This is a genomic window from Rothia sp. HMSC065B04, assembly GCF_001812285.1.
GTDB classification, from domain to species: domain Bacteria; phylum Actinomycetota; class Actinomycetes; order Actinomycetales; family Micrococcaceae; genus Rothia; species Rothia mucilaginosa.
Genome location: NZ_KV808408.1, coordinates 32,879 through 90,549, shown reverse-complemented (window position 1 = coordinate 90,549; position 57,671 = coordinate 32,879). Strand labels below are relative to the sequence as shown.

At 61.1% G+C, this 57,671-nt stretch carries 46 protein-coding genes; 5 read left to right on the top strand and 41 right to left on the bottom strand.

What is annotated here, in order from left to right:
- Window positions 1-168: 168 nt before the first annotated feature.
- The 3 genes from rplT to infC all read right to left on the bottom strand — a co-directional run bounded on the left by rplT (window position 169) and on the right by infC (window position 1,757).
- Window positions 169-549, bottom strand: a complete 381-nt coding sequence (gene rplT / locus HMPREF2845_RS03810) for a 50S ribosomal protein L20 (protein ID WP_005507127.1) — start codon at window positions 547-549, stop codon at window positions 169-171.
- A 114-nt stretch (window positions 550-663) separates the two neighbouring features.
- A complete protein-coding gene (gene rpmI / locus HMPREF2845_RS03805; protein ID WP_004006287.1) occupies window positions 664-858 on the bottom strand; it encodes a 50S ribosomal protein L35 in 195 nt (64 codons plus the stop codon).
- 197 nt (window positions 859-1,055) lie between these two features.
- Complete coding sequence (gene infC, locus HMPREF2845_RS03800; protein WP_005507875.1) at window positions 1,056-1,757, bottom strand: translation initiation factor IF-3; 702 nt, start codon at window positions 1,755-1,757, stop codon at window positions 1,056-1,058.
- Window positions 1,758-2,050: 293 nt separating this feature from the next.
- On the opposite strand from infC, the gene HMPREF2845_RS03795 reads away from it, so the two are divergent.
- Window positions 2,051-2,473, top strand: coding sequence for a DUF1844 domain-containing protein (locus HMPREF2845_RS03795; protein WP_012903892.1), 423 nt, complete (start codon window positions 2,051-2,053; stop codon window positions 2,471-2,473).
- A gap of 149 nt (window positions 2,474-2,622) precedes the next feature.
- On the opposite strand, the gene HMPREF2845_RS03790 is transcribed toward HMPREF2845_RS03795, so the two are convergent.
- The 3 genes from HMPREF2845_RS03790 to HMPREF2845_RS09105 all read right to left on the bottom strand — a co-directional run bounded on the left by HMPREF2845_RS03790 (window position 2,623) and on the right by HMPREF2845_RS09105 (window position 4,930).
- A complete protein-coding gene (locus HMPREF2845_RS03790; RefSeq protein WP_070633934.1) occupies window positions 2,623-3,414 on the bottom strand; it encodes a HisA/HisF-related TIM barrel protein in 792 nt (263 codons plus the stop codon).
- A complete protein-coding gene (locus HMPREF2845_RS03785; protein WP_083308730.1) occupies window positions 3,414-4,184 on the bottom strand; it encodes a type 1 glutamine amidotransferase family protein in 771 nt (256 codons plus the stop codon). Before HMPREF2845_RS03785 ends, HMPREF2845_RS03790 begins: the two co-directional genes overlap by 1 nt.
- Window positions 4,185-4,303: 119 nt before the next feature.
- Entirely contained in the window at window positions 4,304-4,930 is a 627-nt protein-coding gene (locus tag HMPREF2845_RS09105; protein ID WP_083308729.1) for a LysM peptidoglycan-binding domain-containing protein, read from the bottom strand.
- 849 nt (window positions 4,931-5,779) lie between these two features.
- Between HMPREF2845_RS09105 and lexA the strand changes: the two genes are divergently transcribed.
- Window positions 5,780-6,454, top strand: coding sequence for a transcriptional repressor LexA (gene lexA, locus HMPREF2845_RS03775; RefSeq protein WP_049341736.1), 675 nt, complete (start codon window positions 5,780-5,782; stop codon window positions 6,452-6,454).
- 166 nt (window positions 6,455-6,620) lie between these two features.
- Here the strand turns inward: lexA and HMPREF2845_RS03770 are convergent, their stop codons facing one another.
- Window positions 6,621-8,693 (bottom strand): ATP-dependent DNA helicase, encoded by a 2,073-nt coding sequence (locus HMPREF2845_RS03770; RefSeq protein ID WP_049356060.1) that lies wholly within the window; start codon window positions 8,691-8,693, stop codon window positions 6,621-6,623.
- Between the two features lie 6 nt (window positions 8,694-8,699).
- Window positions 8,700-10,412 (bottom strand): GTPase HflX, encoded by a 1,713-nt coding sequence (gene hflX / locus HMPREF2845_RS03765; RefSeq protein WP_070633933.1) that lies wholly within the window; start codon window positions 10,410-10,412, stop codon window positions 8,700-8,702.
- Between the two features lie 143 nt (window positions 10,413-10,555).
- Here hflX and HMPREF2845_RS03760 point away from each other — a divergent pair, with 143 nt between their 5' ends.
- Window positions 10,556-11,179 carry a class I SAM-dependent methyltransferase gene (locus HMPREF2845_RS03760; protein ID WP_070633932.1) on the top strand — a complete coding sequence of 208 codons (624 nt, stop codon included), beginning with the start codon at window positions 10,556-10,558 and terminating at the stop codon, window positions 11,177-11,179.
- Window positions 11,180-11,303: 124 nt separating this feature from the next.
- Here HMPREF2845_RS03760 and dapF read toward each other — a convergent pair whose 3' ends face one another.
- The 3 genes from dapF to miaB form a co-directional block, all read right to left on the bottom strand.
- Window positions 11,304-12,239, bottom strand: coding sequence for a diaminopimelate epimerase (dapF, locus tag HMPREF2845_RS03755; protein WP_070633931.1), 936 nt, complete (start codon window positions 12,237-12,239; stop codon window positions 11,304-11,306).
- Window positions 12,240-12,335: 96 nt separating this feature from the next.
- Window positions 12,336-13,256: a tRNA (adenosine(37)-N6)-dimethylallyltransferase MiaA gene (gene miaA, locus HMPREF2845_RS03750; RefSeq protein WP_070633930.1), complete on the bottom strand. Its 921-nt coding sequence runs from the start codon at window positions 13,254-13,256 to the stop codon at window positions 12,336-12,338.
- 84 nt (window positions 13,257-13,340) lie between these two features.
- Window positions 13,341-14,855, bottom strand: a complete 1,515-nt coding sequence (miaB, locus tag HMPREF2845_RS03745) for a tRNA (N6-isopentenyl adenosine(37)-C2)-methylthiotransferase MiaB (RefSeq protein ID WP_005507888.1) — start codon at window positions 14,853-14,855, stop codon at window positions 13,341-13,343.
- 35 nt (window positions 14,856-14,890) lie between these two features.
- Between miaB and HMPREF2845_RS03740 the strand changes: the two genes are divergently transcribed.
- Window positions 14,891-16,273, top strand: coding sequence for a hemin ABC transporter substrate-binding protein (locus HMPREF2845_RS03740; RefSeq protein WP_070633929.1), 1,383 nt, complete (start codon window positions 14,891-14,893; stop codon window positions 16,271-16,273).
- 176 nt (window positions 16,274-16,449) lie between these two features.
- On the opposite strand, the gene HMPREF2845_RS03735 is transcribed toward HMPREF2845_RS03740, so the two are convergent.
- From HMPREF2845_RS03735 to dapB, 11 genes are all read right to left on the bottom strand, one after another.
- On the bottom strand, window positions 16,450-18,378 hold the full coding sequence (locus HMPREF2845_RS03735; RefSeq protein WP_070633928.1) for a regulatory protein RecX: 1,929 nt from the start codon (window positions 18,376-18,378) through the stop codon (window positions 16,450-16,452).
- Window positions 18,379-18,604: 226 nt separating this feature from the next.
- A complete protein-coding gene (recA, locus tag HMPREF2845_RS03730; protein WP_060823733.1) occupies window positions 18,605-19,708 on the bottom strand; it encodes a recombinase RecA in 1,104 nt (367 codons plus the stop codon).
- Between the two features lie 390 nt (window positions 19,709-20,098).
- The gene (locus HMPREF2845_RS03725; protein WP_005507110.1) at window positions 20,099-20,320 is read right to left on the bottom strand and encodes a DUF3046 domain-containing protein; all 222 of its coding nucleotides are present in this window, start codon (window positions 20,318-20,320) and stop codon (window positions 20,099-20,101) included.
- 180 nt (window positions 20,321-20,500) lie between these two features.
- Complete coding sequence (locus HMPREF2845_RS03720; RefSeq protein ID WP_070633927.1) at window positions 20,501-20,908, bottom strand: helix-turn-helix domain-containing protein; 408 nt, start codon at window positions 20,906-20,908, stop codon at window positions 20,501-20,503.
- Between the two features lie 238 nt (window positions 20,909-21,146).
- On the bottom strand, window positions 21,147-21,737 hold the full coding sequence (locus tag HMPREF2845_RS03715; protein ID WP_070633926.1) for a CinA family protein: 591 nt from the start codon (window positions 21,735-21,737) through the stop codon (window positions 21,147-21,149).
- Window positions 21,738-21,836: 99 nt separating this feature from the next.
- Window positions 21,837-22,484, bottom strand: a complete 648-nt coding sequence (pgsA, locus tag HMPREF2845_RS03710; protein WP_049356045.1) for a CDP-diacylglycerol--glycerol-3-phosphate 3-phosphatidyltransferase — start codon at window positions 22,482-22,484, stop codon at window positions 21,837-21,839.
- Between the two features lie 200 nt (window positions 22,485-22,684).
- Window positions 22,685-25,879 carry an FtsK/SpoIIIE family DNA translocase gene (locus HMPREF2845_RS03705; RefSeq protein ID WP_070633925.1) on the bottom strand — a complete coding sequence of 1,065 codons (3,195 nt, stop codon included), beginning with the start codon at window positions 25,877-25,879 and terminating at the stop codon, window positions 22,685-22,687.
- Window positions 25,880-26,147: 268 nt separating this feature from the next.
- Window positions 26,148-27,863 (bottom strand): ribonuclease J, encoded by a 1,716-nt coding sequence (locus HMPREF2845_RS03700; protein ID WP_070633924.1) that lies wholly within the window; start codon window positions 27,861-27,863, stop codon window positions 26,148-26,150.
- Window positions 27,864-28,245: 382 nt separating this feature from the next.
- Window positions 28,246-29,181, bottom strand: a complete 936-nt coding sequence (gene dapA / locus HMPREF2845_RS03695) for a 4-hydroxy-tetrahydrodipicolinate synthase (RefSeq protein ID WP_070600699.1) — start codon at window positions 29,179-29,181, stop codon at window positions 28,246-28,248.
- 193 nt (window positions 29,182-29,374) lie between these two features.
- On the bottom strand, window positions 29,375-30,037 hold the full coding sequence (locus tag HMPREF2845_RS03690; RefSeq protein ID WP_049345103.1) for a tetratricopeptide repeat protein: 663 nt from the start codon (window positions 30,035-30,037) through the stop codon (window positions 29,375-29,377).
- A gap of 9 nt (window positions 30,038-30,046) precedes the next feature.
- The gene (gene dapB, locus HMPREF2845_RS03685; protein WP_049345105.1) at window positions 30,047-30,817 is read right to left on the bottom strand and encodes a 4-hydroxy-tetrahydrodipicolinate reductase; all 771 of its coding nucleotides are present in this window, start codon (window positions 30,815-30,817) and stop codon (window positions 30,047-30,049) included.
- A gap of 252 nt (window positions 30,818-31,069) precedes the next feature.
- Here dapB and HMPREF2845_RS03680 point away from each other — a divergent pair, with 252 nt between their 5' ends.
- The gene (locus HMPREF2845_RS03680) at window positions 31,070-33,016 is read left to right on the top strand and encodes an acyltransferase family protein (protein WP_070633923.1); all 1,947 of its coding nucleotides are present in this window, start codon (window positions 31,070-31,072) and stop codon (window positions 33,014-33,016) included.
- 219 nt (window positions 33,017-33,235) lie between these two features.
- On the opposite strand, the gene HMPREF2845_RS03675 is transcribed toward HMPREF2845_RS03680, so the two are convergent.
- From HMPREF2845_RS03675 to HMPREF2845_RS03585, 19 genes are all read right to left on the bottom strand, one after another.
- On the bottom strand, window positions 33,236-34,567 hold the full coding sequence (locus HMPREF2845_RS03675) for a M16 family metallopeptidase (protein WP_070633922.1): 1,332 nt from the start codon (window positions 34,565-34,567) through the stop codon (window positions 33,236-33,238).
- 199 nt (window positions 34,568-34,766) lie between these two features.
- Complete coding sequence (locus tag HMPREF2845_RS03670) at window positions 34,767-36,986, bottom strand: polyribonucleotide nucleotidyltransferase (RefSeq protein ID WP_070633921.1); 2,220 nt, start codon at window positions 36,984-36,986, stop codon at window positions 34,767-34,769.
- 405 nt (window positions 36,987-37,391) lie between these two features.
- Entirely contained in the window at window positions 37,392-37,661 is a 270-nt protein-coding gene (gene rpsO / locus HMPREF2845_RS03665; RefSeq protein ID WP_005507098.1) for a 30S ribosomal protein S15, read from the bottom strand.
- Window positions 37,662-37,963: 302 nt separating this feature from the next.
- Complete coding sequence (locus tag HMPREF2845_RS03660) at window positions 37,964-39,400, bottom strand: amino acid permease (RefSeq protein ID WP_070633920.1); 1,437 nt, start codon at window positions 39,398-39,400, stop codon at window positions 37,964-37,966.
- Between the two features lie 252 nt (window positions 39,401-39,652).
- Window positions 39,653-39,991 carry a hypothetical protein gene (locus HMPREF2845_RS03655; protein ID WP_049344379.1) on the bottom strand — a complete coding sequence of 113 codons (339 nt, stop codon included), beginning with the start codon at window positions 39,989-39,991 and terminating at the stop codon, window positions 39,653-39,655.
- Between the two features lie 233 nt (window positions 39,992-40,224).
- On the bottom strand, window positions 40,225-41,118 hold the full coding sequence (gene mtnN / locus HMPREF2845_RS03650) for a 5'-methylthioadenosine/S-adenosylhomocysteine nucleosidase (protein WP_049341700.1): 894 nt from the start codon (window positions 41,116-41,118) through the stop codon (window positions 40,225-40,227).
- Window positions 41,118-41,576 (bottom strand): S-ribosylhomocysteine lyase, encoded by a 459-nt coding sequence (locus HMPREF2845_RS03645; protein ID WP_005507094.1) that lies wholly within the window; start codon window positions 41,574-41,576, stop codon window positions 41,118-41,120. The genes mtnN and HMPREF2845_RS03645 overlap by 1 nt, the downstream gene beginning before the upstream one ends.
- Before the next feature lie 261 nt (window positions 41,577-41,837).
- Window positions 41,838-42,854, bottom strand: a complete 1,017-nt coding sequence (locus HMPREF2845_RS03640; protein WP_070633919.1) for a bifunctional riboflavin kinase/FAD synthetase — start codon at window positions 42,852-42,854, stop codon at window positions 41,838-41,840.
- A 262-nt stretch (window positions 42,855-43,116) separates the two neighbouring features.
- A complete protein-coding gene (locus HMPREF2845_RS03635) occupies window positions 43,117-43,854 on the bottom strand; it encodes a DUF4345 domain-containing protein (protein WP_049338490.1) in 738 nt (245 codons plus the stop codon).
- A gap of 221 nt (window positions 43,855-44,075) precedes the next feature.
- Window positions 44,076-45,173, bottom strand: a complete 1,098-nt coding sequence (truB, locus tag HMPREF2845_RS03630) for a tRNA pseudouridine(55) synthase TruB (protein ID WP_049338489.1) — start codon at window positions 45,171-45,173, stop codon at window positions 44,076-44,078.
- Complete coding sequence (rbfA, locus tag HMPREF2845_RS03625) at window positions 45,174-45,614, bottom strand: 30S ribosome-binding factor RbfA (RefSeq protein ID WP_005507090.1); 441 nt, start codon at window positions 45,612-45,614, stop codon at window positions 45,174-45,176.
- Window positions 45,615-45,786: 172 nt separating this feature from the next.
- Window positions 45,787-48,648 (bottom strand): translation initiation factor IF-2, encoded by a 2,862-nt coding sequence (gene infB / locus HMPREF2845_RS03620; protein ID WP_070633918.1) that lies wholly within the window; start codon window positions 48,646-48,648, stop codon window positions 45,787-45,789.
- Between the two features lie 219 nt (window positions 48,649-48,867).
- Window positions 48,868-49,209, bottom strand: coding sequence for a YlxR family protein (locus HMPREF2845_RS03615; RefSeq protein WP_049341695.1), 342 nt, complete (start codon window positions 49,207-49,209; stop codon window positions 48,868-48,870).
- Between the two features lie 251 nt (window positions 49,210-49,460).
- On the bottom strand, window positions 49,461-50,558 hold the full coding sequence (nusA, locus tag HMPREF2845_RS03610; protein WP_070633917.1) for a transcription termination factor NusA: 1,098 nt from the start codon (window positions 50,556-50,558) through the stop codon (window positions 49,461-49,463).
- Between the two features lie 109 nt (window positions 50,559-50,667).
- Entirely contained in the window at window positions 50,668-51,339 is a 672-nt protein-coding gene (gene rimP / locus HMPREF2845_RS03605) for a ribosome maturation factor RimP (protein WP_049341694.1), read from the bottom strand.
- Window positions 51,340-51,438: 99 nt separating this feature from the next.
- Window positions 51,439-53,271, bottom strand: coding sequence for a proline--tRNA ligase (locus HMPREF2845_RS03600; RefSeq protein WP_070633916.1), 1,833 nt, complete (start codon window positions 53,269-53,271; stop codon window positions 51,439-51,441).
- Between the two features lie 112 nt (window positions 53,272-53,383).
- Window positions 53,384-54,649, bottom strand: a complete 1,266-nt coding sequence (locus HMPREF2845_RS03595) for a GNAT family N-acetyltransferase (RefSeq protein WP_246824594.1) — start codon at window positions 54,647-54,649, stop codon at window positions 53,384-53,386.
- A 193-nt stretch (window positions 54,650-54,842) separates the two neighbouring features.
- On the bottom strand, window positions 54,843-55,985 hold the full coding sequence (gene ispG, locus HMPREF2845_RS03590; RefSeq protein ID WP_044142245.1) for a flavodoxin-dependent (E)-4-hydroxy-3-methylbut-2-enyl-diphosphate synthase: 1,143 nt from the start codon (window positions 55,983-55,985) through the stop codon (window positions 54,843-54,845).
- 139 nt (window positions 55,986-56,124) lie between these two features.
- On the bottom strand, window positions 56,125-57,480 hold the full coding sequence (locus HMPREF2845_RS03585) for a M50 family metallopeptidase (RefSeq protein ID WP_070633914.1): 1,356 nt from the start codon (window positions 57,478-57,480) through the stop codon (window positions 56,125-56,127).
- Window positions 57,481-57,671: the final 191 nt, after the last annotated feature.

The window sequence follows — 57,671 nt, the reverse complement described above, 5'->3', positions numbered from 1 at the left end:
TTAAAGGGTACAGGCAAAGGCACACCCAAAAACGCAGAACAGTCACCAGCGCCCCCCAGATACGCAGAAAGCGGCCGCCCACACTCAAAAGTGCAGACGGCCGCTCACGACGCTTAAGCATCCTACCCCGAACCTAGATTTTCGAGGTAAGAACACAACCTAGGCTCATTAAGCCTTGGGAGCCGAGGTGTCCTCGGGCAGGTTGTTCTTAGCAATCTCAACCAGTGCGTTGAAAGCAGCGGGCTCGTTAACAGCCAGCTCAGCCAGCATACGGCGGTCAACCTCAACACCAGCAGCCTTCAGGCCCTGGATGAAGCGGTTGTAGGTCAGGCCCTGTGCGCGGGAAGCAGCGTTAATACGCTGAATCCACAGGCGACGGAAGTCACCCTTCTTCTTACGACGGTGGTCGTAGCTGTAAACCAGCGAGTGAGTGACCTGCTCCTTAGCCTTACGGTACAGGCGAGAACGCTGACCGCGGTAGCCGGATGCACGATCGAGAATAGTACGGCGCTTCTTGTGCGCGTTAACCGCGCGCTTCACACGTGCCACGTGTGTCTCCTTCGTCTTATGTCCTGAACAGCTCACATATCACGCTGAACAGGAGCGAGTCTTTAATCAGTGCGCACCACTATCGGTGCGCCAGGTGCAGAGAGTAAGCGTTGCTTACTTACCCAGCATCTTCTTGACAACCTTTGCCTGGCCGCCGGTAACGATCTGGTCAGAAGCCAGACGACGGGTCAGACGAGAGGACTTGTGCTCCAGGTAGTGGCGACGGTTCGCCTGCTGGCGCTTAACCTTGCCGCTACCGGTGAGCTTGAAGCGCTTCTTAGCACCAGAGTGGGTCTTCTGCTTCGGCATAGCTGCCGTTCTCCTTACATTCATCCCCCGCCACAACGGCGGGGGAGCTTAGTGGGGTTGAGCGATACACGCATCAGCCCCAAGGACCAAAGGTGAGGCACCCCCAACGAGGTGCCTCGGAACCGGCACCGGGTGAACCCGCAACACCCACCCAACGGTGGAGGCGCGTGCCCATCCTAAAGTGACGACCCGGTTCCCTACTCGGCGGAAGCCTGTGCCTTCAACTCGGCAGGCATAGCGTCTGCCAAAGAATTAGTTACGGGCTTCGCCTTGGTCGTGTCAATACGCTCGCGACCCTTGCGACCGCCGGCGCCCTGCTCACGGCGAGCCTCTGCCTTACCGCGAAGCGGAGCCAGAACCATCACCATGTTGCGGCCATCCTGACGGGGGCGAGACTCAACGGTACTCACCTCAGCCAGCTCAGCCGCCAGACGCTCCAGCAGACGCACACCCATCTCGGGGCGCTGCTGCTCACGACCACGGAACTGAATCATTGCCTTGACCTTGTCACCACCGGAAAGGAAACGACGAGCGTGTCCAACCTTGGTTTCGTAGTCGTGGGTATCAATCTTCAGGCGGAAACGGATCTCCTTCAGAACGGCATTAGCCTGCTTCTTGCGGGATTCACGAGCCTTGATCGCGGCTTCGTACTTGTACTTACCGTAATCCATGAGCTTGCACACGGGCGGCTTCGCGTTCGGGGCAACCTCGACCAGGTCGAGTTCGGCGTCCTCAGCCAGACGCAGAGCGTCCTTCAGAGGGACAACGCCTACCTGCTCGCCACCGGGACCGACAAGACGGACCTCGGGAACGCGGATACGATCGTTAATGCGTGGTTCGCTAATGACTAGCTCCTGTGCTCTGTGGGTTTCCCCGTGAATACTATCCGTTGCGGGCACTAAAAAAGCCCCCGCAGTTACACAAGCGGAGGCACAAACCAGCGTACGCCGAAAGCGGCGGACGAACCCGTTCACCTTAAAACTCGCAAACTAACGTCTGCGGCGGTCAACCGGGTGGGAGGCATGCTCCACTTGCAAACTGCCTACAACCATACCGCAGAACCCCCTACAGGCGCAAGGAATTAGACGTAAAACACCATAAAAATTGCGGTCATTCACGCGGAAAGTCCACGGAGACGCCCACTCTTAAGGACGCATTTACCGAAACAAACGAAATATGAGATTCTAGGACTATGAGCACTGAAAACACGAGTTTCCGCTTCACCGCGGAAGAAGAAACCCCCGTACACGGCCACACCGAACTCACCGAAGAGCAGGTCGAAGCCGTCAACGAACAGCTGCGCGACATCGCAGACGTACCCGCCATCGAAATCATCAGCTCCGCAGCCATCCACATGATGAGCGCCGCAGCCGTCAAGTGCGGCCTCGCAGCCGACGAAAACGCCGACGACCTCAAGGACCTCGACGAAGCACGCAAGCTCATCACCGCGCTGGCAGGCCTCGTCACCGCCGCAGCACCCGAAATCGGCTCCCAGCACGCAGCGCCCCTGCGCGACGGCCTGCGCACCCTGCAGCTCGCATTCCGCGAAGCATCCCCCTTCCCGGACGAGCCCGGCAAGGGCCCCGGCGAAAAGCTCACCGGCCCGGTGTACTAAACCGTACCCGGTCTATTCACAGCGAAGCCCCGTCTCCCTCACGATGAGGAAGACGGGGCTTCGTCGTATATAAGCCTGTGCGGACAAGGAATCTACCCGGGCTAGATATGCGGGCTAGAGCAAGCCGGCAGCTTTAGCAGGAACCAAATTTAGCGGGAGCGGGAGCCGGCAGCCTCAAGAGCCTGCTCAAAACTAAAGTTGCCCACGTACAGTGCCTTACCAAGCACCACGCCCTCCAGCCCATAAGGCACCATGGAACGCAGCTTCTCAAGATCAGCCAGCGATGCCACACCACCGGACGCCACCACCCGACAGGCGCTCTGGGCAAGCACCTCATCCAGCAGCTCCGCACCGGGACCCGCCAGAGAACCGTCCTTGCTCACATCCGTAACGATATAGCGGCGCACGCCCGCGCCCTCCAGCCAAGCCAGCGCCTCCGCCAGGTCAGGGCCCGACCAGTCGGTACCGCGAGCCACCGTCACCCAACCCCGCTCGGGGTTGTAGCGGGCATCGAGCCCGAGGGCAAGAAGATCAGAATCAGCGTAGCGAGCCAGGGTGTCTTCAAGCCAGGAAGAATCCGCCAGAGCCGCACTGGTCACGTTCACGCGGTCCGGATTCAGACTCAGGGCGCGCTCCAGGCTCTCAGCATTACGCACGCCACCGCTGACCTGAATACGAACCGGGGTGGAGCTCATTCGGGTGTTCTCGGCACGGACGGCGGCGACAACCTCAGCCAGAACCTCGGTATTCGTACCGCGTCCAAACGCCAGGTCAAGGTCAACCAGGTGGATCCAGCGGGCACCAGCCTTCACCCAGGTCAGAGCCGCCTCCACCGGGTCGAGGCGCTGCTCACCACCGGATAGGGTGCCGCCCACCGGGCGCACCGCATAGCCTTCAGAAATATCAACAGCGGGCAGAAGTTCAAGAACGGGTGCAGACATTAGTTACCTCCTGCAGCAGTAGCGGAGTCGCCAGAAGACAGGCGACCGGTCACCGCCAGGGAGGCGACCCAGCGGCGCATAAACTCTGCACCCAGCTCACCAGAACCCACCGGGCAGAACTGCACCGCCGTCAGCGGACCGTTCTCAACCGCCGCGATATAGGCGGGCTCGGTGACAGTCCAAGTCACTGCCGGAGGGGCAATATATTCAATGCTCTGGTCAAAAGCCCACTCAAAAACGCCGTGCTCAGATTTGAAGTGAGCCTCGCCCTCAAGATCCTTGAGCAGCGCACTATCGGAGGAAGAACGCAGGGCAGAAACACCGGGCACCAAGTCGCGGGTAGAAAGCTCCACGCTCTCACCGGGCCACTCCCCCATACACTGCACCTGAACCTGCCCCATCTGCGGATGCTCCACCGTAACCGAATCGAAGAGGCAGCTCAGTGCCGCACCGGCAACCAGCACCGGACGACCGCCAGCAACACGGCGACCAATCACGCGCTCAGCGTCCTTAGCTTTCAGGTCTTCGTATGCTTCAAGAGAGCTCGCACCGCCGGTAACCACCATGCCGTCAGCCTCACGCAGCTGCTCTGGCACAGCGGTCACGATGACCTCCGCCCCCGCATCCTGAAGAAGCTTCACCAGGGCGCCACGAGTTCCGGGCTCCCCCAAAACGGCAACCACAGGACGAGCGGTCTGAGCATTCTGTACAGATTCAGTTTCCTGTACAGATTCAGTTTCGGCGGGTGTGGATTCAATGGGAACAGGCATCGGTGCGCTCCTATTTCATAGGCTCAAGAATTCGACTCAAGCGCTCTAGCTTGAGAGATAGAGGATTCGGAGTCAAGACATCAACCTCATGCAGAAGCCAACCACACGCGGGTCCATGCTTAGCGCTGAGTCTGAGGAATTTCCAGACGCTGACCGGCATCAACAGAGGTGCTGGTCAACGAGTTCAACTCCATAATACGAACCACAGTATCACGGGTGTCACCGTGCGGATCCACCGCCTGAGCAATATCCCACAGGGTCTCGCCGTGCTTGACCACAACGACGGTTCGAGTCGCCGAAGCATTCTCCACGGAGGCTGAAGCCGCCGGGCCAAAGAAGCTAATAGCGCCGAGCACAATCAGCGCCGCCAAAGTCAGCAGAGGCAGGCCCTTCAGAAAACCGCGCACAGTGCCAAGACGACGAATAGAAGCGGGAACCGCGCGCAGAAGCTCGCCGCCCTTAGCAAGAAGAACGCTCTTCGCACTAGGTGCCTGCACATCAGAAGCAGCCTGTACCTCAGAAACTACAGGGCGAACCTGCGCAGGTGCCTGGGCAGAAGTAGCGGGAGCGTGGGCGGGCTGAGCCACCTGCGCGGGACGGAGTGCATGAGCCGCACGAGAACGCCCCTGCACGGTGCGGGCAGACACGGTGCGGACGGACGCGGTGCGGGCGGGGTGAAGTACCACCAAACCTGCCGGAAGGTGTGCAGAAGTGCCTTGAGAAGCAATAGGTGCTGCAGTAGTCATTGTGGTTCCTTTCTCTCAGCTCGCCCCGGGGTTGCCCCGCGGGTCTAGCAATGCCGAGCGATACCCGCTCGGAGGTCCTAGTTGAGTGATAACTATGGAGTGGTGATTGTTAGGCGATAACTATTGGGTAGCTAGTCCCTAGTTAGGTCAGAGCGTCGGATGCACCGGGCTGCGCTGGGTCGCACTGGGTGACCCCGGAACCCCATCCCCTGCGCTCTCTCTTCGCCAGATGCTCCCTAGAGCATCCAAGGTAGATCATGCGAAGAGAGAGGCAGAGGATTCGAATACATTCGAACACCCATTCACTCTCCTCTCCCGAAAGACTCCGGGTTGAATCTTCGAATATTTTTCGAACATTCACCCGTAAATCCTGAATTCCAGGAGAGATTCAAGAGTATATACGAACTCTTGTTCTAAAGTCTAGCAGAGATGTACTAAAAATTTCTTCGAGTTTCGAAGAAAAAATCTAGAATATTTGTTTGAGTTTTTCGGTGTAGTGTTCTACACTGGTGTCAAGAGACGTTCCACACGCTCCTGATGAGTCCTACTCACAGCAGGTTTCTGTACCCGTTACGGTTTGATTCTGTATCGAATGCAGGTGCTGCTGACTGAGTTTTATAGGGCGGAGGCGCATACTCGTTGCCTGCGTATCGCTCCGGTATCGCTCCGTCACGGATAGAATTCCTCCACCCCCTGACGAGATAAGACCCATTTCGGCAGAACCAAAAAATTTTTAGGACTTCACCAGAAAACGTGTGAAGCACCCATCCGTGCCCCGACCGGACTGTGTCTCAAACAGACTGCAGAGACCGGAGTACAGAATTCGGGGCACAGACCGAAGGAAAAGAAATGGCAACAGCACCCCGTCCGGCGCTGACCGCGCGCCAGCAGAAGATTCTTGACGCGATCCGCACCGAGATTGAACAGAAGGGTTACCCGCCGTCCATGCGCCAGATTGGTGACATGGTGGGTCTTGCGTCCCTGTCCTCGGTCACTCACCAGCTCGGTCGCCTCGAGACCATGGGCTACATTCGCCGCGACCCCAAGCTCCCCCGTGCCATTGAGGTGCTGGATGAGAACGGCATCGGCATCCACGGTAGCGCTTCCTCTTCCCTGCCCGAGCTGCCGAACTTCGAAGTCGGCGATGAGGACCTCGTACCCGTTCCCCTGGTTGGACGAATTGCAGCGGGCGGCCCCATCACTGCCGAGCAGTCCGTGGAGGATGTGCTCGCTCTGCCCCGCCAGCTGGTCGGTAGCGGCAAGCTGTTCATGCTCAAGGTCAAGGGTGATTCCATGATTGACGCCGCAATCTGCGACGGCGACTGGGTGGTTGTCCGCGAGCAGCACACCGCAGACAACGGCGATATTGTTGCTGCGCTACTTGACGACGAGGCAACCGTGAAGGTGTTCCGTCAGGTCGACGGCCATACCTGGCTCATGCCGCGCAACTCCAACTACGAGCCGATTATGGGCGACCGCGCAACCGTCATGGGTAAGGTCGTATCCGTGCTGCGCAGTCTCTAGACAGCACAGCCTCTAAAAGACATAGCCGCGAGGCTTTTAGCTCCATATAGAAATCACCCCGGTGATACGTGAATGTTCACGTATCACCGGGGTGATTTCTATATTTCCGAAGCGGATATCTCCAAAGCGAAAGAGGCGGCGTAGCCAGGGATGAATCTTGCCCGAGCTAACGCTCAATACTCGCCGAAAGACGAGCCAACGCGCCGGTCACCGCAGCCTTATTCTGCGTCGACCACATCGGCGGCATCGCCTTCATCAAGAAACCGCCGTAGCGTTTAGTCGCCACGCGAGAATCCAGCACAGCCACCACGCCGCGGTCAGACACCGAACGGATCAGGCGACCCGCGCCCTGCGCCATACGAATCGCCGCGTGGTGAGCAGAAACCGCCATAAAGCCGTTACCGCGATGACGGTTCACCGCCTCCGTACGAGCCTGCGCAATCGGGTCATCCGGGCGGGGGAACGGGATGCGGTCCATCACCACCAGGCGGCAAGAGTCACCGGGAACGTCCACGCCCTGCCACAGGCTCATCGTTCCGAACAGGCATGAGTCAACGTCCTCGCTGAACTCCTCCACCAGAGCCTTGAGCGAAGACTCACCCTGCAGAAGAATGTTCAGGTCGCTGTGCTCACGCATGTACTCGGCGGCACGCTCAGCGGCACGCTTCGAGGAGAACAGGCCCAGGGCACCGCCCTCCGACGCCTCGCACAGCTCACGCAGACGATCCAGCTGGCCCTCGTGCACACCGAATCCCGGAGGCTTCAAATCCCCGGCAACGTACATGATGCCCTGCTTGCGGTAGTCGAAAGGCGAACCCACGTCGATGCTCGTCCAGCGCGGCGCGCCCTCGCCCTGCAGTCCCAGGGCACCGGCGGCAACGTCAAAAGAGTCACCCACCGTCAGGGTCGCACTCGTCAGAATCACGGTGCGGTCAGCGAACAGACCGTCACGTAGCTGCAAACCGACGCTCAAGGGGGCGATGTTCAGGGTCGCCGGGTCGGTATCGGAAGCAGCCACGTAGCGGCCGTTCTCCCAACCACCCTGACGAGAAATCCACAGAACGTCCTGCTCGCCCGAAGCCTCCAGAATGCGGCTACTCATGTCGTGTACCTCAGAGACACGCGAGCGCGCCATCTGCAGGCCGGCGTCAACGTCCTGCCCGTCTGGTTTGGTATCGGACAGGGCGGTGCGGGCGGCATCATTGACCGCAGAAATAGCGGTCAAAAGGCGACCGTCCAGGCCTTTCAGCAGGCCCTCGGCAAGACCCTCGAACGCGGTCTCCAGGGTGCCGGCAGCCATTTCCAGTGCGCCGGAATCAGCCTTTGAATGCTTCTTCACGCTACGCGCCGCACGGCGAACCATCGCAACCGTCAAAGAACCAGACACGGCACCGGTCACGCGGTCCACCAGCTCATGAGCCTCATCAATAATGACCGTCTCATGTTCGGGCAGAACCTTCATGCCCTCGAAAGCGTTAATCGCCAGCAGGGCGTGGTTCGTGATGACAATGTCAGCCTCAGCGGCACGGCCACGCGCCATCTCGCTAAAGCACTCTTCCACCAGCGGGCAGCGGCGGCCCAGACACTCGGCGGCACTGACCGATACCTGAGCCCAGGCGCGGTCAGAGACGCCGGGCTTCAGCTCGTCACGGTCGCCGGTCTCCGTGCGGTCGGCCCACTCGCGCAGGCGCACCACTTCCTCACCCACGCGGGAGGTCGAAGAAGGCATGTCAAAGAGAGCATCCGGCTCGTCTTCCGGGTAGCCGCCCTCCAGCTTGTGCACGCAGAGGTAGTTATTGCGGCCCTTGAGCAGAGCCACCTGCGCCTGCGATTCCGGGCGCGGCTCCAGCGCTTGTAGAAGACGCGGAATATCGCGGTTCACGATCTGCGCCTGCAGGGCAAGGGTCGCCGTCGCAACGACAATCGGCTGGTCCGACTCCCCCACCCTCGCCAGGGCAGGAACCAGGTAGCCCAGGGACTTACCGGTACCGGTACCCGCCTGGACCAGCAGGTGACGCTGCAGTTCAAGAGCCTGCGCCACATGCGCCACCATGGTGCGCTGACCGGCACGATTCTGACCGCCAGTGGCGGCAACCACCTCATCCAGCAGGGTCAGGGCATCCTTCGCACCGGGCAGGGTCTCAAGCTCCTGTCCGGTGAATCGGGTGCCGTCGGTCCCCGGTCCGGGCCCAGTTCCCGGGGTGTTTTTGGGCGCGTTGATGCTCTCGGTCACGCTCATCCGCCCTTAGAGAGCCTCAGAGTTAGAGGGCTGCTCGGAGTCAGATGCGGTCGCCTCAGTGAGGGCGTGTGCCTCCGCAAGTTCCTCTTCCAGGATCTCCAGCAGGTCGCCCTCCAGCACATACTCGGACAGTTCGGAGGCGACATCCTCACGGACCAGAGCCACCACGAAGGTGCCGTCCGATACGAAATCGGTGCTCTTAATTTCGGCGTCCCACTCGTGCAGGCGCGAAATAATCTCACCGTGCGAATACGGAATCAGCAGCTTCACCTCAATGGAGGGGCGCGGAATGGTGTCCGCGATCTTCTGCTTCAGCTCCTCAATGCCCTCACCGGTACGCGCCGAAACGATCACGTGCTCCGGCTCGCGCTGGCGCATACGCTCCAGCACGAACGGGTCGGCGGCATCCGCCTTATTCAGCACAATGATCTCGGGGATATGGCGGGCGTCAACCTCCGCGATGACCTCGCGGACAGCACGAATCTGCCCCTCCGGGTCCGGGTGCGAAGCATCCACCACGTGCAGGATGACGTCAGCGTCAGCGACCTCTTCCAGGGTGGAGCGGAACGCCTCCACCAGCTGGGTCGGCAGCGAACGCACGAAACCCACCGTGTCAGAGAGGGTGTAGCCGATACCGTCCGGGGTCTGAGCCTTACGGACGGTCGGGTCCAGCGTCGCAAACAGGGCGTTCTCCACGAGCACGCCGGCATCGGTCAGGCGGTTCAGCAGGGAGGACTTACCCGCGTTCGTGTACCCGGCAATAGCCACCGAAGGCACGCGGTTACGGCGACGGTTCAGACGCTTCGTCTCACGCGCCGGCGCCATCGCAGCGATCTCACGCTTAAGCTTCGCCATGCGAGCGCGCAGGCGGCGGCGGTCCATCTCAATCTTGGTTTCACCGGGACCACGCGAACCGATACCCTCACCGGCTGCGGCGCGGCCACCCGCCTGACGAGACAGGGACGCACCCCAACCACGCAGACGCGGCAGCATGTACTCCAGCTGAGCCAGCTCAACCTGCGCCTTACCCTCGCGGGACTTAGCGTGCTGAGCGAAAATGTCGAGAATCAGGGCGGTGCGGTCAATGACCTTGACCTTCACGATGTCTTCGAGGGCACGACGCTGCGAGGGAGCCAGTTCGGAGTCGACGATGACGGTGTCGGCGCCGGTCGCCTCCACAATGTCCTTGAGTTCCAGCGCCTTACCGGAGCCGAGGAAGGTGCCGGGGTCCGGCTTGAGGCGGCGCTGAACCAGGCCGTCCAGAACCTCGGAACCTGCGGTTTCAGCCAGTGCCGCGAGCTCACGCAGGGAGTTCTCTGCGTCCTCTACGGTGCCTTCAGTCCACAGACCAGCCAGCACCACGCGTTCCAGGCGCAGCTGGCGGTACTCGACTTCGGTGACGTCTTCAAGTTCGGTGGAGAGGTTCGCGATACGGCGCAGTGCGCGGCGCTCAGCGAGATCTTCCTGGTCACCGTCATATTCGGAGTGTTCGCGCTGAACGTCAGAAATTTCGCGCGCGCGAGTATCCAGCACACGGCGGCTATTGTTGCCGTGGGTGCTGGAAGAGTTATCGCTGTGATGCGCGGTACCGGCTGCGTCATAAGTAGTGACGGAGGCGGCGGCCTGGGAGCGGCCCAGAACGCGGTCTACGGTGCGGCGCAGCTGCTCATCACTGGGCAGCTTTTCGGTATCAGATACGGGGATGTTCTTAGAATTCATACGACTCTAATTCTACCGCCGTTGCCCGCATCAGGTAGGGGGTTCGGTCGTCTGTGCGCTCAGGGCGTGCAAGCTGCTGACCTGCCCCGTGCATTCTCTGCCCGTGTGCGGCGGGTTCTTGCCCTACCGGTACACTGGATAGCATGAGCGAGCAGCATTATTTCTCTGAAACCCCCGAGACCGAATTCAAGCCCCGCCCGGTGCAGGTGGAGCTTGCCGGCCGCAAGGTCACCGTCACCACAGCTAACGGCATTTTCAGCCCCTCCGGTATTGATAAGGGCACCGCTATTTTGCTGCAGGAAGCACCCGACCCGCAGGGCGAACGCATGCTCGACATCGGCTGCGGTTGGGGTCCCATTACCCTGACTTTGGCGATGCTCGCACCGCAGGCGCAGGTGCACGCGGTGGATGTGAACTCCCGCTCCATTAGCCTGACCGAACGCAACGCCGCCGCTCTCGGCCTGTCCAACGTCACCGTGGGAACCCCCGAATCGGTTGACCCCGAACTGCGTTTTGACACCATCTGGTCGACCCCGCCGATTCGCGTGGGCAAGGAGGTTCTGCACGAGATCCTGCTGACCTGGCTGCCTCGCCTGGCGCCTGGTGGTGACGCCTACCTGGTGGTTCAGAAGAACCTGGGCTCTGATTCTTTGCAGAAGTGGATGGACGCGCAGCTTGAGGAGCTGCACCCCGGCGAGTTTGAGGTGTCGCGCTATGCGACCTCGAAGGGCTTCCGTATTCTGCAGGTACACCGCTACGAGGACTAAAACCTCTGGCGCTATTTGCTTAAAACATAAAAGCGGCGGGTGTTTTCTGAATTTATTGTCAGAAAACACCCGCCGCTTTTGTCTATAAAATCTCTGGTCCAGGGCTGCCCGCTATTGCAGCCGACTATCGTAGCACGACGGTCGCAACCATCTGCGCCGGACCAGCCAGAACAACATGCTCCAGGTCATCCGGGCCCAGCACGAAAGTCACCGCGAGGGTACCGCCGGGCACATGCACCAGCCACTCATCCGGTGCTTCCTCGCCGCCCCAGAAACGGGTCGCAGCAGCAGCCGCACACGCGCCGGTACCGCAGGACAGAGTCTCGCCCACGCCACGTTCGTGCACGCGCATACGGATAGCGCCCACATGCGCGCCGCTCTCAACGTCCAGGTCGACCGGCACCACAAACTCAACGTTCGTGCCGTTGACCGGGGCGGGGTTCACCTGAGGCAGGCTGTGCAGGTCCAGGCCGTCCAGCTTACCGTCGGAGCCGAGCATCACCACGGTGTGCGGGTTACCCATCGAAATGGACAGGCCAGCACGCGGAGTCTTCAGGCCGCGAGCAGACACCAGGCAGTCCTCGCCACCCTCGCGGGCAGCCTCACCGTGAATGAAGCTCCACGGACCCATATCAATCGCGTAACCCTCTTCGGTGCGCGCCACAGTCTTCACACCGGCACGGGTACCAATCTTGACGGTCTCACCCACCTCAAGCTCACTCAGGCCCTCAGCGCGCAGGTACTCCACGAACGCGCGCACACCGTTGCCGCACATTTCAGCGATAGAGCCGTCACCGTTGCGGTAGTCCATGAACCAGACAGCGTCCGGGTGCTCCTCGAGCAGCTTCTGACCCGCGCGGGAGGCGGTGCTGCGGGCAGCACGAATGAAGCCGTCCGCGCCAATGCCGAAGTGGCGGTCGCAGACGCGGGCTACCAGCTCGGGGGTAAGGGCAATTTCTGCGTTCTCATCCGTCAGAAAGATGAAGTCGTTACCGGTGCCGTGACCCTTGGTGAGGGTCAGGCCTGCCAGCTCGCCCCAGATGGAAGGGTTCTCGCTCATATGCTGTCCTTAAGGTTGGTGACCTGTCCGTTTATGATTTTACCGCGCCGACCGACTCGACGAGGTATCTGTTCGGCTGCGGCTCGTTATTGTGGCTTATCGGGTGCTTTCGCGGATGATGGCTTCCGCTTCGTCGGCAAGGGTGGGTGAGAGCGCGTCCAGCCAGTGCACGCGCGGGTCCGCGCGGAACCAGGTCAGCTGGCGGCGTGCAAACTGGCGGGTGGCAATCGTCGTATCCTCAATCGCCTGCTCCACGCTGTAATCCTCATCTTCAAGGGCGCGGGCAAACTGCGCGTAACCAATCGCGCGGGAGGCGGTCTTCCCCTCCTGCAGTCCCTGCTCGTTCAGGGTGCGCACCTCGTCCAGCAGGCCGCGCTCATGCATCAGCTCCACACGGCGGTGCAGACGCTCGTGCAGCAGGGCACGATCCATATCCAGACCAATCTGAATACTCTCCGTCACGTACTCGCGCACCGGCATGAACGCCGAGAACGGGCGGCCCGTCACCTCGAACACCTCCAGGGCTCGAATAATGCGGCGCTCATCCTTCACGCGCGCCGCCGACTCCGGGTCGACCTCCGCCAGGCGGGCGTGCAGAACACCAATACCCTCGGTACGCGCTTGCTCCTCCAGGCGCTCACGCACCCGCGCATCCGTGCCGGGAAACTCCAACCTATCCAGGGCGGCACGCATATACAGACCGGAACCACCCACCAGAATCGGGTAGCGGCCACGGCCACGGATCTGCTCAATCAGCTCACGGCTACGCCCCTGAAACTCCGCCACGGACGCCTCATCCCGCACGTCCATAATGTCCAGCAGGTGGTGCGGAACGCCGCGCATCTCCTCCGCGGTGACCTTCGCGGTACCAATATCCATACCCCGGTAGAACTGCATAGAATCAGCGTTAATGCACTCACCGTTCAGGCGCAGAGCCAGCTCAATGGCGAGCGCGCTCTTACCGGTGCCGGTCGGGCCCACAATAGCGATAACGGGCAGAGTTTCGGAGATAGTCATGCGCCCCATTCTACCGGTTCCCTCACCCCCACTTGCGGTGGTGGCAAGAGCCCGAGGAACAGGGCGCATGATTCGTTATAGGTTTTAGGGGCGCAGACCGATGGTCGGCATGCCCAGGCCCACCGGCGCACCGGGCACCTGGGTGGTGCCGGTACCGCAAGAGTCAGCTTGGGAACGGTCCCACGCGTCACCGGCGCGGGTGCGGCGCAGCTGGTACTGCTCGGCGGTCGGGTCAGAAATCAGGTGGAAGGAACCAGCCTCGGTAATAGGCACGGTGACCATGTCGCCGGGGCGGGGAGTCTCGCAACCCTCGGGTACCGAGAAATGCACGAGGCGCTGGTCCGGGCCACGACCGGAGAGGCGGTGAGTCTGCTCAGCCTTACGACCTGCCTCCGCAACGACCATCAGTTCAACGGTCTTACCGAGCTGCTTGCGGTTCTCTTCACCGGCGATGCGGTCCTGCAGGGCAATCAGACGCTCGTAGCGTTCCTGCACGACCTCCTTCGGGATCTGGTTCTCCATGGTCGCCGCGGGGGTGCCGGGGCGGATCGAGTACTGGAAGGTGAACGCGGAGGAGAAACGAGCCTGCTCCACAACCTTCAGAGTGTCCTGGAAGTCCTCTTCAGTCTCGCCGGGGAAGCCCACAATGATGTCGGTGGTAATCACGGCGTTCGGGATGCGCTCGCGCACCTTGTCCAGAATGTTCAGGAACTTCTTGGAACGGTAGGAACGGCGCATGTCCTTGAGCACCTTGTCGGAACCGGACTGCAGCGGCATGTGCAGCACGGGCATGACGTTCGGGGTCTCCGCCATCGCGTCAATCACGTCGTCGGTGAACATTGCCGGGTGCGGGGAGGTGAAGCGTACACGCTCCAGGCCCTCAATCTCGCCGCAGGCACGCAGCAGCTTGGAGAACGCCTGGCGGTCGCCGAACTCCACACCGTAGGAGTTCACGTTCTGACCGAGCAGGGTCACCTCAATGGCGCCGTCATCGACCAGCGCCTGAACCTCAGCGAGAATGTCGCCGGGGCGGCGGTCCTTCTCCTTACCGCGCAGAGACGGCACGATGCAGAAGGTGCAGGTGTTATTACAGCCAACCGAGATGGACACCCAGCCGGAATACACGTGATCACGCTTAGTGGGCAGGGTGGAGGGGAAAACTTCGAGGGATTCGAGCAGTTCTGCCTGCGCCTCGTGGTTGTGGCGGGCACGCTCCAGCAGGGTGGGGAGGGCACCAATATTGTGGGTGCCGAACACGACGTCAACCCAGGGCGCCTTCTCAATGATGGCGTCCTGGTCCTTCTGCGCCAGGCAGCCGCCCACGGCGATCTGCATGCCCTTGTGGGCGCGCTTGACCGGTGCCAGCTGACCGAGGTTGCCGTACAGGCGGTTGGAAGCGTTTTCACGGACCGCGCAGGTGTTGAAAACCACCAGGTCGGGCTGGGTGCCTTCCTCAGCGCGAACGTAGCCGTTAGCCTCCAGCAGGCCGGACATTCGTTCGGAGTCGTGCACGTTCATCTGGCAGCCGAAAGTGCGCACTTCGTAGGTGCGGGGGCTGGTTTCGGGGGTCTGGGCGGAATCGCTGAGGGTCGAAGTCATGCCCTATAGGGTATCCGATGGGGGATAATGGCTCTATGCAGGTTTCCCTTAGTAGTAACTTTCCGGCTCTGTCACCGAACGATTCTTCCGCTCCCGCCCCTGACGGGGAGCATCTGAGCACCCTCATTGAGGAGGCGATTGCCGCCTACTCCCCCGTGCCGCCTCAAGCGAGCGCTGATTCTGCCTCGATGCGTCAGACCCTGATGCAACTGCTCAGCTGGGCGCATTCTTTGGAGCAGGTGGCTGCCCGCGCGGTTGAGCGCGTGCAGATTCTGGGCACCGGCATGCGTTCCGTTGTGGTGCGTGTGGTGTATGAGCCTGCCGCCGAGTCTGCGCAGTCTTTCGAGTCTACACAGTCTTTGCCGACCTCGATTATTGTGAAGCGTTACCGCCGTAAGGATTCGACGGTGAACGCGGGCGGTTTCGGGTACCTGCGTGAGCGCTACGGTTTGGAGGCGCTGAACCGGCAGGTTCCGGGTCTGTTCCCGCAGCTCTACGGCGCGGATCCTGAGCTGCGCGTGCTGGCGCTGGAGGATGTGAGCGCCGGAACCGTTGAGGGCGAGCAGTATTCGGTTGCCCACGCCCTGCTGGAGGGCACCAAACAGCAGGCGCTGGACGCGCTGAACTACTACATTGAGGCGTACCGTTCCCTTGCCGCCAGCGGCATTATGGGCGAGGCGGTGGAGGATTACCGTCTGAACCTGGCGCGTGCCGACCGCAAGGCGCAGTTCCCGGGCGCTATTGCCTCGCCGGGTTTGGCCGAGCGCGGTTTGAAGAAGCTATACGGTGTGACTGATGAGGCGCGCGCCCCCGAGCACGATACTGACAGCCTTGCTGCCAGCCCTGCCGCGCATGAGGACGCGCCCATTCTTCCCGCCGCCGTTGAGGAGCTGTCCTTCCGTTTCCGCCGCGTTCTACAGCCCTTCTTCACCAAGCGCCCGCCGGTACCCGAGCAGTTCAAGCTCAACCGCGGCAGGGTGTATATGCTCTCTTCGGGCGATTTTTCACCGCAGAACGTGCTAATCGGCTCGGCGGACGGCGCGCAGGTGCGCATGGTCGATGCGGAGGGCACCTGCCTGCACCACCGCGGCTTCCCCTTCGTTGAGGCGATGCTGGGATTCCCCTCCTCGCCGGAGTACCCGCACTACCGGGTGGACCGCAAGAAGGCGCTGCCGGCGCTGTACTCTGCCCTCTTTGAGGACGCCCCGCTGGATGAGCACCTGGCGGAGGATTTGGCGGTGTGCACGGCGGTGACCGTGTGCGCTCTGTTGGAGCTGTACTCTTCTTCGGCGCGTTCCGATCTATTGCCTCGTATTCGCCGTGAAGGTGCGCAGCTGATGCGTCTGCTCCTTGAGATTGCCGGTTCTCAGGACGCGACCCTCGCCGAATTCGCGAACCGTCTGGGAGCCGCTGAATAAGCAGCAGAGTAAACAGCGGATATAGCCTTCGCCAAGGCGTTTTATAAAACTCAAAAGCGTAAAGGGTGAGCCCGCCACAGAGTATGTCTGTAGCGGTCTCACCCTTTATAGTGCCTATTTTTGCGGTCACCCCGGCATGGGTCTATCTGTGCGTGCGGAATGTATTAATTCGCCCTCTACCAGAGCTCGTCCTCCGCACCGTAGACGGCGAGTTCCTCACGAATCACCGACATCGACACCGAGGAGGAGTACCCGCGGCGAGCCAGCATCCCCAGCAGTCGGCGAGTCACCCTATCCTTTTCGGCGCGGTCGCTCAGGTCCATGCCGGGGCGCAGCTTCTTACGCACCAGCTCGGCGGCGTCCTCACGTTCCTGCTCGTCGGTGCGCTGAGCCAGTGCATTCTCCGCTTCTTCACCGCGCACCCCGCGTTCAGCGAGCTCACGGCGTAGCGCGGCGCGGGAGAGCTTCTTGGTGCGGCTCTTCTGCGCCACAAATGTTTGGGCGTATTCGGCGTCGTCAATGAGTTTTGCAGCCTCGAATGTATCGAGCAGCGGCTCAATGAGCTCCGCGTCGAAGCCTTCTGCCTGCAGCTTCTTCCGCAGCTGACCTCGGGTTTTTGCCGAGTACGCCAGCTGGTTGTACACGATGGTTTTAGCGCGTGTGTAGGGGTCTGTTTCTTCCGCGGCTCGGGCGGCACGCACCTTCTGCTTCCAGGAAGGCACGTTACTTTCCGGTTGTGAGGAAGCATGTCCCATCTGAGAGCCGCCCGGTTGGGAGCCGCGTGCTCGAGAACCGCCCTTTGGGGATCCAGCCGAAGCGGCACGGCGCTTTCCGGTACCGTCGCCCTGCGCCTCCTCCTCGGCAATACCGCGAATGAGTGCTTCTTCGGCGGGGGTGAGTTCTTCGTTCAAGCTACTTCCCTCCCTAAATAGGTTGCTCCCCGAGCCGCGGCCCGCAGGACTCTTGCGGGTTTCCTCGTCGTCACTTCGAGCCCCGAAGGCGGGCGCGTAGGGCGAACGGCTCCGCATTTTCTCTTGCTGCGCCGCACTCATGCGGCGGAACCCACGCTTGTAGTCGGTGTTCTTGGAGGCACGCGAAGACTTGCGTTTCTTCTGCTTAGCCCGCTGAGCGGCTTGCCTCTCGATCTCTTCCTTCTCTTCGGCAGTGAGCCCCGATCCGATGGAGGCGGCACCCGCTCGACTCATACGGCCAGCCGCCATAGGGCGCGGCTCGGCACCGCCGGGGGTGAAGGCACGAATGGGCGCTTCGTCAATGGAGACGGCGGGCAGGTTCGGGTCAACGAGCAGGCTGCGGCGCGGCGATTCGCCGCCTTCCTCAGAACTGCCATCTTCAAAGTTGGCGGGCACAGCCTGCAGGGGCAGCTCGGGTACGCGGAACTCCCCGGCGTAGTCGCCGCCGTTATCGCGGGCGATGCTTTCTTCAACAAAGCCGTGCGCGGCGGGGTGCCAGTCCGGGAACTCCTCAGCGGATACCGAATCCGCGGCCCTGTTCCGCACCCACTTTTTGGGTGCGTTTTCTGTGGCCGCTGACTTCTTCTTAGGCGCTGGCTTCTTCTTATGTGCGAGCTTTTCAGCCTGCCGCGCTTTCGGCTTGGGTTTCTGGGGTGCGGTTTCTTGGCCCCCACGCTGCTCCGCTATCGCTTCTGCGGGTGCCGCTTCGTCCGAGGGTACCCAATATTCCCCTGCATAATATTCCCCTGCGTACTCTGTTTCAGGGTACAAAGGCTCTGCCAGATACGGAGGTTCATCCTCGTAGGGAGGCTCGTCAGGGTATGGAGGCTCATCTTCATACGGGGGCTCTCCAACAATAGGAGGCGCAACGTCAGGAAACGCAACAGCAGGAGGCGCCTCCCAGCTGAGGGTAGGCTCCGCCAGGGCGGCGGGCACCTCAAAATTGAGCGCCTCGAAGCCGCCTACCTCAACCGGCGGGGCTGCAGGTTCAAAGGAAACAGAGTTACCAAGCGCTGAGGAACCGAAGTGCGGTTCGGTCGCATCCAGCGCCGCAAAACCGGCGTCGCCGTCACGCGCGCTGTTTCGCTCGTGCTCTTCATGACCGTTCTGTTCCGTCATGCGCTGCTCCGTCATGCTCAGTTCCTCCTCTCCCCTGTGTTGGCTCGTTTGATGAGTTGGGTCACTGATGACCCGTGCGCCCGGCTATACGGCGCTTCCCCATTGTAACGAGGCGCTGTCTCAGCGCCCGCTCTTACTCCATTTAACGTGCTCCCGTTAACGACAGATTGCCGTGCACCGTGCGGAATGCACAGCACACGGCAATCAGTCGTGGCGTTAGCAAGAAGCTACGCGGGCGGGTTTAGAACTCCTCAGCCAGCTCGTCCAGCGGGTCGTTACCCTCGGACTCAGCGGCTACCTGCTCCTCAGCTTCTTCCTCAATGATGCCCAGCTTCACCAGAACCTTGTACTGCAGTTCCTCGGTGAGCTCGGGGTTGTCCTTGAGCAGCTTACGAACGTTCTCGCGGCCCTGGCCCAGCTGCTCACCATCGTAGGTGAACCATGCGCCGGACTTCTTGACGATGTCGTTCTCCACCGCCAGGTCCAGGATGCCACCCTCAACGGAGATGCCCTCACCGTAGAGGATGTCGAACTCAGCCTGCTTGAAGGGCGGAGCCATCTTGTTCTTCACGATCTTGGCGCGGGTTCGGTTACCGATCGGGTTAGCGCCGTCCTTGAGGGTCTCAATGCGGCGGATGTCGATACGGACCGAAGCGTAGAACTTCAGCGCCTTACCACCGGTGGTGGTTTCGGGAGAGCCGAAGAAGACGCCAATCTTCTCACGCAGCTGGTTGATGAAGATTGCGGTGGTGCCGGTTGCGGAGAGGCGGCCGGTAATCTTACGCAGCGCCTGGCTCATGAGGCGAGCCTGCAGACCCACGTGGGAGTCACCCATGTCGCCTTCAATTTCGGCGCGGGGAACCAGCGCGGCAACGGAGTCGACGACCACGATATCAACGGCGCCGGAACCAACCAGCATGTCCATAATTTCCAGTGCCTGCTCACCGGTGTCGGGCTGAGAGACCAGCAGCTGGTCGATGTCCACGCCCAGCTTAGCCGCGTAAATCGGGTCCAGTGCGTGCTCGGCGTCAATGAATGCTGCCACGCCGCCTGCCTTCTGAACGTTCGCTACAGCGTGCAGCGCAACGGTGGTCTTACCGGAGGACTCGGGACCGTAAATCTCGATGACGCGACCGCGGGGCAGACCGCCAATACCCAAAGCGGCATCCAGGGCGATAGCGCCGGTGGAGATAACCTCGGTCTTGGTGATTTCCTTATCGCCCAGGCGCATGACTGCACCCTTGCCGTAGTTCTTGTCGATCTGTGCCATCACGGCTTCAAGTGCCTTGGCGCGACCCTCTTCGGGAACGCGAGCTACGCTCTGAGACTTGGTGTTCTTAGCCACGGTAGTACCTCGTTCTTTGTGTTGTCAGTGGTTGACGGGAGTAATGTTTCTTCGGAATCGGTGGGACTCGTGATCGAGACCTTGAAGGTTTTGGCCTACCGGTTCCTTCTGAGACTACTCTAGGGTCACAGCCTGACAGGATAAGGCCATTTTTTAAAATCTGTGGAAAACTTTGAAGATTTTTCCGAAAAATTCCTGATGTGGAAAAGTCTAGCATGAGTCGAACAAAATTACGACACGGTTTCGAATAAATCGGATAGGGTTTCGGCATATATTTTCGAAAATCCCCGGATTATCGGCTAATTATTCGAAAATACCTCCCGCGCAGGCGCTAGCACTCGAACAAACGGTAGGCCCCGCCCCTACGCGAGAAAGCGCCAGACTCACCGACTAGCGCAATGGCTCCTTATCGGGGCCCAGGCGACGCTCCTGCGGAATCTCCTGCTCCTCACAGATCGCAAGCCACACATCCTTCGGGTTAACCCCCTGGTCCAGCGCCTCCGCAGCGGTCACATGACCCAGCGAACCCAGCACCAAATCACGCGCCAGCACCGGAGCATACCCGGCACCGAACTCATACTCCATGCACGCCCAAAATTCGCTCAGCTTCACAAGCACTCCTTACGCTTCACCGCTAGTTCGCTTCATAATTCGTCACATCACCCACATCTCGCCCGAGAGCAACCCCCCAGAATAAACCGAGAGTAAAGCCAGAATAAGCGATGCCGCACACCCACCTTACGGGGATGCACGGCATCGCTTCACGTTTAGCGCGGCATGTGCCGCCTCGCATTACTTCGAGAGAACGTAGTAATCGCTCTTGTACTGCTCAGACATCTCAGCCGGAACAGTATCCGGAATCTGAACGCCCTCGAGAACCGCCATACGGTCGGCAACCTCACGCAGCATCTGGGACATCGGAATATCCAGAGCCTGGCAAATCCACGCCAGCAATTCGGAGGAAGCTTCCTTCTGACCGCGCTCAACTTCGCTCAGGTAACCGAGGGAAACACGGGCACGCTGGGAAACCTCACGCAGGGTGCGGCCCTGACGCTGACGAACATCGCGAAGAACCTCACCGATTGCCTGTCGCAGGGGAACAACCTTAGCTTCCTCAACGACCGGGGCGACCTGTCGGGGGGTCTCCTCGATTTCCTTCCACTTAGTAATGCCATTAATCGATACGCGCTGCTTAGCCATGAGCTTCTATATCACTTTCCTGAGTAGGTATTCCCGACCTGCGGGACTGTACAGAGTTAAGCCTAACTGATTTTTGAGGCGCGAGCTAGGAGCCTCGCCATTTTCGTCCTCTTCTTACGGCTTGTATCTATTCAAACAGGCGAACCTATGCCTTTATTCCTGCGGAGCTGAGAGAACCCTGTGAATATATTTGAACCGTAAAACTTTTTCTCAGATAGGTACCGTACAGCCCTGCACGCTACGCCAGCTCGTCCTTCAGAACCCCACCGGCACCGCCACGCACCGCACGCGCCAGCAGAGCAATCGCATCCGCGCTCGCCGCCGCACGAATCTGCGCGCGATCCCCCGAATAGTGGCGCTCAAACACCTCAGAACCACCCGGGGAACACACGCCAATATAGACCGTGCCCACCGGCTGCCCATCCGCAGGATCGGGACCGGCAACACCCGTGGTCGACACCGCATAATCGGCACCGCACACACGCGCCGCACCGACCGCCATCTGCACCGCCACCGCAGGATGCACCGCACCCTCACGCGCCAGCAGCTGAGCATCCACTCCCAGCACCTGCGCCTTCACCTCGTAGGCGTAGGAAATCACGCCGCCACGGTAATACGCGGATGCGCCCGGCACCGTACAAATCGTGCCGCCAACATCCCCGCCGGTCAGCGACTCAGCCGTCGCCACCTGCACCGGGCCTTCCTGGGAGGCACGCAACCGCACCGCATCACGCAGCAGCAGCGCCGCCGCCTCCGGGGTGCCGGAGAAAACCTCAGCGGAGGAAAGCCCAGCGGACAGAGCATCTTCAAGTACGAGGGGAACCATCATTCTCTCCTTTCAGCGGCGCACCGCCGCCCGAACCTTACGCGGTACACACCGCACCGCAGGTACAGCGAAGGGGAGCAGCACACGCCACTCCCCTCGCCTCTAGTTACCGCCGCCCTGGGAGGCCTGAGCCTGCAACCAGTTACGACGCAAAATATACGCATCACGCACATACACCAGACCGGTCCACACGGTAATCGCGGTGACCGCGCCCATCAGAACCCAACCCGGAATCAGCCAACCGATACCCAGCTGCCCCAGCGGCAGAAGCATCAGCACCAGCGCCACCGTCTGCAGCACGGTCTTAATCTTGCCGCCCTTACTAGCGGCCATCACACCGTACTTAATAACGAACAGACGCATGATCGTAATGCCCCACTCGCGCAACAGAATCACAATCGTGACCCACCACCACAGCTCACCCAGCGCCGACAGCACAATGAACGCCGCGCCAGTGAGGAACTTATCGGCAATCGGGTCAGCAATCTTACCGAAGCTCGTAATCAAGTTACGCGAGCGCGCCAGGTAGCCGTCCGCCCAGTCCGTGAGCATGGCAAGAATGAAAATAATCCACGCGAGCCAGCGGTGCGTCGGATCAGCGGCACCAAAGGTACCGCCCGCGACTAGGGCAACGATGAAGAAAGGAACCGCAATAATACGCAGAACCGTCAACACATTCGGCACGTTCCAGTTCGAAGGCTTCGCTGTGCTGACCGCACCGGCGGGTGCGGAATTGCGAGCTTCACTCATATCGGCTCCTTACGGGTAGATGGCTTTCGACGGTGAGAGACCGCATACGCACCGACACCTAATCGTATCGGGGGTACGCAAACACCCCGTACCGTCCATTATACGTGTGCCGTAGCAGACATCACGGGGACGATACGGGGTGTATGTCGCGAGTTCACCCAGCCGAGTGGACTCAGCCGAATGGATAGGGCGCTGAAAGGCTAACGGCCGGTCAGCTGCCAGGCGTCCTCCGAGCCATCATCATCGGGCTCATCGAAATAGTCGGTGACCGCCTCGCCCGGGTCCACCGCGTTCGCGTACGGGTCGGCAGCCGGAGGCTCCTCACCGCGAATACGCGCCAGGGTCGCCTGCAGGTCATCCGGGCGGATGAGCACCTCACGTGCCTTCGAGCCCTCCGAGGGGCCCACCACGCCCTGCGACTCCAGCAGGTCCATGATGCGGCCAGCCTTCGCGAAGCCCATGCGCAGCTTACGTTGCAACATCGAGGTCGAACCGAACTGGGTCGTAATCACAATCTCCGCCGCCTGTAGCAGATCATCGAGGTCATCGCCGATTTCCTCATCAATCTGCTTCTTCGCGGCAGAGACCATCACGTCCTCACGGTAGATGGTCGGCGCCTGCTTCTTCACGTGCTCAACCACGGCGTGAATCTCAGATTCAGACACCCACGCACCCTGAACACGCATCGGCTTCGAGGCACCCATCGGCAGGAAGAGCGCGTCACCCTGACCGATCAGCTTCTCAGCGCCGGGCTGATCCAGCACCACGCGAGAGTCAGTGACCGAGGAGGTCGCAAACGCCATACGAGACGGAACGTTCGCCTTAATCAGACCGGTCACCACATCCACCGACGGACGCTGGGTCGCCAGCACCAGGTGAATACCCGCCGCACGCGCCAGCTGCGTAATACGAACAATCGCCTCTTCCACGTCACGCGGAGCGACCATCATCAGGTCGGCGAGCTCGTCAACAATCACCAGCAGGTACGGGTACTCGTGCACCGTGCGCTTGCTACCGGGATCGGGCTGAACCTTACCCTCACGCACCGCCTTGTTGAAATCGTCCACGTGCTTGTAGCCGTAGTGGGCGAGGTCGTCGTAACGGGCGTCCATCTCACGAACTACCCACTGAAGAGCCTCAGCAGCCTTCTTCGGGTTCGTAATGATGGGCGTAATCAGGTGCGGAATACCCTCATAGGCGGTCAGCTCCACACGCTTCGGGTCAACCATCACCAGGCGCACCTGGTCGGGAGTTGCACGCATCAGAATCGAGGTGATCATCGAGTTCACGAACGAAGACTTACCGGCACCGGTCGCACCAGCGACCAGCATATGCGGCATCTTCGCGAGGTTCGCCAGCACGAAGCCGCCTTCAACGTCCTTACCCACACCCATGACCATCGGGTGCTGGTTCGCGTGAGCCTGCGGGGAACGCAGCACATCACCCAGGGCAACGGTCTCACGGTCCGTATTCGGAATCTCAATACCGATTGCGGACTTACCCGGAATCGGGGACAGAATACGAACATCCGGGCTCGCCACAGCGTACGCAATGTTCTTGCTCAGCGCCGTCACACGCTCCACCTTCGTGGCGGGACCCAGCTCAATCTCGTAACGGGTCACGGTCGGGCCACGCGAGAAGCCGGTGACCTGCGCATCCACCTTGAACTGCTCCAGCACGTTCGTCAGAGCCTCAACCACGTGCTCGTTGACCTCGGAGGATTCCTTAGCGGGCGGGCCAGAAACCAGCATCTCCTCAGAAGGCAGCACGTACGCGCCGCGGGAGGACTGCACAACCTGCTCACCGCGTGCCTGCTCGGTGGTCGCCACCTGAGTATTGTTCTGCAGCGGGCGGGATGCGCCAGCCTCGGGCGCTCGCGAAGCCGCGGGAGCCGCGTTCTTCGAGTGCGCGCCGGGCGAGTGCATGCGGGTCGGAATCGGAGGCTGTGCCGCGGATGCTGCAGGAGCCTGGGATGCGGAAGCCGAGGTAGCAGACTGTGCAAGGTTCACCACCTGGTGCGGTTTCGTCTGCGGTGCAGCTTCCTCAGAAGCACCGAAGCCGTCATATGCCTCAACGTCAAAGAGAGGCTCCTCGCCAGGAATACGGTTCACGCGGCCGTTCGCCACGGCGGCACGCTGCACCTGATCCAGGCGGGCTGCGGGTGCATCCGACGCCTCAACGTCGAAGAGGTCAGGGCTGCTCGAATAAGCACCGTTCTGTGCAGAAGTACCCTGGGCGGACGTACCCTGCGCGGCCGGTGCCTGGTTGAGGCGACCGGGCAGACGGGACAGACGGTTCGGCTTAGCCGCCGGGCGCGTCTGCTGAGCGGATCCCTGCGCAGAATCCTGTGCAGAGTCCGCCGGCTGTACCGGCATCTGCGTGGTCTCCGGGTGAGTCTCATCCACCACGGCACTCACGAATGCTTCATCACCGGCGTACTCGTCCAGGGAAGAATCGGTCGAGGCAGCGGGAGCAATGCCCAACCAACCGCGCAGACGAGAGAACAGGCCGCCAGACTTCGGAGCCGTACGCGCCGGCTTCTCATCCTCGTACAGGTAGCTACGGTCGTGCTCCTCAGCGTTCAGATCCACGGTCTGAGTCGCATCCGAAGGGCTATCCTTCGCGGAGGTTCGAGTCGTGCCGTTAGGCTTCTCACCCAAAGCCAAACCGACCAGGTGCAGGGTACGCGGCACCACCTGACGAATCGGGGTATTCGTCAGAACCATCAGACCGGCAATACCCAGTAGCAGGTGAATCAGAATCTCAACGAACGCAATACCCCCGCTCAAACGCACAATGGGGGTGCCCAGCAGCACGCCAGCCACGCCACCACCAGCCCAGACGGCGTCAAAACCATCCGCGAACGTCGGGTGACCCGCATGGCGTGCAAAGAACAGGGATGCCGCCATCAGCATGATGAAGGACCCCACCGCCACGCGGTTATTACGTTTAATCAGGTCGGGCCCACGGAAAACACACCACGCCATGATGAGGCAGAACACCGGAATCAACAGGGCGCCCTGACCGAAAATACCACCCAGCATGGTGTGCCAGGCGTCCAGGGGCGCGCGCAACAAACCGAGGGAGGTGTGGGCACGCCAGTTGTACCACTCCACTCCGGCGCTAATCATGCCGAACAGCAGGATGGTGAGCGCGCCACCGTCACGGCGGTCTTCGGGCGCAAGGTCGGTGCGCACCGCGCCAATGGAGCGGAAGAGCCCACCGATAGCGTGAGCGATGCTCAGCCAGACGGAGGAGATAGCGCCCGCTACAGGGTTCGCCGCGTTGGCACCGCGCTGGGCACCGCCTCGGGAGGTGGTGCGCTTGCGGGTGGTCTTCTTAGTGTTTGCTTTAGTAGAGGTCGTGTTACGACCCTTCGTGGTCCGTGGAGCCATACCTTTTAGGGTATCAACCTTCCCGTTAATGTACCGATTCTTTCGTTATCAGTGAGCTAAAAAGTGCGCCCCGCCCGGTGCCTATAGAGGTGTTGATAGGGCGCTGATGAGGCGCTTCTCCCCTACTGCGTTCGCTTTCGCCGAGCTTTCACGCAGCTTTCGCGCAGCTTTCACGCGTACGTTGCGCAGATACACGGCAGGCGGGGCCGACACAACGTATCGACCCCGCCTTTTCGCTGTTTACGGGCAGCTAGCCTCGCGCAGAGTGTTAGTTCTTCGCGGCCTTCGAGGTGTTCTCAACAACCACGGGAACAATCATGGGCTTGCGGCGCAGACGGCGAGAAATCCAGGCACCGATGGTGCGGCGCACAATCTGCTGTAGTTGCTGCACGGTGTGTACCTTCTCGGGTGCGCGGTGCAGAGCATCCTCCAGAGCGGCGGTAATCTTCGGAACAATCTCGTCAAAGACCGAGTCGTCCTCAGCGATACCGCGAGCGTGAATATCCGGGCCGGTCACCACGCGCTTAGTTGCGCGGTCAATGACGGTCACGATGGACACGAAGCCCTCTTCACCCAGGATGCGGCGGTCCTTCAGGTCGCTCTCGGTGACCTCACCGACGGAGCGGCCGTCAACGTACAGGTACTCGCAGGGAACCTCGCCCACCACGGACGCCACGCCATCACGCAGATCCACGACGGTACCGGACTCGCAGAGCAGCACGTTCTTCTTCGGAACGCCGGTCTCCATCGCCAGGTCACCGCTAGCAATCAGGTGGCGAACCTCGCCGTGAACCGGCATAACATTCTTCGGCTTGAGGATGTTGTAGCAGTACAGCAGCTCACCCGCGGCAGCGTGACCGGAAACGTGGACCTTCGCGTTGCCCTTGTGCACCACGTTAGCGCCCAGCTTCATGAGGGCGTTGATGATGCGGAAGACGCTGGTCTCGTTACCGGGAATCAGCGAGGAGGCGAGCACCACGGTGTCGCCGGGCTCAATCTGAATCTTGTGGTCACCGTTCGCCATGCGCGACAGTGCCGCCATCGGCTCGCCCTGCGAACCGGTGCACATCATCACGATCTGGTCGGGGCGGTAGTCGTCAACCTTCTTCAGGTCCACCAGCACGTTGGCGGGAACCTTCAGGTAGCCCAGCTTCTCAGCGATGGTCATGTTGCGGACCATGGAGCGGCCCACGAGCACGACCTTGCGGCCACGCTCAGCGGCTGCGTCCAGAACCTGCTGCACACGGTGAACGTGCGAGGAGAAGGACGCCACAATGATGCGGCCGCTCGCGTCACGGAATACGTTCGACAGCACCGGACCGATGTGCTTCTCGGTCGGGGTGAAGCCGGGAACCTCAGCGTTGGTGGAGTCCGGCAGGAACAGGTCCACGCCCTCCTCGCCCAGGCGAGCGAAGTGGCGCAGGTCGGTGATGCGGCCATCCAGCGGCAGCTGGTCCATCTTGAAGTCACCGGTGTGCAGAACCTTGCCAGCCTTGGTACGGATGTAAACAGCCAGTGCGTCCGGAATCGAGTGGTTCACAGCAACGAACTCGCACTCGAACGGGCCGAAACGCTCCACCTGGTGTTCCTTCACCGCGAGGGTGTAGGGCTTGATGCGGTGCTCGGCGAGCTTCGCCTCGACCAGCGCCAGGGTCAGTTCGGAGCCGACCAGGGGGATGTCGGGGCGGCGGCGCAGCAGGTAAGGAACCGCACCGATGTGGTCCTCGTGGCCGTGGGTCAGCACCATGGCGACCACGTCGTCCAGACGGTCGACAATGTAGCTGAAGTCGGGCAGAATCAGGTCCACGCCGGGCTGGGACTCTTCGGGGAAGAGCACGCCGCAGTCAACAATCAGCAGCTTGCCGTTGATTTCGTACACGGTCATGTTACGACCGACTTCGCCCAGACCGCCCAGGGGCACCACGCGCAGGGTGTCCTTCTTCAGGCGGGGAGGCAGGGGAAGATTCGCTTCAAAGACGCTCATCGTGTGTCTCCTCTTTCTTCTATGTTTTCTTGTGATGTCTGTGATTCGTAGGCGACGCTTCGTACCGCAAGCACCCCAGCCGACTCTCATGTGCCGAGGCGGTGGTGCTGCCGGTGCGTCCAAATCACCGAAAGTATTCAAAAGTATTCGGGGCGTAGTGCTCGGGTGCCTCTGACTAAGTTGGACCCCTGTCTGAGTGGGAGCCGAATCATTGGGCGGTAAACCGCGACAATACGCCAGAGCGGACCCCTCACCTAGTGTTAGGTGTGGAGTCCGCATCCGTTGGCTACATCACTCGCCCCGAAAGCGGGGCGTAGGGTAGCCGAATTCCTCTATATATACGCTCCCGACGCCATTGCGTGCGCCGGGTATGCGTCAAAGTTTAGGAGTTCTTGAGGGTGTGAGCGATGCTCGAGGAGAGCAGGTCAGCTCGCATAGCCTGTGCCACCTCCGGCTCGGAGAGTACGTGCGGCAGGCGAACAACAGGCTCATCCAGCACACCCTGCCAGGAAAGAATTTCCTTGGCAGCAACGCAACCGGGGGCACGGCCCATAGTTGCTCGGACAATCGGAGTCAGTTCCAGGTGAAGACGCTGAGCCTCCACCAGGTCCTGTGCAACGACAGCATCAATCAGGGCACGGAAGAGTGCAGGTGCCACGTGTGCGGTCACCGAAACGAGACCGACGGCACCCATTGCCATCCAGGGAAGGGTCAGTCCGTCGTCGCCGCTGTAGTAGTGCAGGTCGGTGGTTGCCATGACCTCGGTTGCGGCACCGAAGTCTGCCTTGGCGTCTTTCACCGCTACAATACTATCAATTTCTGCAAGGCGACGGTAGGTTTCGGGTGCGATGGGGATGCCCGCACGACCCGGAATATCGTAAAGCATGACGGGGGTCTCAGTTGCCTGCGCAACGGTCGCAAAATGGGCGTAGACACCCGGCTGAGTCGGCTTGTTGTAGTAGGGAGTCACGACCAGCAGGCCGTCCACGCCAATCTTTTCGGCACGGTGCGCCAGCTCAATAGTATGCGCGGTGTCGTTCGAACCAACACCGGCAATAATCTTCGCGCGAGAACCAACGGTATCCTTCACAATCTGGAAGACGCGCTCGTTCTCGTCATCGGTCATGGTGGAGTACTCACCGGTGGTACCGCAGACCACCAGGCCGTCGTGGCCGTTCTCCACAAGGTAGTTCGCCAGGTCTGCAACCTGCTTTTCATCCACGGAGCCGTCCTTCGCAAAGGGGGTCACCATTGCGGTCAGGAGGCGACCGAAGACAGGTTCAACAAAAGTACCGGGGTTCGAAAGGTTCTCAGACATATGTCCAGAGTACGCCCGAAATGCAGATTTTTGCTACAGAACGCATAAGTTTTCATGCGTGTTCTACTATTCGGACTCTTTCAAACCCGCGGTACTTCCACGAGAGCCTATGAAACCGGGCACATAGCCTCGGCGTTATCAGTCTCATACCGAAAATAAATGTGGCATTGACTAGGGATCACAAGGTCAGAGCCTAACGCATGCCCTTCGCCTGACCACCCGAACGCAACGCCCACGCGTTACGCATCGCCGCACGAGCACGCTTACGCTCGCCACCCGCATCATACATGCACGCCAGGTTGAACCACGCCTTCCAGCTATTCGGCTCCTGCTCCACTGCCGCCGCGAAGCTCTCAAACTCCACCGCCGCAGCCTCACGGTCCACACGACCCGCCGGGGTGCGCGGCAGGGTATCCTCCGCCAGCTCACCCGAAGCAGCCAGCTCCTGAGCCATACGCTGAATACGAGCGCCGAAAAGCACCTCACGCACCAGCGCCCACGCACCCAGAATCGGCAGCAGAATCATACCCGCACCAAGAACAATGCCAGCCACAGAACCGGACGTCAGCATCACGAAGCCCTGCTGCGCAATATGCACCAGGTACAGGGTCAGTAGCGCGCAGGTCAGCGCCGCGAAAGTCTTACCCCAGCCGCCTGCATCCACCGTCACGAAGACAGCGCTAAAAATCAGCACACCCAAAATAGAGGCACGCGCTGCCAGAGGTAGCGGCAGAATCAGTACGGTCAGCACCATCAGCACGCAGGCGCAGACAGTCCACAGACGCAGTGAAGTCCACCAGGGGCTACGAGCCTCGGAAGATACCTGCGAGGCGTCGGGTGAAGTCTGTTCAGACATAACGCTCCCCTACGACAAATCCATGTAGGCGTCCAAGCCCACGCTCAAACCCGGATGCGCCGCCACCTCACGCACACCCAACAGCACGCCGGGCATAAAGGAGGTACGGTCAAAGGAATCATGACGAATCACGAGCTGCTGACCGGGGTCACCCAGCAGAATCTCCTGATGCGCCACCATGCCGCGCAGACGCACCGCATGTACGTGAATATCGTCGATTACGGCACCACGCGAACCCAAAGGATCGGAGGTGGTGGCATCCGGGCTTGCACCCACGCCAGCCTCCGCGCGGGCGGCAGCCACCTTACGGGCGGTGTGCACAGCGGTACCGGAGGGGGCGTCCACCTTATTTGGGTGGTGAATCTCGATAATCTCTACAGACTCGAAGTAGCGTGCCGCCTTCGCCGCGAACTCGGTGGCGAGAATCGAACCAATCGCAAAGTTCGGGGCGATGAGCACACCCACCTCGGGGTGCTCAGCCAGCAGTTCGCGCAGGGAGTTCAGACGCTCGGGGGTCCAACCGGTCGTACCGACCACCGCGTGCATACCGTGCTCCACCGCGAAACGCACATTCGCCTCGCTGGAATCGGGAACGGTCAGGTCAATAACAATCTCTGCACCAGCATCGACCAGCTCCTGCAGGTCGTCGCCGCGGCCCAGTGCCGCCACCAGGTCCATGTCTGCGGAGGTGTTGACGGCGCGCACCGCCTCAGAACCCATACGGCCCGCGGCACCGAGTACCGCTACCTTCCAGATTTTTTCGTTACCCTCGCGGGCCATCTTCTCTCCTCCGTAACTTATGAGCACCCCGACGATGGGGCAGACGCTGTGACGTACAGCCTCTATTATCCCCGTGTGAGCGCGGTGCACGCCATCGCACACGCTGGGTGAGATGCCCTGCGGAACCTCAGCGGCATAAAAAGCGAAGTAATCTAACCGTCATACAAGCCGTTTAATACGTTATCTAAAGTTAGCAACCATATAATTAGGAAGTATTTCTATAATTTCCATCCTACGGAGTGCTTTGACAGTATGAAGTCCCTCTTTACCTCCTCCGTGCGTCCAGATGAGGCTAACCGGCGTTATATTCTGCCGGGTCTGGACGGTCTGCGAGCAATCGCTGTGCTCCTCGTGATGGTGTACCATTTCTGGCCCACCGTACTACCCGGCGGCATGATCGGCGTGGATATTTTCTTCGTCATCTCCGGTTTCCTGATTACCTCCCTGCTTCTGCGTGAAGGTGCTCTCACCGGCAAAATTGCCCTGGGCAACTTCTGGATTCGCCGTGCCCGCCGACTACTTCCCGCCATTACCCTGCTGATTCTGGTCATGGGACCGGTCAGCCTGCTCATTGGCGGCGATATTCAGGTGAACCTCGGCCGACAGCTCGCCGGTGCGGCGACCTTCTCGTCCAACTGGATTTCCATTTTTGCCGGTAATGACTACTTCGCGCAGACCTCCCCGGAGCTCTTCACAAACTTCTGGTCCCTGGCAGTGGAAGAACAGTTCTACGTGGTGTGGCCGCTGCTCATTGTTGGCGCCGGCGTGCTGTTGCGCCGTTCGTGGCGTCGCTTCAGCGTGGTTATGGTGCTGGGCATTATTGCGTCACTGAGCGTTGCTACCGCTCTTCTGATGTCCGGCGCACCCATTAGCCGCGTCTACTACGGCACCGACACTCACCTGTACGGCCTGCTGCTCGGCGCCCTGCTGGCGTTTGCGCGCCCCTGGTCGCTGTACCCGCCGTTGCAGCAGTCCGTGCTGTACCGCGTGGCTCAGCCCTTCGGCCTGGTTGCCTTCGCCCGCGTCATGATCAGCTGGCTGTCCCTGTTCGCTCTGATTCCCTACGCAATTCTGGTTCCCGAGTCGGCTCCCGGTGCGATTCCCTGGGGTCTGTTCGGCGCCTCCCTGCTGGCGCTGGGCGTGATTCAGGGCATGCTTCCGGACATGCTTGCTGGCGCTTCCGAGGTGCTGCGCCGCCTGCTGAACTTCGCTCCCCTGCGTTGGGTGGGTGAGCGCTCCTACGGCCTGTACCTGTGGCACTGGCCGCTCGCCGTGGTCATGCACTACCTGATGGGTGCGGACCGTTCCCCGCTGGTAAATGTGGGCGTTTTGGTGGCGACCTTCGCGATTGCGGAGATGTCGTACCGCTGGGTTGAGACCCCGATTCGCCGCTACGGTTTCCGCGGTAGCGCTAATCGCGTGGTGGCGGCTTTCCAGTCTTCACGCACTAAGTTCCTGCCGGTTTCGGTGGCTCTGGCTGTTGTGGTGGCTGCCGCTTCGACCGGTCTGGCGGTGCACACCGCTCCGGCGATGACTACCGCGCAGCAGTCCGTTGAGGACGGCAAGCGTGCCGCCGCTGAACGCCTGAAGGCTCGTCAGGAGGCGCAGGCTGCGAGCGCATCGGCAAGCCCGAGCGCTGCGGGTAAGGACGCGAAGGCTTCGGCAAGCCCCTCGGCATCGAAGGCTGCAACCGGTTCGGTGGACTCTTCGCAGGTGACCATTGTGGGTGACTCCATTGTGGTGGCGGTATCCCCCGAGCTGTACGACAAGATGCCCGAAGCAACTATTGACGCGCAGGAAGCACGCACCATCGCTAAGGCCCTGCCGATTATTAAATCCATGGGTGCCAACGGTCAGATTCGTAAGACCTTCGTGCTATCGGTGACCGCTAACTCGACCATTCTGGACGGTCAGCTCGACGAGGTTCTGGCGGCTATGCCTGCCGATTCTAAGCTGGTGCTGGTCACCGGTTACGGCCCGCGCAACCTGACTTGGATTGACTACTCGAACGGTAAGATTCGTGAGTTTGCGGCTCAGCATTCTGATCGCGTGATTATTGCGGATTGGAACTCTGCGATCCGCCAGGCTCTGCAAACTCAGAGCGGTCTGCTGGCCTCTGACGGCGTTCACCCGGAGGCTGCCGGTCAGGAACTCTACGCCCAGGTGCTGATGGAAGCTATTGCCAAGGCACAGAAGTAGTAGCTCTCAGCAGTAGCTCTCAAAGGTAGCTTTTCGGGTGCTGCCGCTCATGCTGAGCGTCAAGAGCATGAGCGGCAGAGCGCCCGGAAGCACTTCTTGGAGGCATCTCTTTGATAGGTGCCGATACATACAAAATGCCCGTTCCCTCCCCGCTTTGGTGGGGTGTGGGAACGGGCATTCTATGCCTTATCAGCGTTGTGTTTTAGGGATGTTCAGGGGCTAGCGCACGATGGTGGTAATCATCTGCTGCTGCCCCAGGTACGCCGCCAAGTCGCGAACCTCCTCCAGGGAGACCGCGCGAATCTTCTCCAGCAGCTCATCGGTGCTGGTGAACAGTCCAGAGTCCAGCTCGGCGCGACCCAGGCGGGACATGCGCGAACCCGAATCTTCGCTACCGAGCACGGTGGAACCAGCCAGCTGGCCGCGGACCTTCGTCAGCTCTTCCTCGGTAATACCGGCGGTGGCGAGCTTATCGAACTCGTAGCCCATGACCTCACGCACCTGCTCGGTCTTAGCGGGCAGGCAGCCCGCGTACATGCCGAAGTAGCCGGCATCCGAGTACGCACCGGAGAACGCGAACGTGCTGTAGGCCAGGCCACGCTTCTCACGAATCTCCTGGAACAGGCGCGAAGACATGCCCGCACCGAATGCACTGGTCAGCACGCTCATCGCGTAGCGGCGGTCGTCACCGGCGATAATGCTCGGGCAACCCATCACAATGTTGGTCTGTTCGAAGCCCTTCTCCACCTCACGCAGCTCGCTCAGCGGAAGAATGCCGCTGTCGGTGCGTACACGACGCGGTGCCGGCGCCACGCCCTCCTGCAGGTTCCAGCCGTAGCGGGTCAGCGCCTCCAGCACGAGGCGGACCATGGTGCTGTGCTCCAGCGAACCTGCGGCAGAAATAACCAGGCGGTCCGGGGTGTAGTAGCGCTTGTAGTGCTCCCACACGGCGTCACGCGGCACCTCGGTAATCTCCTGCGGGGTACCGCCGATGGGGCGGCCCAGCGGGTTCTCACCCATAAGCTGCTCCACGAAGTTCTCGAAAGCAACGTCGGTCGGGTCGTCCTGGTCCATGGCGATCTCTTCAAGAATCACACCGCGTTCCTGTTCCAGGTGAGCCGGATCCAGCAGGGCGTTGGTGACCATGTCGGTAATGACGTCCACCGCCATGGGCGCGTCATCGTCGAGCACACGCGCGTAGTAGCAGGTGTGCTCCTTAGCGGTCAGGGCGTTGGATTCGCCGCCTACCGCGTCGAAGGATGATGCGATGTCCAGGGCGGTGCGGGTGCCGGTGCCCTTGAACAGCAGGTGCTCCAGGAAGTGGGTGGAGCCGAGCATGCCGGGGGCTTCGTCGCGCGAGCCGACTCCCACCCAGAATCCGATGGATACGCCGCGGGTACCGGGCATTTTTTCGGTAATCACGCGTACGCCACCAGGCAGGATGGAGCGGCGCACCTCGTTACCGCCTACACCCTCGTAGATGAGGCGGCCGTGCTCGTAGTTGAGCTCTTCGGCGATTGCCTCAAGCTCGACGGGCAGGGAAATAGACATAGAGAGAAGAACCTTTCAACAGGTACGTCTGAAGGTAAGCATTCCCGCCCCACTACCTGTAGGCAGTCCCACAGTTGGTGGGCGGGTGAGCATCAAAAGATGCAGGGCAAGCACAGCGAAGGGGCGCCCGGCACACCCGGCGGGGAATGAACCGCACCGGGTGCGCCGAACGCCCCTCATCACTTAGCGGGGGTTACGACTACTCGTCGTCGCCACCCTCAACGACCGGTGCCAGCGAGAGCTTGCCACGGTCATCAATCTTGGTGATCTCCACCTGGACCTTCTGGCCCACGGAGACAACGTCCTCAGCGTCAACAACGCGCTTGCCGCCGTTGAGCTTACGCATCTCGGAGATGTGCAGCAGGCCGTCCTTACCGGGGGTCAGCGAGATGAACGCGCCGAAGTCGGTCACCTTCACCACGGTACCCAGGTAGCGTTCGCCCACCTCGGGAACCTGCGGGTTAGCGATAGCGTTCACTGCCGAACGTGCAGCCTCGGCGGAGGGGCCGTCAGCTGCGCCGATGTACACGGTGCCGTCGTCCTCAATGGAGATGTCTGCGCCGGTGTCTTCCTGGATCTGGTTGATCATCTTACCCTTGGGGCCGATGACCTCACCGATCTTGGCTACCGGGATCTTCACGGAAATAATGCGCGGTGCGAACTCGCTCATCTCATCCGGTGCGTCAATCGCGCTGACGAGCACCTCGAGGATGTGCAGGCGAGCCTCACGTGCCTGGGTCAGTGCGCCAGCGAGCACGGATGCGGGGATACCGTCGAGCTTGGTGTCCAGCTGGATAGCGGTCACGAACTCGGAGGTACCTGCAACCTTGAAGTCCATATCGCCCAGTGCGTCTTCCGCGCCGAGGATGTCGGTCAGGGCTGCGTAGCGGGTCTCGCCGTCAACCTCGTCAGAGACCAGGCCCATTGCGATACCTGCAACGGGTGCGCGCAGCGGCACACCGGCGTTCAGCAGGGACAGGGTCGATGCGCAGACCGAACCCATGGAGGTCGAGCCGTTGGAGCCCAGAGCCTCAGAGACCTGACGGATTGCGTAGGGGAACTCTTCGCGGGAGGGCAGCACCGGGGTGATTGCGCGTTCTGCGAGTGCACCGTGGCCGATTTCGCGGCGCTTGGGCGAACCCACGCGGCCGGTCTCACCGGTGGAGTACGGCGGGAAGTTGTAGTGGTGGATGTAGCGCTTGGACTTGACCGGGTGCAGGGAGTCCAGCTGCTGCTCCATCTTGAGCATGTTCAGGGTGGTGATACCCATGATCTGGGTTTCGCCGCGCTCGAAGAGAGCGGAACCGTGAACGCGGGGCAGGATTTCAACCTCAGCGGTGAGCTGGCGGATGTCGGTCAGGCCGCGGCCGTCGATACGGACCTGCTCGGTGAGGATGCGCTGGCGAACCACGTGCTTGGTCAGGGCAGCGAATGCTACGGAGACCTCGTTGGAGCGCTCTTCGAATTCCTTACCTTCGCCGGTGAGAGCTTCCATGAGCTCTTCCTGCAGCTCAGCTGCCGCTGCTTCGCGTTCCTGCTTGCCAGCGATGGAGTACACCTCTGCCAGGCGGTCTGCTGCGAATGCCTCAACTGCTGCGTCGACGTCCTCACCGTGGCCGCCGAAGAAGGGCAGTTCCAGGGCGGGCTTGCCTGCGCGAGCCACCAGGTCAGCCTGCGCCTTGCACAGTGCTGCGATGAAGGGCTTAGCTGCTTCCAGGCCCTCTGCGACAATCTCTTCGGTGGGGGCAGTCTGGCCGTCTTCCTTGATGAGCTTCCAGGAGTTGTCGGTTGCTTCTGCCTCAACCATCATGATGGCGACGTCTTCGGTACCGTCAGCCTTGGTGACGATACGACCTGCAACAGCCATGTCGAACACAGCGTTTTCCAGCTGGGAGTACTTGGGGAAGCAGACCCACTGGCCGTCGATCAGTGCCATGCGCACGCCACCGATGGGGCCGTTGAACGGCGCACCGGACAGGGAGGTCGATGCGGACGCAGCGTTGATTGCGAAGGTGTTGTAGATTTCGTCCGGCTCGTAGGTCAGGACGGTCACAACGACCTGAACCTCGTTGCGGATGCCCTTGGTGAAGGCGGGGCGCAGCGGGCGGTCAATCAGGCGTGCAGCCAGGATTGCCTCGGTGCTGGGGCGGCCTTCGCGGCGGAAGTACGATGCGGGAATCTTGCCGCCTGCGTACATGCGCTCTTCCACGTCCACGGTCAGCGGGAAGAAGTCGAAGCCCTCACGGGGAGACTTGCCGATTGCGGTTGCGGAGAGCAGGGTGGTCTCGTCATCGATGGTGACGAGGACGGAGCCAGCAGCCTGCTTTGCGAGGCGGCCGGTTTCAAAGCGCACGTGGCGCTTACCGTGAATGCCGTTGTCGATTTCGACTTCAGCAAACTTGATTTCGGGACCTTCCACGGTTCCTTCTTTCTTCTTGGCAGGCCGTACGGCGCACGAGTCGGCCTTCGATAGGAAACCACGGCACCTCTCCCCCGCCTTTTCGTGTGCTTGACGTGTGTCGGCACGGTTGTGGGAGTGGTGTTATTCCGTAATTCGCTACCGAGGACCGCGGCGTGTGTGCCAGTACGGCCTTCTGTTCTTTCTTTCAGGTGGGGCGGCGTCTTCTACCGATTTCTCGCAGTGAATCTAGCGTTGGAATCTAGCGCCGAATCTAGCGAGCGGAAGATGCGCCCCTCAACGCGGCAGTACGGACGCGCTGGCGCTACCCGCCTCCGTGATGGAGGGCTGGTAGTGCTGACAGCACGTCCGCACACACCGCCTAAAGGCGATTAATCACCACAAAAGCGTCAAGACGCTCCTGTTTTATCGGCGCAGACCCAGGCGCTCGATCAGCGAACGGTAACGCTCGATGTCGACGCTCTTCAGGTAGCCGAGCATGTTGCGGCGACGACCAACGAGGATCATCAGGCCACGACGGGAGTGGTGATCGTGCTTGTGGAACTTCAGGTGCTCGGTCAGGTCGGCGATACGACGAGACAGAACTGCAATCTGAACCTCGGGCGAACCGGTGTCGCCCTCGTGGGTTGCGTATTCCTTGATGATTGCCTGCTTGACAGCGGGATCCAGTGCCACTTTTAACTCCTAGAGTTAGTACCGCATACGTCCCGTACGGACGGTTGCCGCCGGGTGGTGGGCTTACGCCCTGTAATACACGTCGTCTACTGCGGACTGCAGACGCGTTCTTCCCATTCTACGCTACCGGGGCGCTTTCGTGGAAGGATGAGCAGAAGCCCGGCAACAGGTAGCTCATCACACTACCGGTCGCCGGGCTTTGCAGTCGGGTTCTCACACCGGGTTCTCACGCCGAGTCCTCGCACCGGGCTCTACGTTTATTCAGTGGCTCTACGTTTATTCGGTGTCTGCGCTTCTACTCCCTATGCTTCTGCTGCTTCAGCGCGAGCGCGCACCACCATGAGGCGGTAGTAGCCCAGCAGGAACAGGCACCAGATTGCGCCCATCACCAGCGCCAGCTGGGTGTCGGCGAAGCAGCCGAAGAGCACCACGATAAAGATCATGAACACCAACGCCAGGTAGCTCAGCCACAGGGGCTGGCGTACCGGCTGCGCCTCGGTATCGGCGCCGCTGCGCTTGAAGGCAATGTGCGCCAGCAGAATCATGACCCATACGAATACGGTCGCGAAGGTTGCCAGGGAGGCGACCACCTCGAACGCGTTCTCGAAGAGCACGTTCACGATCACACCGACCGCCATAACCAGCACCATGATGAGGGTGGTCATCCAGGGCGCACCGTTCTTCGTAACCTTCGCAAAGGAAGCCGGCGCCAGGTTCTGCTTCGCCAGGCCGTACATCATGCGGCCGGCACCGTACACGTCCGCGTTCAGCGCAGAGATGGCGGCGGTAATGATGACCACGTTCAGAATCGAAGCGGCAGCCGGAATGATCGAAGCGGCAGCCGGAATGCCCAGGCCCTCAAAGATTTGCACGAACGGCGAGTTCGCCTTCGTCACCGAGTACCAGGGGTACAGGGACATGATGACCGACAGGGTCAGAATGTAGAAGATAAGGATGCGGAACGGCACCGTGCGAATCGCCTTGGGAATCGAGGTGCGCGGGTCCTTCGCCTCACCGGCGGCAATACCGATGTTCTCGATACCACCGAAGGCAAACATCACCACGGTAAAGCAGGCGAGGAAGCCGGTAAATCCGTTCGCGAAGAAGCCGCCTTCAAGAGCCCAGAGGTTCGTGACGGAGGGCGCCACGGAGTCGTGCGCCTGCACACCCACGAAGAGCAGGGCGATACCGCCAACAATCATGGCGACAATGGCGCTGACCTTCACGAGGGTAAACCAGAATTCGGTTTCGCCGAACGCCTTGACCTTCGCCAGGTTAATGGCGAGCAGAATCAGCAGAACCGAGACGATCCAAATCCAGGAGGGGCTGTTCGGGAACCAGAACTTCATGTACACGGCAAAGGCGGTGACGTCCGCAATGGCGACCAGCGCCATCTCCAGGGCGTAGGTCCAGCCGGTCACAAAACCCGCCCAGCGTCCAAGGTAGCGGGTCGCGTATTCGGAGAACGCTCCGGAGACCGGGTGCGCCAGGGCGAGTTCGCCCATTGCGCGCATCACCATGAACACTGCCGCGCCGCCAATAACGTAGGCAAGCAGCACGGAGGGGCCCGCCAGCTGAATGGCGGATGCCGAACCGTAGAACAGGCCGGTGCCGATGGCGGAGCCGAGGGCGATGAACATGATGTGACGCAGGGAGAGTCCACGCGCTAGCTGCGGGCTCTCGGAGGTAGCCTCAGCTACGCCCTGCTGTACCGGGGATGAGTCCGGGGTGGTATTCATCTTCTTCTTTTCCTTTACCTCGTGGGGTGTACCCGCCGGTGGCGGGGAAACTTATCGGGCGGTGCCGCAGCTCAGCAGGTGGCTGAGAGCGGTACCGGTTGATTCACTCCCCATCGAGTAATGGGGCGTTGCGCGGAAGGTGTTGCCTTCGCGCGTCGCCCCGGCGCATCCCCACCCAACCGGTACGGTGGGAGGGAACGCAAAAGACGGCGGGAAGGCAACGTTGCCTTTCCGCCGTCTTTTCGTCAAAGACTACTTCTGTCGCTTACGTCCAATGACGATAGAGCACAGAGCGGTTGCAGCAGTCACGGTGTAGACTGCAGGCCACGCGCCAAGCTTCTTGGCGAGCGGATGAGCGGCGCCGAACGCGCCGAGGTAGACAGCGGTGAGGAAGGTGGCACGGCCTGCGCCAGCCTTACGCTTCCAATTCTTGTAAGCCACGGCACCGCACAGTGCCAGGATAGCGCCACCGAGCGGGCGGATGCCGGTGCTAGATGCAACCTTGTAGCCACCGAGCAGACCGGTGACGGAGGCGAGAGTCGGGCAGAACTTCACGACGTACTCCTCTGTGAGATCGGACAGTTTCCTCATTCATAGTACTCCACGACACACAGAATGTATATTCACCACGGTTAATATTTCTGCGTTTCTTACGGACCGGGTACATCAAAGTGCCTAATCAGAAAAAGACTGGGGTACAAAAACCAGTACAAAAAGACCGGCATAAAAGGACCGGGGCGCAAAGAGCGGGGCGCAAACCATTCAGGTTCACGCCCCGGCACTTGCCGCATGCGAGCTCACATCGTGCCGCATGCTCTAGAACTTTAGAGAGCCAGCTCCAGCGCCTCCAGCTGCGCCTCGGTCCACAGCTCAGCGGCCAGCTGCAGCGCGTAACGAGCCGAACGAGGAGCCACCACGTCCACGGAGAGGTGGAAGTCCTGGTCAGCCTCCGGGCCGCACAGATCAGACACGCAACGCACTCCGATAAACGGAATCTCGTAGTTGTGGCAGACCTGCGCAATAGCGGTGGTCTCCATATCGGTGCTGATGGCGCCCTCGAACGCCTCGCGGGTGTCCTTCACGTTGTGGGCGGTTACGAAGGAGTTACCCGCCAGCATCTGGCCGCGGCGCACCTCCCACACGCTCTCAGCCTGCTCACGCACCGGCTCAAGTGCGGCGAGCGCATGCTCCAGAGCATCCTGCCACTCGTCCGCCTGGCCGTCGTAGCTTTCGGGCATGCCCGGAACCTGGCCGCGCGCGTAACCGAAGGCGGTCGCGTCGGCGTCAGTGTAGGTGTAGTTCTCGCCAATCAGCACGTCGCCCACGTTAATGCCGCGAGCCAAACCGCCGGCGGTACCTGCGCTAATGACGCCCAGGCAGTTCGAGGAGTAGCTGATCGCCTCGGTGACGGCGCTCGCCGCGTTCACCAGACCGATCTTGGAGCGAACCAGCAGCAGCGGAACCTGGTCCTCACCCACCTGCAGGTAACGCGGATGGAATACCGCCGCCCCCTCGGTGAAGGACGGCTGCAGCTCCTCGGTCACCTTCAGGAAAGGTGCGAGTTCCTCATCCATTGCCACCTGAATAATGATGGCGTTGGACATGCCGTCCATCAGCTCAAACATGCTGTTGAACGCCTCAGCCGGGTCGAAAGCGTTCGGGTCAAAGTCCACCGGGTTGAAGGCGGATGCGAAAGCGTCAGGGATCTGTGCGCTCATTACGCCATCACCTGAGCCCACTCATCGCGTGCCGCGAGGAACTCGCGAGCCGCAGCCTGCGCGCCTTCGAGGGTGTGGTTGGCACCCCAACCGCACTGCACCTCGTTCGCTGCCGGAACCTCGGTCGCGTTGAGGATATCGTTGAGGGTTGCTTCCAGGATGGGGAAGAACTCCTCGGGCTCCAGGCCCAGGGTCAGCGCGTAGAAACCGGTCTGGCAGCCCATCGGGGAGAAGTCAATCAGACGGTCGGTGTGGTTGCGCATGTGCTCGGCGCTCAGGTGCTCGATGGAGTGCACAGTCGGCATTTCCAGGTGCGCGGTGTTCGGCTGAGTGAAGCGGATATCGTACTTGATGAGGGTGTCGCCACCGGGCAGAACCTTGCGGTCCGCGATACGCACGTAGGGTGCCGCCACGGCGCGGTGGTCGAGGTTGAAGGATTCGACGTTCATTTTTTCCATGACTCTATCTTCTCTTAAAACGGGGACGACTAAAACAGGGGTGCCTCACGGGAGGCGCAGAACGTCAAGGCGTGTGGCGCAGGAGGTTTCACCGGAAGGCGCAGGCGGCCAGGCGCGAAGAAGATTCCCGCTTTTGCGCATCCGGTCGGGTACGCAAAAGCCCCGGCGGCAGATCCGAAAATCTACCGCCGGGGCATCACACGTCATCACCGCAGAAAATGCAGGCTGCGGCGCCCTGTGGCTGGGTTACCCGTGGTGGGGTTAGAGCTGGGGATGCTTCACTTCCGCCTGCACCGGGCACTCCGGCGGGCAGTAGTTCTTCGCGTCCTCAGCCAGCACCTCGCGGGTCTGCGCCACGTCATCGTTAATCTGCTCAATCAGCGCCTCAACACCGGTGTACGCCACCATGGGACGCAGACGCTTCACGAACTCAATCAGCACACGCTGACCGTACAGGTTGAAATCCTCCACGCGCTCTTTCGGACGGTCAATCACGTGCGCCTCAACCTGGCGGTGCTCAATACCGTCAAAGGTCGGGTTCGTACCCACCGAAATAGCGGAGGGGTGACGGTTACCGGATTCGTCCACCAGCCAGCCGGCGTACACACCGTCGGCGGGAATCAGGCCGCGCGCCTCAAGCTCAAGGTTCGCGGTCGGGAAGCCCAGCTCGCGGCCACGCGCCAGACCGTGCACAACCTCACCAGCCATCATGTGGTGGCGGCCCAGCAGCTCGGTTGCGGCGGGCATATCGCCCTCCAACAGCAGCTGGCGGATGCGGGTCGAGGAGCAGCGGGTGTTCTCATCCACCATCAGGTCCTCAACGACCACGACCTCGAAGCCGTACTTCTCCCCCAGCTCACGCATGGTGTTCAGGTCGCCGGAGTTGTTCTTGCCAAAGCGCACGTCGTCACCAATGACCACGAAACGCGCGTTCAGCGCATCCACGAAGGTGGTCTTCACGAACTCTTCGGGGGTCTGCGCAGCGAACTCCAGGTTGTAGTTCAGCAGCAGGTAGTCGTTCAGGCCCAGCAGGCACATGAAGTAGCGGCGCGAGCCCTGACCCATGATGTCGTGGTGGGTCACCTCGGGACGGTGCACCTGCATCGGGTGCGGGTCAAAAGAGACCGCGATAGAGCTCAAACCGTGCTCTTCAGCAAGGGAGACCACGCGCGAAATCACGCGGGCATGTCCACGGTGCACGCCGTCAAAATTGCCGATGGTCACGACCGAGGGGCCGTAGCCGGCGGGGACCTCGCTCAAAGCGGTGTAGAGGGTCACGGGCTCTCCTGAAAAAGATAAATGTACCTATCCATCCTAGACCACAGGCGGCAGGATGCAGAATTCAAAACGGGAATCAACAGGGAATGGAACGGCGCCCCTCGCAGGCGGTGCCTTCTCCCCCACTTTTGCGGATGCGGCGGGGTATCTAACACGCAACTGTGCAGCCTCAGCACCTGGAAAATCCATGCGCAGCACCCACCCATAAGAAAGCCCGGGCAGGCACCCCACCGTGCGGCAGGAACCTTCCCGGGCGTTACGACTACTTACGAGCCTGGTTACGAGAAGCCTTCAGCATCTCCTCGCGAATCTTATTGGACTTGTTAATCCAGCCGTACCACACCAGCAGGCACGGAGGAATCACAAGCTCAGTCACCATCAGCACGATCAGCGACCAGTGCGGGGTGCCGAAGAACGCCCACGACAGGATACGACCCACGCCGCCCAAGAAAACCACCAGGCAGGAGAACACGAGCATGTTCACCCACTTGAACTTCAGGGCAATGAACACGAAGGACAGGCCCACACCCACATAGGCTGCCGCGAAGAACACGTAGTTCGACTGCACCGAGGCGTTCGCAAAGTCCTGAGGCGCATCCGGAATGACGCGGACACCGCCCAGAACCTGCCACACACCGTACGCAATCATGAACAGACCGTACAGCGCCACCGCCGCGCGGAACGCCGCACGGTTCTGAGGCTTAGCCGCCTCCTCAAGGCTCTTGGGGCGGGCAAACGCCTCGCGGGTTGCCTTCTTCTCAGCCTTCTTATCGGCCTTCTGCGACGCCTTATCGCCGGACGCCGGTGCGGCTACGCGAACACCCTCGGGTGCCTTCGCCGCAGAAATAGGCTCAGCGTTCTTAGCACCGGCAGCCTTCGCGGCACCGCTCTGAGTAGCAGCCCCGGTTACGGTAGCTTCAGCCTGTGCAGACTCCACTCGGGGTACCGGCGCGGTACGAGGCTCACTCGCCTTCTTAGCAGAGCTCTGGTTCTCGCTCATCTTCTCTCCTTCAGCAGGGCCGGGCGGCACCCGCACGAGTAGTCATGTGTGTTCAGGGGTTGTTTACGTTAGCGTGTTGAATGAATAGGGGGCGCACATTCGGTAGGGCGCATATTCAATAGGCACTGGATCAATCAGGCTTGAGGAATCAGGCTTGAAGGAATCAGGTGTGGGCAGGCGCAAACGCCGAACCCTCTTCGCCCATCATAAGCCCTCAACGCCTAGTTGAAGGAACGATTCGCCTCAAAAACCAGCACCGGAGCGGCCTGCACCTTCCCGCGCTGCTTCTTATTCTCCAGAAGGGCAACCAGGGTACCGTCCGGGGCGAAGCCCGCCACAATACCCTCAACGCTGGCATGCTGCACCGCGCCGGACTCATCCGCGCTCGCGTGCACGGAACGCTTCACCACGGAACCGTCACCGCTGGGGCTAATACGACGACCGTAAGAAATGTCGCTCGCCTCCGCGGCAGAGAGCTCACGCGCACCAAAGATGCGGCGTGCCGCCTCCTCCAGGGGAAGCAGCGGCAAATCTTCCAGCGGTGCCTCCGACTCTTCACGGCGCTGCTTCAACTGCGCCAAATCGGCGGCATCCTCAAGCACCACCGCGCCCACACGGGTACGGCGAAGAGCCGTCAGGTGGCCACCGGTGCCCAGAATCTTGCCCAAATCACGCGCCAGGGCACGAATATAGGTGCCCGAAGAGCACGAAACCGTCACCTTGCAGTCAATCACGGGAACCGAGGTTGCCGCGTGTTCGCCCTCATTCTCGGGGTCCTCAATCACGTACTCGGCAAAACCAGGGTTGATGGAATGTACCGTGAACTCGCTAATCGTCACCGGACGCGCCGCCAACTCAACCTGCTCACCGCTACGCACACGCGCATACGAACGAACACCGTTGATCTTAATAGCGGACACCGCAGAAGGAACCTGCAGAATATCGCCGCTCAGCTGCGCCACAGCCTCCAGGATGCGCGCACGCATCTGCTCAGCGTCCAGACCGGTCAGCGCCTCGACGGCATCAGGATGCGCGGCGGTGTGCTCACCCTCGGCATCCTCAGTCAGCGTCTCAATGCCCAGGCGAATCGTCGCGTCATAGGTTTTATCCTGACCGACCAGGTAGGTCAGCAGCTTCGTTGCCTTATTGATGCCCAAAATCAGCACGCCGGTCGCGGCGGGATCCAGTGTACCGGCGTGACCGACCCGCCGGGTGCCAGCAATACGACGCATCTGAGAGACTGCGTCGTGGCTACTCATCCCGGCGGGCTTATCAATGACCATCAGGCCGGACGGGCCCTGAGGTTGCTTCTTCGCCACTTAGGCGTCCTCACCCTCGGCAGGCTCATCCTTCTTGTAGGGGTCAGCCTCACCAGCGTACTCGGCACCCTCAGCTGCAGCAGCCAGGGCGGCGTCGCGCTCGCGAGTCTCACGCAGAAGCGCCTCAATGTGGAAGGCGTTCTCGGGAACCTCATCAGCGACGAAAGTCAGGGTGGGGGTCAGGCGGGCTGTGATGTTCTTACCCACCTCGGCGCGCAGAATACCCTTAGCGGATTCCAGCGCCTTCTTGGTGTTTGCGGCGTCCTCTTCGGAGCCGAACACGGTGTAGTACAGGGTTGCGTGCTGCAGGTCGTTGGTCACGCGGGCATCGGTAATGGTCACAAAACCGAGGCGGGGGTCCTTAACACGACGCTCCAGCGCCTTCGCCACAATTACCTTGATGCGGTCGGCAAGTCGTGCCGCGCGGGCTGCATCAGCCATGTGTTTCTCCTTGAAATGTTGTGGCGCTTCCGTGGGCACTCGAGGTGCTTTGGAAGCGTTCCAGGTAATGCGGAAGCGCCCGCCCCGCCAGCACCCGCCCCGCAGGCTCCAGTTTTAGAAGCCTGCGGGTGCGGGAACACTAGCGGGTGACGGGCGCATCAGCGTGTGAGTCTTAGACACGCGGCTTTTCGCGCATCTCCCAAGTCTCGATAATGTCGCCTTCCTTGATGTCGTTGAAGGAGCCGAGGCCAATACCACACTCGAAACCTTCGCGAACCTCGGTAGCGTCGTCCTTGAAACGACGCAGCGACTCGATGGTGAGGTTGTCTGCCACCACGGAACCGTCGCGCACCAGGCGTGCCTTGGCGTTGCGCTTGATGATGCCGTTCTTGACGATCGAACCTGCGATGTTGCCCCACTTGGAGGAGCGGAAGACCTCGCGGATCTCTGCGGAGCCGAGCTCCACTTCCTCGTACTCGGGCTTGAGCATACCCTTGACGGCCTGCTCAATTTCCTCAATCGCACGGTAGATGACCGAGTAGAACTTCATCTCGACACCTTCGCGGTCGGCAAGTTCTGCAACGCGCTCTGCCGGGCGGACGTTGAAGCCGATGATGACCGCGTTGTCCACGGTAGCCAGGTTCACGTCGTTCTGGGTAATAGCACCCACACCGCGGTGGATGACGCGCAGCTGAACCTCGTCGCCACCGACGTCGATCTTCATCAGGGACTCTTCCAGCGCTTCGACAGCACCGGAGACGTCACCCTTAATGATCAGGTTCAGGGTGTCCATCTTGCCCTCAGCCACAGCGGCATCGAAGGACTCGAGGGTCACGCGCTTACGACGCTTAGCCAGCTGAGCGTTACGATCAGCAGCCTCACGCTTCTCAGCGATCTGACGAGCGGTACGCTCTTCCTCGGTGGAGAGGAAGGTGTCGCCTGCACGAGGAACGGTGGACAGACCCAGCACCTGAACGGGGCGGGACGGGCCAGCTTCCTTCACAGCCTGACCGTTCTCATCGAACATTGCACGAACGCGACCGTGAGCAACACCGGCAACGATAGCGTCACCGACGCGCAGGGTACCGGACTGAACCAGGACGGTGGAAACCGCACCGCGGCCCTTGTCCAGGTTTGCTTCAATAGCAACGCCGCGCGCTTCCTTGTTCGGGTTAGCGGTCAGTTCGAGCACGTCAGCGGTCAGGGTGACAGCCTCAAGCAGCTCGTCGATGTTGGTGCCGTTGCGAGCGGAGACGTCCACGAACATGGTGTCGCCACCGTACTCTTCGGGGATCAGACCGTACTCGGTGAGCTGACCACGGATCTTGTCCGGGGACGCGCCTTCCTTATCGATCTTGTTCACAGCAACCACGATCGGCACGTTAGCTGCCTGTGCGTGGTTCAGTGCTTCAACGGTCTGGGGCATAACGCCGTCATCAGCTGCGACCACGAGGATTGCCACGTCGGTGACCTTCGCACCACGGGCACGCATAGCGGTGAACGCCTCGTGACCGGGGGTATCGATGAAGGTAATCGCGCGGTCTTCACCCTCAACGGTGGTGTGGACCTGGTATGCACCAATGTGCTGGGTAATGCCGCCGGCTTCACCCTCAATGACGTTGGTGTTACGGATAGCGTCCAGCAGGCGGGTCTTACCGTGGTCAACGTGACCCATGACGGTAACAACCGGGGGACGAACCTCCAGAACGTCCTCGCCCTCAGCTTCTGCTTCGGCTTCGAGGTTGATGTCGAAGGACTCGAGCAGCTCGCGCTCCTCATCCTCCGGGGAAACGATCTTGATGACGTAGCCCAGTTCGGCACCCAGCAGCTCGAAGGTCTCCTCGTCCAGGGACTGAGTCTGGGTAGCCATCTCACCCAGGTGGAAGAGAACCGTAATCAGCGATGCCGGGTTTGCGCCAATCTTCTCAGCGAAGTCCATGATGGACGCGCCACGGCGCAGACGAATCTCGGTCGAGCCGTCGCCGCGAGGAACAACCACGCCACCGGGTGCCGGTGCGTTCAGCTGCTCCTGCTCATGGCGGCGAGCTGCCTTGGACTTGCGGCCCTTACGCTTGGAGCCACCGCGACCGAATGCACCCTGTGCATTACCGCGACCGCCGGGGCCGGGACGACCCGGACCGCGGTTGAAGCCGCCGGAACCGCCGCCGCGACGTGCGCCGCCGCCGTTACCGCCGCCGTTGTTGGAACCGGACGCGCCGCCACCAACGTTGGAAACCTTGGGCATCATCGAGGGGTTCGGGCGTGCGCCGCCGCCACCAGCCGGACGGGGTGCACCGGGACGTGCGCCAGCTGCCGGACGGGGGCCACCGTTACCACCGGGACGTGCGCCACCTGCGGGGCGGGGACCGCCGTTACCGCCGGGGCGTGCGCCACCGTTGCCACCGGGACGACCGTTACGTGCCGGACGGGGACCGCCGGAACGCTGGGAGTCGCCGCCGCCACGCTTCATACCCTGCTGGGATGCGAAGGGGTTGTTACCGGGGCGAGGACCGGGCTTGGGGCCGGGCTTCGGAGCGGCAGGCTTGGGTGCTGCCGGCTTCGGTGCAGCCTCGGGGCGTGCCATGCCCTGCTGGGATGCGAAGGGGTTGTTACCCGGGCGGGGGCCGCCGGGCTTGGGTGCTGCTGCCGGCTTTGCGGCGGGCTTAGCTGCTGCAGGCTTGGGAGCTGCGCTCTCAGCTGCGACAGGCTTAGCTGCAGGCTTAGGTGCCGGCTTAGCGGCAGGCTTTGCCGCTGCGGGCTTGGGGGCTGCCGCAGGCTTAGCGGCGGGCTTTGCTGCTGCGGGCTTGGGTGCCGGCTTAGCGGCAGGCTTAGCTGCCGACTCCGCGGGTGCTGCCTTTGCGGCAGGCTTAGCGGCTGCGGCGGGGAATTCCGCGCGCAGCTTCTTCAGAACCATGGGGTTCAGGGTGGAAGAGGAGCTCTTAACGAACTCGCCCATATCCTTAAGCTTGGCAATAACTTCCTTGGAAGGTACGCCTACTTCTTTAGCAAACTCGTGTACTCGAGGCTGAGCCAAATTTTCTCCATTCCCGGTCCGCACCGGGAATGGTGCGGACACTAATGTTTACGGGGTGCACGCCCGAAGGCGCGCCAATTCGTGAAATTGCCGGTGGGTGAGCACGAAAGGGTACTCATTTCGCGGCACTCATTAGATATCCATCAGTTTTCTGACTCGCTTTCAGATAAGAAGTCGTCAAACTCGTTGACTTACAGAGGGCATATACCCGAAAAGCGTCTATGAGGGGGTCGAGTCCGCAATAACGGCTCGAATCTGCTCACAGCACGCCTGCAGCTGGGCTGCAGGGACCGCTTTTTTGAAGGCGCGCGCCAGACCGTTCTTTTTCTGCAGAGCGGCTACGCACTTTTCGCTCGGATGGATCCAAGCGCCTCGTCCGGGCATAGTTCCCGCCGTATCGGGCTGATAGGGCGGGGTGTCCGCCTGCTCGGTAGCAGACGTGACGGGTGTGCGGGCGATGCGCAGCAGGTTGCGCTGTTCATCGCGGGCACGGCATCCGATGCAGGTGCGGACCGGTCCTTCAAACGCTTCGGAGGTTGCGGTGAGGTCGTGATTGCTCATGGTCCTCTCCCCTCTCTAGCGCGTGTAGAACCGCGTTCGCCGTACATTCGTGATGCTCCATCCGGTGTATGCGAGGGCGCGTTAAAGCGCCCGGTTACACACCGGCACATCTTAATAGTGTATCCCGTTTTTAAGAATCATGGGCAAAACTGTGACGCAGGCGCAAGAACACCGGGCACGTTACTGCCCGATCTCTTGCGCCTGCATCAAAAGGATATGCCGCGGGATACGCCCCTCACCGGGGCTAATGCTTATTCAGCGTCCTGTGCGGACTCTTCTGTTGCTTCTTCAATTGCCTTCTCAGCGGAAGCTTCTTCAGCCAGACTACGAGCCACGCGAGCTGCAACCTCTTCCTCGGCACGAACCTGAGCGTACTTGGACTCGGAGAGAATATCGATACGCCAGCCGGTCAGCTTCGCAGCCAGACGTGCATTCTGACCCTCACGGCCGATAGCCAGGGACAGCTGGTCATCCGGAACCACGGCACGAGCGGAGTACTCACGCGGGTTTGCGATAATGACCTCGGTGACCTTCGCCGGGGACAGCGCCGCAGCGATGAAGGTTGCCGGATCGGTCGAGTAGTCGACAATGTCAATCTTCTCGTCGTTCAGCTCGGCAGCAACCGCACGCACGCGGGCACCCATATCGCCGATGCACGCACCCTTAGCGTTAATGGTCGGGTTCTTCGCGGACACAGCAATCTTGGAGCGGTGACCAGCTTCACGTGCGATGGAGTTAATGGAAACCAGGCCCTCAGAGATTTCGGGAACCTCGTGCTCGAACAGGCGCAGAACCAGGTTCGGGTGCGAACGAGAAACCACAATCGAGGGACCCTTCGGGCCGCGGCGAGCCTCAACCAGGTAGGCGCGCAGGCGGGAACCGTGCGGGTACTTCTCGCCCGGAACCTGCTCGTTGCTGGGCAGAACAGCTTCAATGGTGCCCAGGTCAACCTGAACCATACGCGGGTTGTTGCCCTGCTGAATCACGCCGGACACCAGGGTGCCCTCACGGTCCTTGAACTCACCCAGAACGGATGCGTCCTCAGCGTCACGCAGACGCTGCGAGAGCACCTGACGGACGGTTGCGGCAGCGATACGGCCAAAGTTGTTCGGGGTATCGTCGAACTCGTCAATCTTCTGGTTATCCTCATCAAGCTCAGGAGCCAGAATGACGAACTCGCCGGTGGTGTGGTCGATGACGGCACGAGAGCCCTTAATAGCGCCGGGCTGCTTCATGTACGCGAGCAGCAGGGCGTTCTCAACCAGGGTGAAGAGCTCCTCCATGACGAGAGAGCGCTGCTTCGCCAATGCGCGCAGTGCGCCCAGGTCAATAGTTTTAATATCCTCCACGCTTTTCAGCCTTTCCCAGTTAGCACGGCGCCGGGACGCTCAACGCGCCCCGGCTCCCGAACGGTATATACCTGACACGGAACACCCCGTGCCTGAAGCTTTAATAACTCTATTCTACCGGCTCAGCGGGCGAATTGAAGTCAATCTCGACGTGAGCAGAAGCAATATTTTCCCACGGAAGCAAAGACGGCTCGTGGTAGGACTCCTTCTGGCCCTTCTTCGTGTTCTTCTTACGAGCCAGCACCGGACCCTCATCCTGCACCTCGTGCAGACGCGCCAGGTACTCGGTGCCGTCGGGTGCGGTGACCGCAATCAGGCGGGTACGGGCACGCTCCCAGTGGCGGCGCTCGGTCAAGGCGCGGGTAGCACCCGGCGAGGACACCTCCAGCTCGTAGGGGAAGAACTCGTCGTTTTCATCCGCACGGTCCAGGGCACTCGAAATCGCACCGGAAATCTCCGCGAGGGAATCCAGCGACAGCGAATCGGTACGCTCAGCGGTGTAGTCCACCGTAATCTTCACGGTGCGGTTCGCCGCCGGGCCCGAAATCTTCAGACCCTCCAGCACCAGCGAGAACTCGGAGATAACCGGGGCAATCGCCTCGGCGACCTCTTCCTCACGGATCGCGCGGGTACCCACGCGCACCGGTGCCTCCACCACGGGCTCACTCTCAACGCGAGTGCGGGGAGTGTTCACACCATTCGCCACGCGGGATGCGGCACGGCGAGCGCGCGCATTCGGGGCGCTCTTCTTAGAGCCAGAACGCTTCGGCTTGTATGCCATAGTTCTCTTCTTTCATTCTTCCGCCGCTACCCTGCCCCACCTCTTGGGAGGTAGGGCAGGTGGCGACGGTTTTACGTTTTTGCGGGCTAGTGGCGTGCTTTAGGCACCGCGCACCTCAGCGATAACCTCAGCCACCGCGTTCTCGACGGACACCTCGCGAGCTTCACCGCTGCGGCGGTCCTTCAGCTCCAGCACGCCGTCCTTGAAGCCGCGACCAATCACCAGGATGGTGGGCACGCCCAGCAGCTCGGCGTCGCCGAACTTCACGCCGGGGCTGGTCTTCGGGCGGTCGTCCAGCATGACCTGCAGGCCAGCGGATTCCAGGGATGCGCTGAGCTCTTCAGCGTACTCGTGGGATGCTGCATCCTTGCCGGTGATGACGATGTGCACGTCTGCCGGTGCCAGGTTACGCGGCCAGATCAGGCCCTTCTCGTCGTGGTTGCCCTCGGCGATAGCGGCCAGTGCGCGGGTCACGCCCACACCGTAGGAGCCCATGGTCACGGTCTGCAGCTTGCCGTTCTGGTCCAGAACCTTCAGACCCAGTGCCTCAGCGTACTTGCGGCCCAGGGCGAAGATGTGGCCCATCTCGATACCGCGGGCTGCGACCAGCTCGCCGGAGCCGTCCGGTGCCGGGTCGCCTTCGCGTACCTCGCACGCCTCAATGACGCCGTCGGCGGTGAAGTCGCGGCCGAAGACCAGGTTCGCCACGTGCTTGCCCTCTTCGTTTGCGCCGGTCACCCAGCGGGTACCGCGCACCACGCGGGGGTCAACGAAGAAGGGAATGCCGGTTGCGGAAGCTACCGCATCCTCGTCCTCGGTGTGCGCACCGAACAGGGGCGCGTCCAGGCTCAGGCCGGGGCCAATGTAGCCTTTGACCAGCTGCGGGTATGCCTTCAGGTCCTCTTCGCTGGCTGCCTCAACCTCAACCTCGCCGCCGATGCCCAGCAGGGCGCCGATGTTGACCTCAACGCGGCCCAGGTCCACGGCACGGTCGCCGGGAACGCCCACGGCGAAGACCTTGCGCTCGCCGGAGGGGGTGATGACGGTGCCCAGGAAGCACTTGAGGGTCTGCGAAGCTTCCAGGGTGCCGCCGGTAACCTCGGAGTGCAGTTCGTTTATGCGCTCCACCAGGGTCTCAATGGTGGCGGAGTCGGGGGTGTCCACGACGATTGCCGCCGGGGTGTCCTCGGTGATTTCGATTTCCTCGGGAACCACGGTGGTGACGGCCTCAACGTTTGCCGCGTAGCCGCCCGCGGAACGCACGAAGGTGTCCTCACCGATGGGGGTCGGGTGCAGGAACTCTTCACTGCGGGAGCCACCCATCGCGCCGGACTGCGCGGTCACAATGACAATCTCCAGTCCCAGGCGCTCGAAGATGCGCTGGTAGGCGGCACGGTGAGCCATGTACGCCTCGTTCAGGCCCTCATCGTCAATGTTGAAGGAGTAGGAGTCCTTCATGACGAACTCGCGGCCGCGCAGCAGGCCCGCGCGGGGGCGTGCCTCATCGCGGTACTTGGTCTGAATCTGGTACAGGTAAACCGGAAGGTCCTTGTAGGAAGAGTACAGGTCCTTCACCAGCAGGGTGAACATTTCCTCGTGGGTGGGTGCCAGCAGCATGTCTGCACCCTTGCGGTCCTTGAGGCGGAAGAGGTTATCGCCGTACTCGTCCCAGCGGTTGGTTGCCTCGTAGGGTTCGCGGGGCAGCAGTGCGGGGAAGTGAACTTCCTGCGCGCCGATGGCGTCCATCTCTTCGCGGATGATGTTCTCGACCTTGCGCAGTACCTTCAGGCCCAGGGGCAGCCAGGTGTACACGCCGGGGGCTGCGCGGCGGATATAACCGGCGCGGACCAGCAGCTTGTGGCTGGCGACCTCAGCGTCTACGGGGTCCTCGCGCAGAGTGCGCACGAAGAGATTGGAAAGGCGAAGTACCACGATTCTCCTTGAAAGGTCGATAGGTTTAGGTAGGGTGCCCGAGGCTCACCGGGTGAGCCGCGAAAAAGGCACAGTTGTCTTTAATTTTATAGCGTTTTAGGGTTCGGCGTGTTTAGCGCTCAAAAATGATGGTCGAGAACTGCCCAATCTGCTCCCAACCGGTCCCCCGGTACATGGCAAGAGCGCGGGCGTTGTAGTCGTTCACGTACAGGCTCAAGTGCGGGTAGCGGCGTTGCAGAACCTGCGCAGCGGCGGCAAAGAACGGCTTAGCCAGACCGTAGCCGCGGTAATCCGGGTGCAGCCACACGCCCTGCACCTGCGCGGCATCCAGGTTCGCGATGCCCGCATCCGCCTTGAAGATAACCCGCCCATTCACATCGGTGACAATGGCGCAGCGCTGACCGGCGATGAGCGTGCGCAGGCGCGCCGCGTAGCCCTCCCCGTAGCGGGCAATCGGGTCAAAGCCGACCTCCTCGGTGAACATGGCGGCTGCGGCTGGCAGAAGCTCCCCCAGGTCCGCGGAGGTGGCGAGGCGCGCATACCCGGCAGCCTCACTACTGAGTTGAGAAGCGCCGGCGGGACTCTGCCCCGGCGTGAGGGGCCTGGGTTTGATGGGCACGGGTTTGAGAGGCGCGGGCAGGTGCGCCGGCAGCTCAGGAAGCTCCACGGCGTAGAAGCGGGCGAGGTCCTTCTCCGGCGGCAGATACAGTAGCGGCTGATTGGGACGCTCCGACAGAACCCGTGCACGGTGATCGCAACCGTCACCCAGGCTCGGCTGCAGCATCTGCAGTAGCGGGCTCTTAGCGCCGCGAGTCTGCTCGCACAGCTCCTGCATGCGCGTCCACAGGGGCATCACGAAGGTGCTCTCACCAAACATGGAATCCAGGCGAGAACCCACCTGCAGTAGCAGCTGAGCCAGCGCGTCACGATGCGCGAGCGCCGTAGCATCCAGGGTGGGAGTGTCCAGGGAGGGAGCATCCAGCGCTTCAGCGCCATAAGAATCCGCATCGTGTTCAGCGTGTTCAACTGCGGCGCCGCACAGCCGCACCGGCACCACATTCGAACCCAACAGCAGCACACAGCACAACTGCCCGTCACGCTCACAACCCACAAAACCCTGATAGTAGTGCAGCGGAATACGCGGGGACCTCACCGGAAGAGGGCACGCCAAATAATGCTCAATGGAGTACAGATTCGGGACCGGGTCACTGAACAGGACCTCCTCCAGCTCATCGCACCACCGAGCATCCAGAGCAAAAACGTGTTCCTTCACGCGATCAGGCATAGGGGAAGAATCCATCGACGAAACAGCAGCAGACGAAACAGCAGCACGCCGGGCACGATTAGCCTTACGGCGGCGAGAAAAAAGAGTGAACATGACCTGTTGAGTGATAGAGAATGAGCGACAAAAAATAAGTGAAAACACGGGGGTACGCACCCCCGAAAAAGCAGCCGGATCAGGCGACCACAATCAGCGGCGACAAGCACAAAGCCTGCCACCACCATAACCGGACATAACCGGAAAAGCGCGGAGGCGCCCTCACCAGGGCGCCTCCGCGCACAAAAGCTAACTAGCTCACCGAAACAGCCGGGGAACCCTCGGGAACATACTCACCCGAGGCCTCCATCTCAGCAGCAATACGGGTCGCCTCTTCAATCAGAGTCTCAACGATCTGATCCTCAGGCACAGTCTTAATGACCTCGCCCTTCACGAAAATCTGGCCCTTACCGTTACCGGACGCCACACCCAGGTCAGCCTCACGAGCCTCACCCGGACCGTTCACCACGCAACCCATCACGGCAACACGCAGCGGAACCTTCATGTGCTCCAGGCCCTTAGTCACGTTCTCAGCAAGCTCCCACACGTTCACCTGCGCACGACCACACGACGGGCAAGAAACAATATCCAGCTTGCGGGGGCGAAGGTTCAGCGACTCCAGGATCTTGGTGCCCACCTTCACCTCCTCAACCGGAGGAGCAGACAGCGACACGCGAATAGTATCGCCAATACCCTGAGACAGCAGAGTACCGAACGCCACCGAGCTCTTAATAGTGCCCTGGAACGCCGGACCAGCCTCAGTCACACCCAGGTGCAGGGGCCAGTCACCGCGCTCAGCCAGCTGACGGTACGCCTCCACCATCACCACAGGGTCATTATGCTTCACAGAAATCTTGAAATCACGGAAACCGTGCTCCTCAAAGAGCGAAGCCTCCCACACAGCAGACTCAACCAGAGCCTCCGGAGTAGCCTTACCGTACTTCTCCAACAGACGCTTATCCAGCGAACCAGCATTCACACCAATACGCAGAGAAACGCCGTGGTCCGAAGCCATCTGAGCGATTTCCTTCACCTGGTCGTCGAACTTACGGATATTACCCGGGTTCACACGCACAGCACCGCAACCAGCCTGAATAGCCGCATACACGTACTTCGGCTGGAAGTGAATATCAGCAATCACCGGAATACGGGACTGCTTCGCAATAATGGGCAGAGCCTCCGCATCCTTATCAGTCGGGCACGCCACACGCACAATATCGCAACCGGCAGCGGTCAACTCAGCAATCTGCTGCAGAGTCGCACCAATGTCGTGGGTCTTAGTGGTCGTCATCGACTGCACCGAAATCGGAGATTCAGAACCAACACCGACAGAACCCACCTTAAACTGGCGAGTCTTACGACGCGGGGACAGAACCGCGGGAGCGGGCTTCGGCATACCAAGGCTGACCGACAAGGTTTTCCTCCATACATGGGTTATGAAGGACGTACGACGCATCCTTCGTTCAACTTTTTATTGTGCCACTGACGCGAAAGAAAGCACTAATACGGGTACCCTTACCGCGTGCAACAACACACTAAAACAGGGTGATGGGCTTAACAATATCCGCCACAATCAGAATGACAGACATCACAATGAACGCGCCAGCCACCACATACGTCAACGGCAACAACTTCACCGGATCAAACGGACCCGGATCCTTACGCCCAGTCAAACGCGCAAAGAAACGACGCACACCCTCCCAGAGGGCACCCAACACGTGGCCACCATCCAGAGGCAGAAGCGGAATCAGATTAAACGCAAAAAGCATCAAATTCATATTCGCCACCAGCGAGACCAACATCGCAGCCTTCGCCTTCACATCAATACGGTCAGTAGCCGTCACCTCACCAGCAATACGACTCACACCAACCACAGACACCGGCGACTCAACACTACGCTCACCACCAGTCACCAAAGTCACCGTCAACTCCCACACACGCTGCGGCAACGACAACATCGACGAACCCACGCGCGAGAGCGTATCGCCCACCATCGCAGGCACCTCAGTAATAGAACCCGGCACCAACTCACTCGACGGCGAAACACCCACAAAACCGCCACGAGTCGTCGCAATCGAACCATCAGCGGCACGCGCATACTGGCCCTTACCGTCAGAAACCGGGCGGATCATCTCAACCGGAGTCACCGACAAATCCAGACGCTGACCATTACGCTCCACCGTCAGGGTGCTCGGGTGAGAACCCGCCGCACGAATCGCCGAAGACACAGCCTCCCACGAACCCGTCGACGCACCATTCACAGCAACCACGCGGTCACCCACCTGCACACCAGCAGCCTTCGCAGGCGACGGAGTGGACTTATCCGTACACTCGCCATAGCTAATCGAATCATGAGTGACATTCACGCTCGGCACGCACTCAGACACCGCCGACACCTTATTCGTCACCTGAGCCGTACCAAAACCACAAATCAGCACAGCAGTACACACCACACCAATCAGCAGGTTCATCGTCGGGCCGCCCAGCATAATCACCATGCGCTTGAGCACCGGCAACTTATAGAACAGGCGGTCCTCATCACCGGGCTTCAGACGCTCAGCATCCGCCGCACGCGCCTCCTCAGCCATGGACGCAAACGGGCTGGTACTGCCCGAATGGCCCTCCTCATGGTGCTCCTTCACCTCAGCAGGGCTCGGCGGGTACATACCAATCATCGAAATGTAACCACCCAACGGGATCGCCTTGAAACCGTACTCAGTCTCGCCGCGGCGGAAAGAGAACACGGTCTTACCGAAGCCAATCATGTACTGCGGAACGCGCACATTGAACAGCTTCGCGGGCACCAGATGCCCCACCTCGTGCAGGGCAATCGAGACGGCAATAGCGATTGCCATGAGGATAATGCCCACAGCGTACAGCAGGATTTCCACGCTTTTTCTCGTTTCGGTTCGGGGATACGAAGCTTCTAGGATACTCGCTTAGCCTGTGAAGGCGCCCTCCCCCGCTTTCTGGAGGGGCTGGTTTGGGTGGGTACGCTATACCCTTCCTCCGCTCCTGCAGGGGAACCCACCCTCTCGGGCGCTCCGTTCTCTCCTTGCTTCGCTGCGGAGAGCACCCGAGA

What these genes read in the sequence shown, in the direction of transcription:
- HMPREF2845_RS03660 (WP_070633920.1), bottom strand. Translation starts at nt 39,400, where the DNA reads ATGAATACCACCCCGGACTCATCCCCGGTACAGCAGGGCGTAGCTGAG.
- HMPREF2845_RS03615 (WP_049341695.1), bottom strand. Translation starts at nt 49,209, where the DNA reads ATGAGCAATCACGACCTCACCGCAACCTCCGAAGCGTTTGAAGGACCG.
- mtnN (WP_049341700.1), bottom strand. Translation starts at nt 41,118, where the DNA reads ATGAGCGCACAGATCCCTGACGCTTTCGCATCCGCCTTCAACCCGGTG.
- rbfA (WP_005507090.1), bottom strand. Translation starts at nt 45,614, where the DNA reads ATGGCTGATGCAGCCCGCGCGGCACGACTTGCCGACCGCATCAAGGTA.
- HMPREF2845_RS03675 (WP_070633922.1), bottom strand. Translation starts at nt 34,567, where the DNA reads ATGTCTATTTCCCTGCCCGTCGAGCTTGAGGCAATCGCCGAAGAGCTC.
- HMPREF2845_RS03770 (WP_049356060.1), bottom strand. Translation starts at nt 8,693, where the DNA reads ATGAGCGTGACCGAGAGCATCAACGCGCCCAAAAACACCCCGGGAACT.
- dapB (WP_049345105.1), bottom strand. Translation starts at nt 30,817, where the DNA reads ATGGCCCGCGAGGGTAACGAAAAAATCTGGAAGGTAGCGGTACTCGGT.
- HMPREF2845_RS03655 (WP_049344379.1), bottom strand. Translation starts at nt 39,991, where the DNA reads ATGAGGAAACTGTCCGATCTCACAGAGGAGTACGTCGTGAAGTTCTGC.
- HMPREF2845_RS03720 (WP_070633927.1), bottom strand. Translation starts at nt 20,908, where the DNA reads ATGGCTAAGCAGCGCGTATCGATTAATGGCATTACTAAGTGGAAGGAA.
- HMPREF2845_RS03735 (WP_070633928.1), bottom strand. Translation starts at nt 18,378, where the DNA reads ATGACGGAGCAGCGCATGACGGAACAGAACGGTCATGAAGAGCACGAG.
- HMPREF2845_RS03785 (WP_083308730.1), bottom strand. Translation starts at nt 4,184, where the DNA reads ATGCCTGTTCCCATTGAATCCACACCCGCCGAAACTGAATCTGTACAG.
- dapA (WP_070600699.1), bottom strand. Translation starts at nt 29,181, where the DNA reads ATGTCTGAGAACCTTTCGAACCCCGGTACTTTTGTTGAACCTGTCTTC.
- rimP (WP_049341694.1), bottom strand. Translation starts at nt 51,339, where the DNA reads ATGGCATACAAGCCGAAGCGTTCTGGCTCTAAGAAGAGCGCCCCGAAT.
- ispG (WP_044142245.1), bottom strand. Translation starts at nt 55,985, where the DNA reads ATGCCGAAGCCCGCTCCCGCGGTTCTGTCCCCGCGTCGTAAGACTCGC.
- HMPREF2845_RS03645 (WP_005507094.1), bottom strand. Translation starts at nt 41,576, where the DNA reads ATGGAAAAAATGAACGTCGAATCCTTCAACCTCGACCACCGCGCCGTG.
- dapF (WP_070633931.1), bottom strand. Translation starts at nt 12,239, where the DNA reads ATGAGCGAGAACCCTTCCATCTGGGGCGAGCTGGCAGGCCTGACCCTC.
- HMPREF2845_RS03680 (WP_070633923.1), top strand. Translation starts at nt 31,070, where the DNA reads ATGAAGTCCCTCTTTACCTCCTCCGTGCGTCCAGATGAGGCTAACCGG.
- HMPREF2845_RS03635 (WP_049338490.1), bottom strand. Translation starts at nt 43,854, where the DNA reads ATGAGCGAGAACCAGAGCTCTGCTAAGAAGGCGAGTGAGCCTCGTACC.
- HMPREF2845_RS03795 (WP_012903892.1), top strand. Translation starts at nt 2,051, where the DNA reads ATGAGCACTGAAAACACGAGTTTCCGCTTCACCGCGGAAGAAGAAACC.
- hflX (WP_070633933.1), bottom strand. Translation starts at nt 10,412, where the DNA reads ATGAATTCTAAGAACATCCCCGTATCTGATACCGAAAAGCTGCCCAGT.
- HMPREF2845_RS03690 (WP_049345103.1), bottom strand. Translation starts at nt 30,037, where the DNA reads ATGTCTGAACAGACTTCACCCGACGCCTCGCAGGTATCTTCCGAGGCT.
- miaA (WP_070633930.1), bottom strand. Translation starts at nt 13,256, where the DNA reads ATGACTATCTCCGAAACTCTGCCCGTTATCGCTATTGTGGGCCCGACC.
- HMPREF2845_RS03705 (WP_070633925.1), bottom strand. Translation starts at nt 25,879, where the DNA reads ATGGCTCCACGGACCACGAAGGGTCGTAACACGACCTCTACTAAAGCA.
- HMPREF2845_RS09105 (WP_083308729.1), bottom strand. Translation starts at nt 4,930, where the DNA reads ATGACTACTGCAGCACCTATTGCTTCTCAAGGCACTTCTGCACACCTT.
- HMPREF2845_RS03595 (WP_246824594.1), bottom strand. Translation starts at nt 54,649, where the DNA reads ATGTTCACTCTTTTTTCTCGCCGCCGTAAGGCTAATCGTGCCCGGCGT.
- lexA (WP_049341736.1), top strand. Translation starts at nt 5,780, where the DNA reads ATGGCAACAGCACCCCGTCCGGCGCTGACCGCGCGCCAGCAGAAGATT.
- miaB (WP_005507888.1), bottom strand. Translation starts at nt 14,855, where the DNA reads ATGACTTCGACCCTCAGCGATTCCGCCCAGACCCCCGAAACCAGCCCC.
- pgsA (WP_049356045.1), bottom strand. Translation starts at nt 22,484, where the DNA reads ATGAGTGAAGCTCGCAATTCCGCACCCGCCGGTGCGGTCAGCACAGCG.
- HMPREF2845_RS03700 (WP_070633924.1), bottom strand. Translation starts at nt 27,863, where the DNA reads ATGAGCGTCTTTGAAGCGAATCTTCCCCTGCCTCCCCGCCTGAAGAAG.
- HMPREF2845_RS03790 (WP_070633934.1), bottom strand. Translation starts at nt 3,414, where the DNA reads ATGTCTGCACCCGTTCTTGAACTTCTGCCCGCTGTTGATATTTCTGAA.
- HMPREF2845_RS03715 (WP_070633926.1), bottom strand. Translation starts at nt 21,737, where the DNA reads ATGATGGTTCCCCTCGTACTTGAAGATGCTCTGTCCGCTGGGCTTTCC.
- HMPREF2845_RS03740 (WP_070633929.1), top strand. Translation starts at nt 14,891, where the DNA reads ATGCAGGTTTCCCTTAGTAGTAACTTTCCGGCTCTGTCACCGAACGAT.
- HMPREF2845_RS03760 (WP_070633932.1), top strand. Translation starts at nt 10,556, where the DNA reads ATGAGCGAGCAGCATTATTTCTCTGAAACCCCCGAGACCGAATTCAAG.
- rpmI (WP_004006287.1), bottom strand. Translation starts at nt 858, where the DNA reads ATGCCGAAGCAGAAGACCCACTCTGGTGCTAAGAAGCGCTTCAAGCTC.